A 57671-nucleotide genomic window follows, 5' to 3' on the forward strand; every position below is an offset into this window, starting at 1 on the left:
TTTACTTTTTGCTCGCAATTGGGGGATCTATCGGACACACGATAGGGTTGGGCCGGGTTGTATCCGGACCTCAGATCCGCTATTTTTACTTTTTGCTCGCAATTGGGGGATCTATCGGACACACGATCCGTTAAATTGCGGATATCACGTAAAATGAGGGGCTAATTCGATGAATAACGGATCTCTGGTCCGTTAGTGTTAAAGAAAAGGTGGTTTTGGTCAAAATAAGGTCCGCTGAGTCCGCTAAAATTGAAGTAACTAGTCAGTGCCTTATAAAGTAACGCTCGAAAGAAAGTACAAGCTCGTATGCAAAACTCGAACGTATGCTAAACCTTGAACGTATGCTAAACCTCGAATGTATGCTAGACCTTGCTCAAATGTATGCCCCAACGCATGCCAGAACAAAAACAGCCCGGCTTGATTGCTCAAGTCGGGCTGTTAATCAATAGGTTAGATCCTTTAAGTTTTAGTTGCTTACTATATTAAGCCGTTTGTTTTTTAGCGGTGTAGGGGTGTTGCCGTCGCCTTGGTTGTTTTGTGCGTTACTTTGTTCCACAGGCCGCGAAGGTAGGGGAGTACCCAACGGTCGAGACCGATTTTACCGGCATTGGCTGCTGCGACGATGATCAGTACCTCTAGCAGTAACATTTGGGCGTTGGTGCTCACCGTGCCCGAAAAGAGGAACGCGGCATTCATGACAAGTCCCATCAGTGCGGCGAAGGTAGTGAAGGTACCAAGGATCAGCCCGACCCCTACGAGGAACTCGCCCATCGGTATGATGAAGTTGAAGATTTTCACGCCTGGCAGTGCTGCATGTTCCAGGAATGCTGCCCACCAGCCTTGCACGGCTGGATGATCTCCGGTTGCCTTGGCAATCGCGCCTTGCAGGAACCCGCCTGCTTCAAAACCGCCCGTCAATTTCCCCCAGCCTGCGACCATCCACTCATAACCGATGTAGACCCGAATGAAGGTCAGAAGCCACATTGCAATTTTGTTTGTTCTCAGCCAGTTGTTAAACATATAAACCACTCCTTAAAAGTATGATTTCTTTTTTATGAAAGCTTCCTTGCTGGTTCTCGGATGTGTTGAAGTTGTGCGCTGGTGTTGATTTAGGAAGATGATCATCTCTTTCATGTCTTTATTATAAGTGAAATAAATCACAATATATGTGATAAAAATCACATTTGTGATTAATATCATAAAAAATAATCATCTTGGGGAAATGGAAGCATGTGCAGGAGTAAGAGTATGAGAACTCAAGAGCAGTAGGATAGAGGAGTAGGAGTGGAGAGCAGTCGGTATACAGGATGGAGCGCAGATGTAGAAAGTAAGTGAAGATGCAGAATGTTGGTGTGCAAAGGGCAGTAGTAGGAGGGAGCATGAGCCGGTGCAGAAGTGTGGAGGAATAGTAGGAATAGAGTAGAGGCCAGTAAGCAGAATGAAGTTCAAATGTAGAAACTAGTCGAAGGAGCAGGGAGTTAATGTGCTTAGGGCAGTGTCAGGAATTGTACATGAGCGAACAGGGCAGCGGTGTACAGGAAGATGATTAGGGGAGCTGTATGTTGGATGAAGTTAGATGTAGAAAGTACTTGAAGGTGATGTGCAAGGTAAGGGAGCAGGAAATTGGTGTGCAAAGGGCAGTGGCAAGAGTGCGGATGAGTAAGGCGGTAGTGTAGAGGAATAGGATTAGGGACAACCGTACGTAGGATGAAGTGTAGATGTAGCAAACGTATGTGAAGGTGCTTGAAGTTGGTGTGCTAGGCAGTGGCAGGAGTGCGCTCATTAGCAGGAGTAAGCAGGAAGTCGTAAGTTGTGGGTGCATATGTGCAGAAATAGTCTAACATGTGAATGCGGTATACATATAGATCAAGGGTCGTACGGAGAGGAAGGATTGCCTGATAAGATACGGATGACCGGGATGGAATGCCGCAGTCACCCGTTGGTGTGAGTGGAGCACGAAGCTGTTCCGTACTGTGCCTCAACTAATGAGCAGAACAATTGCGTATCAACACAGCAGGAGCAAGCTCCCAGGCTCCAAGTAAGAGAAAGAGCGGGTACTTAAGCTAAGGAGTAGGCGTAATGATCAGAACGACTGCATTTTCCAGTCTAGCAGGAGCAGTACATTCATGTTTTAAGCTGGCAAAGAAGTGGTTCACTGCTGTAAGCGACAGAGGGGAAAAGCCCGGATAATATACTTAAAATCAAGCGAATGAGTCGACTCAGACAGCAGAGGAGCCAAGCGCCACCTGATCGAGGAAAAAGATAACCACATTAAAGCTGGAGTTAAGCTGGTATTACGGAACCTATTGATTTTGTTCTGCTGTATGCCATTAGTGCTCCATCGGGACTCCTGCTACTCAGACTGTTTGCTTCTGAAGAGCAGAGGGATCGCTGCTGATTTTGACCCGGCGTGTGAATTTCTCCTGGAGATATGGCATAAGCCAGCGGTCAATACCGATCTTGCCGCCATTGGCAGCTGCGAGAATAATGAGGAATTCAAGCAGCAGGAGCTGACCATTGATACTGATGGAGCCCGAGAACAGGAACGCAGAGTTCATCACAAGCCCCATAAGTGCCGCGAACGCGGTAAACGTGCCGAGGATCAGACCGAGCCCAACGAGAAATTCACCAAGCGGAACGATAATGTTGAACCATTTGACGCCCGGCAGTGCGGCATGCTTCAGGAATACGGCCCACCAATCCTGAACCGCGGGTTGTTCTCCTGTAGATTTGGCAATCGCCCCTTGCATAAATCCGCTTGCATCAAAGCCTCCCGTTAACTTGCCCCAGCCTGCCGTCAACCACTTATACCCGACATACACCCGGATGACCGTCAGCAGCCACATTGCGATTTTGCTTGATTGCAACCATTGAATAAACACCAGCACCACTCCTCCATGAATAATCATTCTCTTTTTTGTTTTCAGATTTTTGCAAATTTGAAATTCGTTAAAGCGATGATAGCCGAAAAAAACAGCGACGATCTATTTAATGTCGTCTCTAATCAAATTATTCATATTTGCAAAAAACTGTATTTAAATACAGTATTCGCGTAAGGTGCGATTTGGCCTGGGTTCTTGGCATGAAAAAAAGATGACGGGAACCGACAGTTCCCATCATCTTTTCTATTGAATCAGACTATGTTAAGCTGTGCGCTTTTTAAAATTTGTTGTCGTTGTTTCAGGCTCGCTGGCGCGGTGCGTAATCCGGCCCCATACACCGCGGAGGTAAGGGAGTACCCAACGGTCAAACCCGATTTTACCGGCATTAGCAGCGGCGACGATGACCAGTACTTCAAGCAGCAGCATCTGGGCGTTGGTGCTTACTGTACCCGAGAAGAGGAACGCGGCGTTCATGACCAGTCCCATCAGTGCGGCGAAGGTGGTGAAGGTACCGAGGATCAGTCCGAGACCGACCAGGAATTCACCGAGTGGGATGATGAAGTTAAACAGGTTCACGCCCGGCAGTGCCGCATGTTCGAGGAACGCTGCCCACCAGCCTTGTACCGCCGGGTGATCGCCGCTTGCGTTGGCAATCGCGCCTTGCAGGAAACCTCCGGCATCAAAGCCGCCGGTTAGTTTACCCCAGCCTGCCGTCATCCACTCGTATCCGAGGTAGACCCGAATGATGGTCAGCAGCCACATTGCTAATTTGTTTGTTCTCAGCCAGTTGTTAAACATATAAACCACTCCTTAAGTGAGTTTTTGATTTTTGGTTGATTGCTGTGTTTCCGATGTCGATGTTGTGGGTTCTTGTTGTCTAGAAGTGATCACCTTCTCTATGTCTTTATTATAAGTGAAAATATTCACAATATATGTGATAAATATCACAAAGTTGTGAACGTTCCAGAATAAGCACTGGGTAAGAATATGACAAACATGAAGACTAAGGCAATTGGTGAAGAATCTTGGCACAGATTGGTAGGGATAACGATTGTCAATGGTGAAAGTACGATGACACAATCAAATGTGATTTATAAAAAGACTCCTGAATTTAATAATTTAGCACATTATTGTTATCTGTTTAGAGATAGTACTTCCCAATATAGAGAATGGCTCTTAACGTGGAATTATTACGGTCTAGTGTTTAAAAGTGCTAGCTAACATCAAATACAAGAGGTTGTAATAGCACGTTCTATATCTAAAGTTGTCAAGACAGTAACAATAAAATAAACTAACTACATGTTCATGTAGTTAGTTTATTTTATAAGGAGGGAGAATGAATAATGACTATTAAAAAAAAGTACATAAAGGTCTTTCTATTTTTTCTCTTTATAATATTGATTATTGGGACAATTTATTATTTTCGCCCACAAAGTGCGAACGACGTGTTTGAATTGAAAAACGTGGAGAAAATAAATTTTAATGTAAGATTTGATGAAATTAAAGATAGTAAGTTTTTAAATACTGAAATTAGTGGAGAAGATGCAGATTATTTTATCCATTTATTAGAACTCTCCAAGTACCGAAGAGTTTTAGGTGGGACGAATATTCAAAGTCAAACAAATGCATATGATATCGTAATAGTTAATAAGTCAAACAATTATTCAATTGTGATTAATGATAGAGGCTATGTAGTTGTTGAAGTTAGTAATAATGAGAAAAAATATAAGATCTTAAGTTCAAGAAGCGACACACTGATAAAATTAATAGACGATATGCTAATGACTAAATAGTTTTCTCTCTATATTAGTATTGGCTTAAAGTACACTTAAATGTCTAAAGCTTCATATTCTGTTTGTACCATCTTGCAGTCTAATACTGGCATGTTTAATATTCTCACTATCTCATTGAGGTGCAGCATGAATGAGAAGTAAGTCATTTTAGAAATTACTGAAAAAAGAAGCTAACACCTTACTAAGTATGAAAAAATGCTAATACGTGGGAGGATAAATGCACGCATCAGAAGTCGCGGATACCGCGGCTTTTTTTATAGCTCACGTCAAGAACTTATACTTGTTTGCTAGATAATCCATTCCTCGTAATCCGAAAATAATAGCCAACTCCGTGAAGGAGATTCATGAGCCGATTGTATCCCTTCTTTATACAGACAAATCACGGATCTTGTGATTAAATGTAAATTAAAGTTGAAACGTCGGTTGGAAATTTCCGGTAAAAGGGTTGGAATATTAGGGTAATAAGTAACGGGAGCGTTCATAGGGGGAAACAATATGCTTAGCAAAGGGTCTTTGTCTTTCAAGAGGTTCGCATGGAGGACGAGCTTGTTGTCGATTGCGGCTGTACTGCTGCTGTCAGCATGCAATGGGGATAAGAAGGCGGAGCCTGCTCCGACACCGGAGGTGGAGGCTCCAATGGAGCAGCCGGCAGAAGAAACGCAGGAGAATACGTCTTCTCCTTATCACGCACCTCTGACGGGATTGCCGTTAGAAGCGTCACTGACGCAGAGGCCGCTGGCCGTTATGATCAATAACGCACCAGCCGCTAGGCCGCAGTCGGGTCTGGGACAAGCGGATATGGTATATGAAGTTCTGGCGGAGGGAGGAATCACGAGACTGATCGGCATCTTTCAAAGCCAGTCTGGGATCGAGGAGATCGGACCGATTCGCAGTATCCGCCCTTATCTGATTAATCTGGGCGAGAGCTATGGCGGCGTTCTTGTGCATGCAGGAGGCAGCCCTGAAGCTTATACGATCATTCAACAGCAGCGCAAGCAGGACATGGATGAGATCGGAAATGCAGGGGCCTATTTCTGGAGAGCCAACAACCGCAAAGCTCCGCATAATTTGTATTCCAGCGACGAGAAGCTCCGCGAAGGAGCGGCCAAGCTCAATTACGGCAACGATGTGCAGGTGCCGCAGTATACGTTCTATCCGGAGACGATTGCAACAAGCGGCGACGGGGCAGAGGGCACTGAACCCGTGGAGGGGGTTTCCGGCGAACCCGCAGAGAAGGTCGAAATCAAATTTTTACTGGACAGCTATGTGGTGGATTATCAGTACGACGGCTCCTCGAATACGTACAAACGGTCGGTCAATGGATCGCCGCACGTGGATCTCAACGATAACGTACAGCTTGAGGCTGCGAATGTGATTGTCCTCGGGGCAGACCATAAGGTGCTGGATGATGTGGGCAGACTTGCCGTGAACGTGGAAGCCGGCGGGGAAGCGATGCTGTTCCAGCGTGGAGAGGTCATTACGGGCCAGTGGGCAAGAGCTGCGGGTGATGCGATCCGTTTTGTGAAGGACGGCAAGGAAGTGCCGCTGGTTCCGGGAACGACGTATTTCAACATTGTGCCGAATGCGCCTTCTTTTGAAAGCCATGTCACGATCTCGAATCCTTAGGTCGCAAGTTCGGATAATGGACACGGTTTTGGGATAATTTGCACGCTTACGGAGATGTTAATAGGCAAGGGAAATGGAATGATATCCATACATTAACTTAGCTGTTGTTTTCTCACATTTTTGAGTGTTACTTTTCTATACACACCCTGCCATGGATGTGATAAGATATTCAAGGTTGTCTTATCTTTAAGGACGTTCGCGGCAATTTATCGAAAAAAGGGGTTAAGAGTATGAAATTGAAGAAGAAGGATATATTCTTCCAAACACTGGAGAATATGGCCGATACGGTGGTACAAGCCGCAGATTATTTTTCGCAGCACGTTTCCAATCTTCAGGATGTGCTTGAATTTGCCAACGAAATGAAGAGATATGAGTCGCAGTGTGATACCTATACACATACAATTATCACCGAGCTCAACAAAACGTTTATCACGCCAATCGAACGCGACGATATTATGGACCTGACAACCAGTTTGGACGATGTGATGGACGGACTGGAGGCTACGGCATCCCGATTCTATATGTATCAGTTGGGTAAACCTGATGAATACATGGTGCAGTTTGCGGAAATTCTGCGTCAATCGGCTTATGAAATCCAGAAAGCCATTCATTTGCTCTCCCAGAAAAAACTTCTGGCTATTCGTGAGTACACGATTCGCCTGAACGATCTGGAGAACCAAGGCGACGAACTGCTGCGCATCAGCATCAAGGATCTGTTCGCTACGGTATCTGACCCGATTCTGCTGATCAAGAAAAAAGAGATTTACGAACGACTTGAGACAACCACGGACACCTGCGAAGACGTGGCTAATATGCTGGAATCCATCATTATGCGCAACTCGTAAGGGAGTCCTGAACTATGGATACAACGATGGTAGTACTAGTAATTGTTGTTTTTTTGGCGCTTGCATTTGACTTCATTAACGGGTTCCATGATACGGCTAATGCCATAGCAACATCGGTATCAACCCGGGCTTTGAAGCCGCGTGCGGCAATTTTACTTGCAGCCGGCATGAACTTTGTCGGTGCGATGATGTTTACCGGCGTTGCCAAGACGATAGGGGGCAGCGTGGCGGATCCCGCAGCACTGGACAACGGTCTGCAGGTTGTGATTGCAACCCTGCTGTCAGCGATTATCTGGAACCTGGTCACCTGGTGGTTTGGTTTGCCGTCATCTTCTTCCCATGCTCTGATCGGAGCTTTGGCAGGGGCGGTATTCGTTGGAGCGGGTAGTGATAAGCTGAATTATGGCGGATTTACCGATATTGTGCTTGCGCTCATCCTGTCACCCATTATCGCGTTTGTTATCGGTTATCTGGTGATGCAGCTGCTAAAAGTCATCTTTGCGAAACGCAGTCCGCATACGGTGAACAAAGGCTTCCGTACCATGCAGATTTTTACCGCGGCACTGCAATCCTTCACGCACGGTACCAATGATGCACAGAAGGCGATGGGGATTATCACCTTTGCCCTGGTTACGTCAGGTCAACTGTCCGAGATGGAAGTTCCATTCTGGGTTAAACTCTCTGCAGCTACGGCGATGGCCCTTGGGACCTCGGTAGGTGGCTGGAAGATCATCAAAACCATGGGCACGAAGATTTTCAAAATCGAGCCGATCAACGGATTCGCCGCTGATTTCACGGGAGCATCCGTTATCTTTACGGCAACGCTGCTTCACTTGCCAATCAGTACGACGCATGCGATCACATCGGCCATACTCGGGGTAGGTTCAGCGAAACGCTTCTCCGCTGTAAAATGGTCCCTGGCAGGACGTATTATTGTAACCTGGTTTATTACCATTCCGATTACGGCTGTGCTGGCAGGCATCATATTTAAAATTCTTTTCTAAACCAATTAATGCTACATTACACATAGATTATGGATAGTTGTGGGGCCAATCAGGAATCGATTGGCTTTTTTTGTTCAAAGAAACAGCAGGTGCAGGGAAGGGGAGAATGCTAACATGATTCGCACATTAGCCATTACGCCAAGCTATGAAACGGTCACCGGACTTTCACTCGAAGAGATCCGAATGGAGGACTACGCCTGGATCTGGGCGGATTTCAGCAATCCCACGCCGGAGGAAGCGCGGCTGCTGGAGCGTTATTTTCACTTTCATCCGCTGGCGGTGGAGGACTGTCTGCACATTCTGCAGCGGCCCAAGCTGGATTATTACGAACAGACGAAGTTTTTTGTCCTGCATGCACTTCAGCCGGATACGCTGCAGGCGGTGGAGGTGGATCTGTTTCTGGGCCCTGCGTTTGTGGTCTCCTACCACCAGCAGGAGCTATCCGAAATGGATGATGCCTGGGAACGGGTGACCTCGGTCGCCGGCAAGGGACCGCTCGGTCAGGATGGTCCAAGCTTTACGGCATATACTATTATGGATAAGCTGGTGGATCAGTATTTCCCGAGCCTGTTCGCCATAGAGGACGAGCTGGCCGAGCTCGAAAGCCAAGGGGAGAAGGATTCCGTTGAGGACCTGATGAATCAGGTGTTTGCGCTTCGCTCCAGACTGCTGCGCCTGCGGCGGACGGTCGTGCCGATGCGGGATCTGCTGTACCGGATCGTGAACTCGCAGCATATGGAGCATCACGCGCACCATGCCTATTTTTCCGATATCTATGATCACCTGCTGAAGCTGGCGGACATGATTGAGGCGGACCGCGAGATGACGGCGGATCTTCGGGACAGTTACATATCGGTGAATTCGAACCGGATGAACACGATTATGAAAACACTCACGGTCATCACGACCATATTCATGCCGCTCACCCTGATCGCCGGGATTTACGGGATGAATTTTGAGAATATGCCGGAGCTTGGGTGGCATTATGGATATTTCCTTGTGCTTCTGCTGATGTTTGTGCTCGGCGGAGGCATGGTGACGTGGTTTATTCGGCGAGGCTGGTTTAAATAAGAAGGTTCGTGGACGTGAAGTGGTTAAGCTCTTCTGAATCAGACGGACTTCCTGCCAGTGTCTCTGCCGTTCCAAGTTTTAGGTAAATGTTGATCGGATCATCGGGGAGGGTTGTCCTTCATAAAAAAGGCGAATGCTGAATCGCTGTGGTTCTTGTTCTTCCGTAAGGGGTATAAGCTTGCTGAGGGGGGACTGCATATGAAGCCTGGGCTCAAACCACATCCCAAGAAGCGTACATCGCGTCACCAAGATGAGCCTGTTCGTAACCGGCTCCTGCGCCGGATGTTCCGCTCGGCCTGGAAACGAAAGCGTAAGCTGGCCGTTACGAACCGTTACGAGGTTGGCATGGTCATCAGCGAAATTATGACAGGGCTGTTGTTCATTGCGGGCAGCATTCTGATGTTCTATCCGCAGATGAAGCGGATTGCGACGGTGCTGTATCTGCTGGGCAGCATTACGATGCTGCTGCGTTCTGGTCTGCGCGGCTCTTATTGGTTCCGCTTGAAGTCACTCGAGAGCGACGAGCAGCAAGAAGCCGGTCCCGAAGGGGACTGGACGCGCTGAATAGGATCATATTTTAGGAAAAAAGATAGGGCTCCAGTCTGGAATTGACAGACCGGAGCCTACTTCGTCATGTATGAGCTTGCTATTTATCCCGCCTGTTGTTCGCTAAGGCGCAGCTGCGCTGTTGGTCAGAGCAGATCGTCTCAGCTGTTCAGAGGCTGTGGTCTTGCTGAAATGCGCGGTGCTGGTGCTGATGCCGAGATTTCACTTCAGATTAACGACGACGTCTGCCTTTGCGTGATCCTGAGCTTTTGCGCGAGCCGGAATGTCGTCTGCCCCCCGAGGACCGGCGTTTCCGCGGTCTGTATTCGTAGTCGTCGTTCTGGTCCGTGTATGCCGTGGATGATCCGCGGCCGCCCTTCTTCTTCGTGAACGCGCCTGCAAGCAGGGAAACCATGGGCGCAAGCTGCTGGAAGCCCTGCATGACCTTCTGTACCTTGCCGATGTTGTTAACCAACCCGTCGATGCCCCCCATCCGATCGATGAGGCCCTTGACGTCACTCAGATTGTTGACCCCGAGGCCGCCAAGGAGTTTGCTTATTCCGCCTCCACTCCCGCTGCCGCCTCCGCCGAGGAGACTTGCCAGACCCCCGCCGCCAGAGTTGCTGGATGGTGTTAGAGCCGAAGCCGAAGCCTCCATGCCCGGTACAGGCAGCGTATCGTTTGAAAGAGCGTCAGCGTATGGATACAGATTGGATTCGCCGACTTCTGGAAAATCGCTGTATGGAGAAATACCGGGGTATGACGTTGGCTCCTGCGGCAGTGAATCATATTCGCTTAGCGAGCGCTTAGAGGAAGGTCGGCGATGATAATAGTGAGAATGACCAGTCATGATATCACTTTCCTTTGTGAGTTAAGATACTATACTGTATGATACGGGCGGGCGATGGGTTTAGGCGAATACCCCTATTTTCGGGATAGGAGCGGAATCGGGCGATGGCCTAGGAAGGTTTTGGCGTGTCCTTCGTTAGGTTAAAATAAGAGAGTACATCAGGGTGAATGACCTCTCGTAATGGTTGTCCTGCAGTGCGTGAAATCGTTAATGCTTGAAAAGACTATATCCGCTCGGGTACAATGGGAGTGCGAGTGTTATACACAGTAACAATAGGGGATGATCATCCAGTGCAATTAAAGAAGTTAAATGATAAAAGCATCGATCAATTATTCGAAGCTGTATTAACCCTGAGCAGTGTGGAAGAATGCTATGTATTCTTCGATGATCTCTGCACCGTGAACGAAATCCAGTCCTTGTCACAACGGCTCGAAGTAGCGCGTATGCTTGGCAAGGGTTGCACATACAACCAGATTGAAGCAGAAACGGGAGCAAGCACCGCAACCATCTCGCGTGTGAAGCGTTGCCTGAATTACGGCAATGACGGTTATAAAATGACGCTGGAGCGTTTAGGGCGTTAACACCATGACGAAGCCGGGTGTGCTGGTCATTAGTCATGGTTCGCGTGAACAGAACTGGGTGTCGCTGGTGGACGAAGCCGTCCACGAATTGGCGTCCCGCATGGATATACCTGTCGTATCTTCCTATCTGGAATTGGTAGAAGGCCGTCTGATTCAGGACGGCATTACGGCCTTGGAGGATCAGGGTGTCACTGACATCGTGGTCATTCCGTTATTTGTCTCGTCCGGCAGCACACATGTTGACGAAATAGCTTATGCTATAGGAGCGAAGGCTGTTCCGGACATGGAAACCGACCTTGCGCCGTTCAGGGTACGATCCCGGATTCACTTCGGTGCGCCGATGGATGACGACCCCGAGATTGCCGCAATGGTATGGGATAAAGTAAGAGAGCTGTCCGTGAATCCGGCGAAGGAGGTCATTCTTCTTGTCGGACACGGCAGCAGGCATGATCTGTTTCGCCGCCGCTGGGAAAAGGGTATTAACTCATTGGCACGGCGAGTTAGCGAAGTAAGCGGTACAAGCGCGGATTATGCCTTACTCAGTCCCGGCGATGTGCGGGACAAAGTGACAGCATGGATGGAGCGCGGCTGCGATGTGATCGTAGCTCCGCTTTTTTTGAGTGAGGGGTATTTTACGGAGAAGGTTATACCCAATCGGCTCGAGGGGCTTGAATGCCGGTATACCGGCAGGACTTTGCTTCCACACCCGCTGCTTCCGCAGTGGATGGAGTCGCAGGCCAAACTTCTTCTTCAATCCTTGAAATCATAAGTAGGTGGCGTATCGTTAATGAGAAGTGCAAGGTTAATCTATAATCCAACCTCCGGCCGGGAGGAGATGAAGCGTCGGCTTGCTGATATTTTGGACCGTCTGGACAGTGCTGGCATTGAAACCTCCAGTCATGCTACCAAGGGGGAGGGAGATGCTACCCGTGAAGCTGCAGATGCTGTAGAGCGGGGGTACGATCTTGTGATTGCCGCCGGAGGCGACGGAACGATCAATGAAGTCATCAACGGGATGGCTGGCAGGGATAACCTTCCGCCGCTCGGCATATTCCCTATGGGGACCACGAATGATTTTGCACGGGCACTCGGCATCTCGAAGAACTGGGAGGAGTACTGCGATCTGGTGATTCGAGGCGAGACGCGTCCGATTGACGTGGGCAAAGCCAATGATCGCTACTTCATTAATATAGCGGGCGGTGGTACGCTGACCGAGCTCACCTACGAGGTGCCGAGCAAGCTGAAGACGATGATCGGGCAGCTGGCGTATTATTTGAAGGGGATCGAGAAAATGGTCAGCCTTACGCCGCAGGAGCTCATCATCAACGCCAGCGGTCATGAGGCGATCCATGACGAGTTCATGGTGTTCCTCATTGCCAACAGCAACTCGGTCGGCGGCTTCGACAAAATCGCGCCGGGCGCGAGCATTGACGACGGCCTGTTCGACGTCATTGCGCTGCGCAAGTGCAATCTGGCGGAGTTCGTGCGCGTCGCAACCCTCGCCCTGCGCGGCGAGCATATCAACGACAAGAAGGTCGTGCATTTCCGCACCGACTATATGGAGGTTGTCTCTCCCGGTCCGGTTCAGCTGAACCTGGACGGCGAGTTCGGCGGCGTCCTGCCGGGCACGTTCCGCGTCCTGCCGCAGCATTTAAGGATTTTTGGGTGAGATGGCGGTTGTGGGAGATGGCGTTAGTGTGCGTAGGAAGCGATAACTGACTGTTGGGCGATAGCATTGGGTGCATAAGACACGGTGGCCTGGCCGATAGTTGGGAGTCAGCGCCGAAGTGCTAACTAAGCAATACCCAAGGCTAGAGATAGCGCCGAGTGCGTATATGACTAATGATTGTTTTGTCTGAGTCAGTGTACTAGCCAGGATATCAGGGATAGGCAGGCGATTGAGGCGATGGGCCATTGGAAGAGATGGAACAGGCTGCGAATCGCCGTTAAGACTCCAGGCTGTTGTAAGTAAATGATTGGATTTGCAGGTTCTTGGATTGAATAACATAGGAAGCTCCCGTATAATGATGGACGTGAGCTTGTGCGATAAGCTCCCTTGGGGGAGCTTTTTGTTGTTTAAGTGAAGGAACAGTAACGGAGAGCATCCGCTTTTATTATGGATGATGATCCGATGGGGAATATAGAGTAGCAAGAGACAAGTTGAACGGAAAGAAGTGAACAGCACAACATGAAGAAGAACCGCAAGGGAAGCGACATGCGCCGCAGCGGCAAGCCGGCGGCGTCTTCGGCCGCCCTCCTGGACCTGCCGGTGGCCAAGAACGACGAGGTCGTGATCGATATTATAGGAATGAATCATGACGGGGAAGGAGTCGGCCGTGCGGATGGCTACACCCTGTTCGTTCAGGGCGCCCTGCCGGGCGAGAAGGCCCGGGTGAAGGTGCTTAAGACCAAGAAGCAGTATGGCTACGCCAAGCTGCTGGAGCTGGTCGAGCAGAGCCCAAACCGCATCGCTGCCCCGTGCCCGATCTACGACCAATGCGGCGGCTGCCAGCTGCAGCATATGAGTTACGCCGGACAGCTGGAGTGGAAGCGCCAGTTGGTGGTGGACAACCTGGAGCGGATCGGGAAGCTGCGGGTGGTGCGTGAGGCGGCAGGTGCTGGAGAGACGCGTGTGGAAGATGGACAAGATACTGGCAATTCAGATCGAGAGGGAATCCTCGTGCGTCCGACACTCGGCATGAGCGAGCCTTGGCGCTACCGCAACAAGTCCCAGGTACCTATCGGTGTAACGGAAGGTGGCTTGGTCGGCGGCTTTTACGCCCGCGGCAGCCACCGGATCGTCGACATGGAAACGTGCCTAATCCAACATGAACAGAACGACGAGGTCGTCAGCCGCGTCAAAGCCATTGGGCGGAAGCTAGGCATCACCGCCTACAATGAAGAGACAGGTCAGGGCTTGCTTCGCCATGTCGTGGTGAAGATCGGTTTTGCTACCCGGGAGATGATGATTGTACTCGTGACCAATGGCGAGCGGATTCCATGTGTTAACGAGTGGATCTCTGCTATTCGTGAGGAGCTCCCGGCTGTTGTGAGTGTTTGCCAAAATGTTAACACACGCAAAACGAACGTTATTTTCGGGGATGTGACCCGCGTCCTGTGGGGTCGTGAGGTCATCCATGACTATATAGGCGATGTGAAGTTCGCCATTTCCGCGCGTTCCTTCTATCAGGTGAACCCTGCCCAGACAGAAGTACTGTACGGTAAAACGGTGGAGTATGCAGGATTAACCGGAGCGGAGACCGTGATTGACGCCTATTGTGGCATTGGGACGATATCCCTGTTTTTGGCCCAACATGCCAAGAAGGTGTATGGGGTCGAAATCGTGAAGGAAGCGATCGAGGATGCGCGTGCGAATGCGGAACTGAACGGTATGAAGCATGTAGAGTTTGAAGTCGGCGCGTCCGAAGACGTGATTCCGCGCTGGAAAGAGCAGGGCATCGAGGCCGATGTCATCGTGGTTGATCCTCCGCGTAAAGGGTGCGACCCTCGCTTGCTGGAGACGATTCTTGAGATGAAGCCGGAGCGCGTGGTGTACGTGAGCTGTAATCCGTCTACGTTGGCAAGGGATCTGCGGGTGCTGAAGGATGGCGGATATCGCACGGTAGAGGTTACGCCGGTGGATATGTTTCCGCATACAGTGCATGTGGAGAGTGTGGCGGTGTTGATGAGGGATTGACGCAGGATTTTATCACCTCACATGAGTGGTATGCGATGCTCGAACAAGTTAGCAATTCATCACGATGGCCTATAAAGGTTGACGTGAACTCGTCTTGGCTCCTTTACAGGCGTGGCTATTCCCAAGGGGCGTGATGAAATGAAAAATAAGGGTAGAATTAGTATTCGATAGTATTACCGTCAATATGCATAATGTTCTAATTGATAGTCAGTTAGGAAGAAACGAAACAATTGGTAATAATTCTGATTGCCAACTTTGAAATTCTAAAGTGCGACAAGAGATTTATAAGGAACAATCAAATCATTTTTCCATAATGCCAAAACAACATCCATTTGAAAATTATGAGACTTAGGATTTCCATTCATAAGAGTTCGCCACAATTGAAGCGGTTTAAATGAAGCATATGCTTCATTCTCTGAAAGTAGTTTAACAGCTTCTACTGTATGGTCTTTGTTAGTGGAAGCTTTAAGAGGCTGTTTGATATGTGTCTGATACACATCTTTTATCAAACCTGCCTCGCATAATCCTAGAAAAGCACTTCTGGGACATGCCTTGGTCTTAATTGTAAAAAATTCTCTAGTCGCTATTTCCCATGCTTCTTCTGTATAGGAAACTTCACCAGAATGAATGAGTTCTACTGAACGAATAGCAGATTTACCATAATTGTTCAATTAAATAACCTCCATTTTTTCAACCAAGTTATAAGAAAAAAGTGTTCATATAATTATTCAACTTAAAGCAGAAAATTCCTCTCTCAATATTTTTTTTAGCAGAATGAGTCGAAATTTGTAGTTTTATTTTGTTTGGTGAGGGTAGCTCGGAACAAAAAGTGGTGTTATAATTAGAGGGTGACCGGACTGAAGAGGTGATGTAATATTAAATACTTTACGATATTAGCTTATTTGCTTGCTATTGTTTTATCAAATGTCGTAACAGCAGGAGTACCCCCATTTTTTGTTGGACCTTTTATTATTCCGGCAGGGACATTTATAATAGGGGCAACATTTATATTCCGCGATTTTGTACAAAATTTTGTTGGTAGGCGGAAGACCTATTTCCTCATTTTAATAGCAATGGTTTTATCAGCATTAACATCATATTTACTTGGTGATACACTTTGGATTGTATTTGCTTCAATCATTACATTTGCGGTATCTGAGACCACAGATACCGAAATCTATTCGCGCCTTAAACTACCTTTTCATATGAGGGTAGCATACAGTGGTATTGTTGGTGGAATACTAGATAGTATTATTTTTGTTATTGTGGGACTATCCCCACTGGGAGCTAATATTCTTCCCTGGAATGCTGTATTTCTGGCGATTGTTGGTCAAATCATTTTTAAGACATTGGTTCAAATACTTGCTGCAATTATTGTTAAAAATTTTTTTTTGAAACACACAAAAGCTGTTTAGAAATAGGGCGTTCTCGCCCTATTTTATATTGTGTTGATAAGGGATGTGATGATTTTGTCAAAACGTATTCTTGTTGTCACTTCTTGTACTGGAGAGAAGTTACACAAACCGATAAATCAACTTGTATTTGATGATTTCAAAAATGAAAATGTATTGAAACAAAGAGAAGCAGAATTGTTGGAGTTCAAAGAACGTGCTGATGAAATGTATACAGGGAGTCAACACCTTGCGCTAATGAGTGGTATTAAAGAATACCGGAAACAAGGCGGGGAAATTGATCTTTGCATTATTTCAGCGGGTTATGGTCTTTTGAATGAAGATGCGCAAATTGTTCCGTATGAAGTGACTTTTAATACAATGGACTCGCAGACTATAAAAAAATGGGCGCGTCAACTTGAAATTACACAAAATTTACAAAAGAAAGTTGCCGATTATAATCTTGTTTTTTTCTTGCTTGGAGACAAATACTTGCAAGCGGTGGAGTGGCCATTAAAGTTACAAAGTAATCAAAAAGCGATCTTTTTTGCAGGAGCATCCAGTCGTTCTCGAATTCTAAACTGGGACGATTATCATGTATTAACTATTGGAGAAAAAGAAGCTAAAACGTTAAAATATGGTTTGATAGGAATCAAAGGGTATCTTTTTGCACATTTATTAAGGAATATTATTACATCTAACATAGATCAGAAGTGGAGTACAATAATGAATCATCCTGATCAGGTTAGAGAGTTTATTTTGGAATCAATTGATTCAACAAAACAACCTGAGTTATTTAGTGATTCATCTGAAAAAGAAGACTTATTACGGTTCTATAATGAAATGTTTCCTGTACCAGATGAGTTAGTGGCTATAAATTGCATTGAGGAACCCAGATTTTATCTTCCAGAGAATGATGATAGAGTCGATCCAAATTATGACTTTATGGCTGATTTCTCTGAAAAAAACAGGAATCCATTAGAAAATGATGTGTATGCTCATCAGATTTTTGAAAGACCTCAGTTTGATGGACTGCTTGTTTCTAAAGTGAATATCGATAATGCTACTAAGCAAAAAAATCTGATGATTAATGATATGGGGTTACACGATTTTTATCGACTACCTAGGGAATACCCGATTATGGGGGATTGTGGTGCCTTTAGTTATATTGATAAAGAAGTACCGCCGTATACGACTCAAGAGATTATAGATTACTATCACAACCTGGGTTTTGATTATGGGGTGTCAATTGACCATCTAATAGTGGGTCCCTTCCAGAGAGATGAAAATATTAGAAACCGGCGTTATGAACTAACCCTTACTATGGCGGAAGAGTTTATACGCATGTATAGGGAAAATAGGGAAACAAGTAACTATCAATTTCATCCGATAGGTATAGTCCAAGGATGGGACCCGCCTTCTTTCCGAAGAGCAGTAGAGCATCTTATTGGACTAGGTTATGACTATGTTGCCTTGGGTGGATTGGCTAGAGAACAATCCGAAAAAATATATGAAATTCTTAAAGAAATAGCACCTGTTATTCCTGATCCTACGTTTCGTATGCACTTGTTTGGGGTTGCACGAGATATGAAAACAATGGAATCATTCCATAAACTGGGTGTTACTTCTTTTGACTCCTCTTCCCCTTTGAGAAGAGCGTGGTTAGGAACAGGGCATAACTATCATACCTTGAGTGGTAAACATTACACAGCGATCAGAATACCCGAAGCAAAAGAAACGTCCGGAAGAGTAAAAAAAATGATGCAAAATAATGATGAGATTGAGTTTGATGATTATAAGAGGCTTGAACAGGGGGCATTAATCGCTTTAAGGGAATTCAGTGATGGAGAAAGAGAAATATCATCTACACTTGAAGCTATACTAGAATACGATAAAATTCTAGGGGAAAACCGTGAAGTGCATGAGGATCTCTACAGAGAGGTTTTGTCTGAACGTCCATGGGAACAATGTGATTGTAATATATGTAAGGAAATTGGAATTGATGTGATTGTATTCAGAGGTAATAATAGAAACAGACGGAGAGGGTTTCATAATACACATGTCTACTACAGTCAAATCCAGGAATTGAAAAAACGGTGGAATAAATAGTGCGCAGTTACGCCTTAGTGTGGTACACTAAGGCATATTTGCGTTGGGGGAAATTCCATGGTTTTTACTTTTGAAAACGTAAGCAATTTAACCAGAAAGAATAATGACGTTTATTTTGCGGTAATGCCATTAGGTGCGATTAAAGACTGGGGTTTTCCTATAATTCAGTCTGATGTAATTGGTGAAGACGTCATTTTAGTAAATTATGATGCTGTGGTAAGTTTAATAAACAATAAGTTACAAGTGACGAACCCCCGGTTTACTTATAAATTGCCCAGCGGCAGTATAAGTGATGAATACGTCGTTCTAATTGTATCTGAAGCCCAGTATTTTCCTAGTTACTGTATGCATCAATTAATGTCTTTTGAGCGTTTCGAACGGTTGATTGAGAAGGGGGAGAAAATAAGCAGCAATTCCACTAAATTAATGACCACTAGATCACTGCATGATATTTTTAAGGATTTTCAAAGGTATCGAGTTGAACGGAGTTTATGTCCTCGATTAGCTAAAGATTTAATTAAGTATGTTGACTCAATAATGAATGATTATCCTGTACTAGGGTATCTTCCTGTAGCACAGAGGAAACAGTTCCGAAAAAAATCCATTGCCGACTCAGCCATTGCTTGGTATTGCTATATTAGATATTTCATGGAGCAATGGACTGAGGATTCTCAGTTAACCAATCTGCCGCTGCCCCTACTCTCAAAAGAATTTCATTATGAAAATTGGAAAGGTCAGTTTTTTGACAGAGACAACCCAGTGTTATTTGTTAATAAAGGAAGTTATAAATTTAATGATGCACAACGCGATTTAATATATGAAATATGGAGACAATGGATAAAAGAAGCCTGATGGCTTCTTTTTTTTATTCCAAGAGTAGATGAGAGATGGTAAACTGTGCTAAAATCAAATTATCACGTATGATCACGTAATATTTTTTGTGAAAGGAGATAAGAATATGGAATTTTATATTGGTTGGTCACACAGTGATGCAGTATTTTGTGATTACTTTCCTCAATGTCCAGTTTTAATTAGTGCTATACCTGACAATAGAGGTGGGGTAAAAAGGTATAAAAATAAACCTAGCAAGCTAATACTAGACTGTGGATCAGTGTTTTATGTTAAACAAAAAATTAGGCCTCCACTAAAAGATGTTTTTGATATTCAACTCTCGATCTTAGAAGATTGCGAAAAAGAAGCAAATGTTCAAATGGTTCATTTTGATGAACCATTGTTAAATAAGTCCTCTTTATCTGAACGTTACATGGCGATAGAAAGAACGCTATTTAACGCTTATGAGTATTTCAATATTTTTCATAAGTGTAATCTTCCGAAATATGTTCAACCAATGGGAGTCATCCAAGGTTATGACCAAGCTAGTATTGAGTTCTCTGCATATGAACTGATCAAGATGGGGTATACCAAATTTGGAATTGGATCGTTACTTTTTAAACATCAGACGCACCAAATTGAAATGATCAGAAGTGCTGCAGATGTTGTTGGGTCTTCAAACTTACATGTCTTTGGAGTAACAGGGATTCCCCAACTTAGTGCAATGGTTGATATTGGTGTAAATTCATTTGATTCAACACGACCAACGATGGCAGCTGCGTTCTTTCAAGTGTTCTACAGCAGACCATTTAGAACCTTTTTCCTCTCAGAATCTCGAGCTAAACCCACAAGTCCACGATTGGAAAATCCGCTTAATTGTGAATGCCCTGTATGTGAAAATGATGCAAAACAGATCTTAGTCCCATCCCCAAGAGAATATATGAAGTTAAGATCAATCCATAACTATTACCACTTACTTAGAACGTTTAACGATATTTTAGAAAATAAGAAGAGGAGGAGCGAGCATGTTGTTTCAAATGTGCTACGGACCGGAAATTGAAGTGATTTACGAAAATTTAAGAACTAATCCAGGACTGGATTTAAAGAAGTTAAAAGCAAAATTTCAGCATGTGGACAGCGGGGACATCACATCTTTAATTGAATGCGGTTTGACCGTATTAGAGGATTTACAGTTTGTATATAAAGACAAATGTAAATATTTTGTTCTACAAGACAAACCATGGTGCAACAAAGAGGTTTTATTAAAATTAAGGAAACTTTCAATTTCTGAAGATCTACCTAGCGATTCGCTTGATAAAATATTTGCTTCCCTATTTGAACAATTATTTGTCAAGCCGGATAGATTGTTTGTTAGCAATATTCACTACCAAATCAATAGCCAATTAATGAAAACATTAGTTGGGCATGAGAAAGTTAATGCATGGAAGCGAATGATGGAATGCTGGGGATTGGGTAGACGTATATATTCAGGCTTCTATGCACTTCCACAGCTTTCGTTAATGAAAAGTATCATTAAGGGGAATGAGGCATGGGAGGGCGGATTGCATCCGTTTTGTGAAAATATTATTCATCCGGTCATACCATGTTTAACAGCGGAAGGAAATATATACAGAGGGGTTATCTTTTCTTTAATGGCATTACATCAAGAAGGGGTGTTGGAACTGAGTTACATGCAAGATTTACACTATAAGTCATATGGTCCCAAAAATGAATTAAATTGGATTAAGGTGGAGAGGAGATGTGATTTAAATGATGCCCTGTCTCAACAAAAATTCGCTTAAACTTTTAGTAGGAACTGCAGACGAGCGCTATGACCAATCGCCTGAGTATTTTAGAAAGACCCATTTCCCTCAAGTAATGCATAGATTTAATGACAATCAACTGATCGCCGAGGTTACGGAAGGCGAATTGCTGGAAGAACTCAAGGAAGTTGATTCTGATGGCAACAGGGTTTATTTAGTATTTGGTTCGACGGGATCAGGGAAATCTGAACTGCTTCGTTGGCTAAAAGATAAATGGTTAGTGGAGGTATCTGAACGACCGGTGGTACGAATTTCACGGACAGAGTTAAACCCTCAGACACTAATCAAAAAATGTTTAAACGCATTAAATTTGTCTTTAGATGTTTGTATTGACGAAGATAAGTGGGGGCTATTACTTAAAAAGCCTATTACGCTTGTTAACCAAATGGTCTGGACGGCACTTGCCGAATCGCTAGAATCAGATGAGGAAATTGTTCCAGCAGCACTATTGTTGAGATCAATAATTGAGAAGAATATTATTGAATTTACTTCTCAAGTTAAACGAGGAAGAATCAAAAAACCACTAGAAGTTCTACATCGTGAGCAATTCGAATCGTTACTTGCTAACACGACTGTTAATATCCCCCTGGAGTATGCAACATTTCGACAAACACTTTCTCGGAAACTGGACCATTTTCTGTTTGAAGGACGGGACATTGGAACCCTGTTTAAACAATTATCCCAGCAGATAAAAAGCAAGGGTATCCGTCCATTGCTACTCATTGACGATCTTGTTCAATCGGTTAATATTTACGCAACCAATATATTGGATCAACTTATTACATTAGAAGAGGGGAATTGGGATGTAGTAATTGGTCTAACGCCTGGCGCGGTTCAGGATACAGAACAAGGATTCAGTCTTACACAAAGAATCCAAAATCTTGACACCATAAATGACCGGGTAAAAAAGTTATGGCTATCTGACGAATCAGGGAAAGACTTTTTCAACCTAGATCGTGGACAAGTAATACCTTATATGGCTAAGTACCTTACACAGTTGAAAGCAACACAAGGCTTTAAATGCGCTCCTGAGTGTCCGTACTACGACCAATGTTCAAGTATTACCACAGAATCAAGTGAGATTGAATCTAAATTAAATGATATTGAAGTTCAGTTGCTTCCATTTAATAGCCATATGTTAAGGAGAACGTATGATGCAATTCCAATGGGAAAAGGGAAATTACGTTACATGATTTTGAATAGTAAAGAAGTTATTCGCTTTTTTCTAAGAGGTAAGAAAGATATTAGTAGAATACTTCCTATAATAAGGAGGGAGATGTTCGCTGAGCATTCGGATGTTTTTATCAAAACTCTCGCAGAATGGTATGCCTCTGAAGAAGCGGAGAAGATTACAATTTCAGAACCTGTATTAAGGTATTTTGGATATAAGGATAATCAAATCACTGTGAAACTAAATAGTGTTGGAAGTAGCTTAAGAGAGGAGCAGCAATTTCTTGATGAGCCGAAAAAAGATAGTAATAATGGTTTCAATGAAAAGGCAGTGGTTAGAGATTGGGTAGAAGGAAGAGATGTAAATGAAGAATTATTATTGCCGGTTAGATCCGGGGTAGCTGCATTGGTTCATGATGCTGTAAAGGGAATTCATATGTCCCGTTCATTCACATCCAAAACTTCATCATCCATTCAGCGAAATGAAGTTGTGAATCGAACAAGGTATCCGATTACACTCCAGAATAACAAGGATGAGTCTACAATAAGCGTCAGCAGAGGATTTACTGCTATTCAAATTGCCAACTTTCAAACCATGAAGTATTCAGAAAAGGTAAGGATATTTCAGAAAAATTCCAATGAATATGAAATTGCTAAATGGATACATCAAGCAGAGTCAATCCATGATGAATGGCTTAATTCTCTTGAACAGGCTCTTGGGTTGAATCTTCCTGTATTTGTGTACGGTATGAAAAACTGGGTTCAAAATGCTCAAATATACAGCAAATCATCTTGGGCCTCAAATGTAATTGAATATTCTCCATTCCGAACAGAATTATTAGCTCTTCTTGAGGATTGTTATTCAGATTGGTACTTGTTACGTGATAACTTTTTTCAGCCGCCTAGTAAAGCGGTTTTGACGAATGAAGAATTTGATTATTGGTTTATGAATCTTGTGCCATCGAAAATCTTAGAAAACTACCAAATTGGAGATACTACTCTAAGGGTATTTCTATCCCAATTGAAAGAAAGTTACCATAAATACTTTGAATTACTTCAAGAGAGCTTTAAGCAGTCACTCGAAAAAAGGATGAACATGATTCCATTTTTACTTGGTTCCAATAATTTGAAATTGATAGAACTTGCTGAACAAATTAAAGCTTTTAGCGGGAAGAAGAGTATTACACAACATGACTTTGTTGCTTACACTTTGCTGGAACAAGAATTGGATGATCAAGCACTCGCCGCTCAATATAAAAGTGCTACTAATTTATTTAATGAGTTAAGGCAGTTGAGTAAACATTTTGACGAGATAATGCTTGAAGTTGCAAATCTTCTCACTGAGAGTTGTGCGCAAACAAACTATAGACAAGAAGAAGCGAAGATCAATGAAAAGGACGAAGTAATCTGGTCTGAATTAGAGGCGAGTAAAGCTAACTTAATAATTATTATTCAGGAATTGGAAAGTTTGAAAAACTGCCTTGCTCTTACTCCACGAAATTTAGTGAAGTATCTGCTGGATCTTCAAATTAAGTTAGGGGATTTAGAGCATATAAAGAAACTCCTGATTAGATTGGGGAATGGTGTAAATCGTCTAGGGAAAAAGAAACATATTGGTGCTGAGTTGAGTTCCTTAATTGCTGAATGGCAATCTATAGATTTCTATGAATTAAGAGAGCGGGTCGAAAGAAAACTTCAACATGAGCAGACCAAATTGCACCTTCTTCAAGTAATCAGAAATGATTTTGATTGTGAAGATGTTGAAAGTATCTGTCACCTACTAGAAAAAATCAACGAAAGCCCACAAATTAGGCCCTCCATAAAACGGCATATCCGATTACTTATCGAAAATGGATATAGTACACTTCCTCCAATACAATGGAAGCGTCTGCTGGATGAGATTAAAGAAAAATTCCCCAACTTGTTTGATGTTGTAGAGATTAGATTAGTTGTTGGAGACGATAAATAGTCAACTTTCGATAAGGTAGCACATCTGTTAACATTAAAATGAGACTGGTAAGAAAGTAGGTTAAGCAAATGGATAAAAAAAACAAAAAAGCCGTTGTAGTATTTAGTGGCGGTCAAGATAGTACAACTTGTTTGTTTTGGGCAATGAAGCAATTTGATGAGGTGGAGGCTGTCACCTTCAATTATGGTCAAAGGCATGCATTAGAAATTGAATGTGCTAATCAAATTGCTGATGAATTAGGAGTAAAATGGACTTTACTTGATATGAGCCTACTCGGCCAATTAACTCAAAATGCGTTGACACGTGATGATGTAGAAATTGTTCATAATGATGGCGAACTTCCAAGTACATTTGTAGAAGGACGAAACCACTTGTTTTTAAGTTTCGCGGCGGTCTTTGCTAAAGGAGTAGGGGCTCGACATATTGTAACAGGTGTATGCGAAACAGATTTCAGTGGCTATCCCGACTGCAGGGATGATTTCGTTAAATCTCTAAATGTAACGTTAAATTTAGCGATGGATCATAACTTTATCATTCATACTCCGTTGATGTGGATTAATAAAGCAGAGACGTGGGAGATGGCTGATCAGTTAGGTGCTTTTGAATTTGTACGTAAGAAGACATTAACCTGCTATAACGGGGTTATCGGGGATGGTTGTGGTAATTGTCCGGCTTGTCAGTTGAGAAAAGCTGGTCTGGATACTTTTTTACAGACAAGAAATTTGGAGCAAATGTCATGAATAAAGTACCAGGACAATTTGTCATTGTAGATGCATTGCAAAAGTTTGGAATGGATATTACTGAAAATCAGTTAAAATATCATCAGCGCAGAGTATTGGTCAGTAAGGAATTCACTTTTGACGCCGCGCATCATTTACATGCTTATGAAGGCAAATGCAAAAATCTACATGGCCATACCTATAAGGTGGTTTTTGGAATAAGTGGCTATACAAATGAGATTGGCCTGACGATAGACTTTAGCATGTTGAAAACAATTTGGCGTGAGCAAATTGAACCATTCTTAGACCACAGATATCTAAATGAAACATTGCCATTAATGAACACGACTGCGGAAAACATAGTTGTTTGGCTGTATGAGCAGATGGAAGCGGCACTAAGTACGGAAAAATACTCATCAAAAGAAGTGGACGCAAGAACTGAGTTTGTAAGGTTATTCGAAACGCCAACCAGCTATGCTGAAGCAAGACGGGAGTGGATGGCAGATTGACTCACAGAGAAAATTCTATCCCGGTTTTAGAAATATTCGGGCCAACTGTTCAAGGGGAAGGCTTGGTAATCGGACAAAAAACGATGTTTGTTCGGACGGCTGGCTGTGACTATTCCTGTTCATGGTGTGACTCCTCCTTTACATGGGATGGTTCTGCAAAGAATGAAATTAAACAATTATCTGCTCAAACGATTTACGATGAATTGAATTCTCTTGGTGGAACTACGTTCGAGCATGTAACAATTTCTGGCGGTAATCCAGCACTTATAAAGAATATTGGATATTTGGTCGATTTGCTTCATGATAAGGGGATTCGAGTTGGGTTAGAAACACAAGGAAGCAGATGGCAAGATTGGATGGCGGATATTGACGACTTGACGGTTTCCCCAAAACCACCAAGTTCAGGAATGATAACCGATTGGGATAGATTAGATGGGGTTATCAAGAACTTGAATAATAGTCCGAATGAAATATGTATTAAAGTAGTCATTTTTGATGAAGATGATCTTCAGTATGCTATAAAAGTTCATAAGCGCTATCCTCACATGAGACTGGTTTTGCAGGTCGGAAATAGCGATGTAACGACAGTTGATAGAGAAAGTTTGGTATTTGCTTTATTAGAGAAATACGAGTGGTTGATTAATCAAGTCATGGTATCAACGGAGTTGAAACAGGTTAAAGTTCTCCCGCAGTTACACACTTTGTTGTGGGGGAATAAGCGTGGGGTTTGAAGTAATTTGTTTGGAGAAGACGTGGTCTCCTAGGGAAGTAATTCAAAAGAAGTTTCATCCGTATTTTTACAATACAGAGATTGACAATCATTTGGTATTTGGTATGATTATACTAACAATAAGGGCGTAGTGGCACTTGAAATATATTAAACTATAATTTGGACTTAGAGAGACCCTACTTTTGTAGGGTCTTATTTTTTTAATCAGATCGTCAGTACTTACTAGAGTTCAATTTCTACTTGGAGGAGTTCAATGTCTAGAATCTATGTAGGTTCATTTGTTACAGTCACTTCTAACTCAATGGGAATTGGAAGTTTATCAACCATCTCAGCAGACAAGAAAACAGTTGAGGTAACTTATTTTCATTCAATTAATAAACAAACGAGTGACTGGTTCTCTATACTTGATATTAAATCGGTAGTATTGGAACACCAGTCGAGATGTTACTACTATGATGTGGAAAAAGACGAGTGGAAGATGGGAAGGGCTCTTCGCAAACTTGATGACGAGTATGAAGTAGATTTTCCAGATACATATTCTCGTTATATTTCTCAAAAGGATCTTTTTGTCCGATGTGCTGATTCTACTACTAATCCTATGGAAGTGTTGTCAATTCTAGGGCAGGAGACATCTTTTTTTTATCAGAGACGCAATTCATTTTTACAGATGCTAATAGAACAGCGAGCAGTAGCTGGCGGAATGACGGGACTGATCTCCTCGGGCATTGAAATACTTCCTCATCAAGTTGAGGTGATTCGACGCGTCTTAGAGGATCCTGTTCCTCGATACTTACTTGCAGATGAGGTCGGAATGGGCAAAACTATCGAAGCAGGAGTAATTCTTCGTCAGAAGCTATTGGATCATCCAAATCATCAAGCAATCATTTTGGCTCCTAAATATTTGTTAACTCAGTGGGAAGAAGAATTAACACAGCGTTGTTTAATTGATCAATTCCCTGAGCGAATTCATTTTGCTGGGCTAGAATCTATTGATAATAAATACAACAACATACCAGACATTATTATTGTAGACGAGGCACATGAACTAGCAAGAATGGCCTTCTCTAAGGACCCTGTTGAACAAAAACAATATGACATTTTAAAGAGTATATGTCATAGTGCCAAAACATTGCTTTTGTTATCTGCTACTCCAGTGCTAAACAATGAATGGGAGTTCTTGTCTATGCTGCATATTTTGGCTCCTGAGCAACACCGCTTAGAGGACATTGATGCTTTTAGGTATAAGCTAGATAAGCGACAAGAGGTAGGTAAAAGTCTCTTGTCATTCCGAGAGGAGACGAAACCGTTCTTAATCCAGCGACGAATTGGAAATTTCCGAATTCTCTTTAGTGAAGATAAATTACTACTGTCATTATTAGACGAATTGGAAATTAATTTGGATTCAAAGTATGAAGAAAAAAGGAAGGAATTGATACGCCGGATACGGATACATATATCAGAAACCTATCGCTTACATCGTCGGATGCTTCGTAATCGAAGGGATAATGCTACATCCTTGTTTCAACATCACAGGGGAGAGCTATCGGTTATGGAAGAGTGGGATCTGGATGAGAGAACGGAAGAACTTCATCTTATTTTGGATGATTATCGTATAGAATCGTGGGCAGCAGAGAGGGAGGTATGGGAGGATGAAAGTGCAGTCACTTCCCCTCGGCTTAGTATTTGGAGGTCTTTTCTTGAAGCAGTATGCACCGATGAAAATTTGCTTCGTGATCTAGTTAAAATTCGTAAAGAACAAAAACTGATAGAAGATATGTCTGAAATCTTCAGTAAAATTAATTTGCAGTATATTGTTGAGACTCCGCATTTTGAGGGAGAATCAGAAATGTTGGATCGCCTATTGAGAGTATTTGCTTACCCTAGTGAAATGGGGGATAAAAATCAATTACTAGCGACAATGATTCAACATACTCAAACACGGGCACAACAAAAAAAAATGTCCCCTCAAAAAATTATAGTATTCACTCAACATACTCGTGTCTGTAAGCAGGTTACTCAGTTTCTGAAAGAAACGTTTGGTGATGAGGCAGTAGGCGGATATTATATGGGATTGAATAGAGAGCAAATTGAGTTAGTTACAACTAATTTTCGTGATAATAGCGAGTGTCAGATACTCGTATGTGATAAAACTGGTGAAATAGGTCGTAATTTTCAGTTTGCAGATGAAATGATTCATTATGACCTGCCGTTTGCTCCAAATCAACTGGAACAGCGAATTGGACGACTTGATCGTATAGGTCGTAATAAGCCATTTCGAATATCAGTTCTAACTGGCCCAGATGCAGAGGTCAATTATCAGTGGGGATGGCATCAATTTTTGAAAGAAGGCCTAAATATTTATAACGATTCAATATCATCTTTGCAATTTTTCATTGATGCTATCCTACCCGACGTTTTACGCGATCTTTATATTGATGGGTTACCAGGGTTAGAAAAAAGCATAGAGGGAATGAGGGTTAAAATTCATGATGAGAAAGTGCGGATTGCTGAACAACAGATTATTGATGAAATCGATGCTCATGAGCAACAGGCAAATGGTTTCTTTGATCAGTTAGTTCTTCACGAAAGCAACCCAGAGAGAATACAGCAATCACTTGAGCCTTGGGTATGTGAAGCTATGAGATTTAAAAAAATTGAAAAAGAAGGCCGAATTATCTACAAGCCCGCTTTTGGCACGCTTTTACCTACGCAACACTTGGTTGCTCTTAACGAGCAGATGGAAAGACCAGGTTGCTTTGATCGCGAAATTGTGATTAAAAACAACAACTACAAATTGTTTCGTCTTGGTGATCCATTCTTTGATATTCTTAGTGAATATTTACGTAAGGATGATCGAGGTCAAACTTATGCATTTTGGAGAAAAGTAAAGTCTTGGACACAAGATACAGATTGGTTAGGATTTCGCCTCCATTACATTGTAGAGGGGGATCTTAAACCGTTATTAAATCTATTGGAGGTAAGGGGTCTCCAAGTGGATTCAAAAGTATATCAACGACTATTGGATAAGTTCTTCGAGCCTACTTATGTCGAAGTTATACTTGATTATCAAGGCAATAGAGTAGATGACGAACTTGAATACTTGCTGGCTAGGCCCTATTGTGATGTGGAAGACGGTGGAACGGATACGAGTATAATAAAAGATAGATTAAAAGTAATACGTGACATTTTTACAACAAAGCAATGGCAAAAAGTATGTGATTTGATTTCATCCCAGTCACGCCAATATTTAAATGAGGATCCTAAGTTTATTGAAAAATGCAGAACAAAAGCAGAAGTTGCAATCAACCATTTCAATTATTTAAAAGTTCAAGTGGAGATGAGAAAACTTTTCGAAGGTGATTCGGTAACATATGATGTATTTGACGAGGAGCAGTATGAGGCTCTAGTCCAGGGTATAAAGCAACCCAAAGTTCAGTTGGATTCGGCAGGATTTATAATTTTATCAGGAAGGGACTTGTTGAAGTCAGTGCGAAGAGGAGGAACCACATTTTGAATGAATTTGATGAATTGCAGGAATGGATTCTAAATGAAAACTTAATCTTTAAACCAAGCAATCCTTTTATTGGTAGATTTGTTGAAGCAATTCAGAGTGGTGCCATTGGGATGGATTTAGCAGCACTGATTCGGGGCGTTTTACGTTATGAATCTGAAAGAAGTGGAGGGGAACGCATATTTCTGCGTGTCCCTCGCAGAGCCAATTGGCCAAATGAATTAATGTATAAATTAGTTGGAATAGTTATATTGGATGAAGTTCGGGATTCGTATTTATTGTGTGCTGAGACTTGGTTGCCTAATTGGCTCCCACAGGCCGATAAAGAAGGTCCTGAAAGACCACTTTTTGCATTGAAACCACGTAATCAAATGAAGGAAGTAGAAGGAGATCCATTTTTAAAGGAAGTAAATAGACTGAATTACAGATGTAATGCACAGCGTGCTGCAGTGCGCACTGTGCTTACTTCACCTCAAGATGCAACAATATTATTAAACCTTCCTACTGGAACTGGAAAAAGTTTGTGTGGACAATTGCCAGCGCTCCTGTTCTCAAGACAAGAAGGCGTTACGGTCGTCGTAGTTCCAACCGTTGCACTAGCTTTGGATCAGGAACGTGCATTAATGCCACTGATTAATCGGCCATCTGCATATTTTTCCAGTAGTTCACGTCAAAGAGAAAATAAAGAAATTCAAGAATCGATAATGAATGGAACGCAGCGTATCGTATTTGCCTCTCCAGAAAGTGTTCTTGAATCTTTAGATTATTCGTTGCAGATTGCTGCTGAGCGTGGTTATTTCAAGATGTTAGTCATTGATGAAGCGCATATTGTTTCTGGCTGGGGTGAGGGGTTTCGTCCTGCTTTTCAAGAACTTGCAGGATGGCGTAAAATGATGTTGCGTCATTCAGTTACTCCATTCCGTACGTTACTACTTTCTGCAACTGTGACCGAAGATTGTTTGGAAACATTACAAATTCTATTCGGTAGTCCGGTACAACTTAAGATGTTCTCATCGGTAACTCTTCGACCAGAACCGGCTTATTGGATGAGAAAGTGTTCAAGCAGAACGGAGAAAATTAATAAGATGTTGGAGGCAATCCGAAGTCTACCACGTCCTCTTATCGTTTATACCACCGAAGTTAAGGATGCCGAAGAAATATACTCAGCAATTCTGGCGGATGGGTACAAACGAATTCGTGTTTTTCATGGAAATACGGGACAAGATGATAGAGAAGCAATTATTCAATTATGGAGCAAAAGGCAGTTGGATATTATTGTTGCTACATCAGCGTTTGGACTTGGTGTTGACCAAGCGGAAGTTCGTGCCGTCATCCATGTCTGTATTCCTGAAAGCATAGACCGTTTTTATCAAGAGGTAGGTCGTGGTGGGCGAGATGGGAAGGCATGCCTTTCTCTTCTTATTTATGATGAAGAAGATGTTAGTCGCGGAAGAAGAATGAGTGCTGCTCAACTGATTGGAGTAGAAAAAGGGCGTCTTCGTTGGGACCGGATGTTTGCACGAAAACAGCAACTTCCAGGGCAAATAGATACTTTTCTATTCCCGATTGGTAAGCGCTCTAAAAGAATTAATGGTAGAAATGATTATAATGAACAGTGGAACCTACGTATTCTAACAATGATGTCGCGTATGGGGATAATTGAATTTGATTGGGGAGTAAGGGGACAGATTTCAGATTCAAATGATAATATTACACGAGTTGTACGGATTCTAAAACACCATCATCAAGAAGAAAGTTTCTGGAATGAGGTGGAGAAATATAGGAGGTCGAGCAGGGGGAATGATAGAGAAGAGTTCGATCTTATTAATAGGTTACTGAAAGGTGAAGAATGTGTTTCTGATGTGTTGAAAGATCTCTATTCTATTAACGATCATTCTGAAGGAATATACACAAAAAATTCTGTTGTTGCTGTACCAGCTTGTGGAGGATGTCCAGCATGTCGAAGAACGAACAAACTTCCTAGAGGAGTTCCTGGCACATCGTACCCCCTTCAATGGCCTGCTGAAAATACTACAACAGAATTACTTGAAAAGTACTTAGATCCTGTCCGACATCAGTTGTTATTGTTTAGGGAAGCAAAAGGAAGTATGCAAAATGCTTACAGTAGGCGAGAAAAACAAAATATGTTTAGGACAATTCAATGGTTTCTACATCAAGGAATCCGGCATATTGTTGCAGATTCAAAATGGATTCAATGGATAAAGGAACATGAAGCATTGTCACAACGACATATATTCTTTACATCTTCTTTAGGTGAACATTCACGTCGTGCACGTGTAAAGTGGCAAATACCTACATTGGTTATTAATGAACAACCAGAAGATTCAGTAAATGTTTTTCGTTGGATGGAGCATCCAACTACCAAAGAAAATCCTGTTATCTTTATAGTTTCTAGTACAATGGCGAATCCAATACGTCCTGAAACGTTGTTGCAGAATACCTCGAATATACGATTTTATCAGTATGAAGTTTTTAAGCAGGAGGTCGGAATATGAGTTTAATTAAAACACCAGAAGCTTCTCCAGCACGTATATATGCCATTTATGCACTGATGGCTCAAATGAATGGACAACGATTAGAGATTGATGCACTTAAGAAGATGATTATGCCATCTGTTTTTGCTTCTCAAAATCTGGAGCGTAGTGAAACGGATTTTATTGGGAAAACAATCCCTGAGATGATTTCATTTGGACTTATTCAGCAAGAGAATAACTTCTTGGAAATAACCGATACAACGATTCCAAAGGGATCAATATCTTCCCAAATAGCTATGCTTCTGCCACATACCATTAGAAAAAGAGCATTAGTTCCAGAGGAAGGGCAAAATGATGATTTAGGAAGAATCATTGCATGGTACTTGTCACAGAACCCATATCGAGCACCTGGTAATTGGAAAGAAGTTGAAGAAGCACTATTAAAGCAATTAAACGACAAAATGGAATGTTCTAGTGATGCTCGTTATGGTCAGTTTGAAGATTGGTCTCTGTATTTAGGTTTTACTACTCGTATATTGAAACAACTGATACCAGACCCTACAAAAGTAATTAGATACTTTCTACCTGAACTATTTCATGACAGTCAAACTCATCTTATAGATACGATTGTTCATAGATTGGCAAAGTTATGCCCGGTATTTGAGCATGGTAGTTATCGGAGAAAAATGAATGACATATATGGAACAGAAGAACTGCTTCAGAATCACTTATCACAGTCAACCTCTTATGCTTGGCTGAGGTTGCAGGACGAAGGCATTGTTGATTTGAAGATGAAATCGGATGCAGACGTTTACGTTTTAACGGCACAAGAGAAAAAATATCGTTATTCTGAAATAACATGGAATGGATAGGAGGAAGAGATTTGAAGCCATTGTTGTGTTGGCAGACAGAGCAAGTATATAAAGTTATGGATAAGGATGCGCTACATGTTCAGCAGCACTTATTTCTTGCTACTCACCATCCAATTAAGATGTATAAACAGACGGCAAGCCCAAAAGTTCACGACAAAGGTGCATCTTACGATGAGACAACTTTCTTAAATAACTTTACATCTGGAAAAGATCAAGTTTTTGTTCCCATTCTTGGAGAATCAGGAACAGGGAAATCACATCTTATTCGCTGGTTACATGCAAAGATAGATAAAAGAGGACGTAAGGTCCTGCTTATTCCAAGGTTAACAAACCTTAAAGAAATCATCCTTATGATATTGGAAGATCTCGAAGATCCATTGTTTGAAGAATATCGGCAACGTGTCCGACATTCAGTAGGTAATATAACGTCCGAACAAGCAAAAGAAATATTACATAACAACATTACTCTTGCCATCGGTAAGAATGGTAACCATGTGGTTGAACGCTTAAGTGATGCTGAACTGTTTCTCATGGAAAATTTACCTCATCTATTCCGCGATCCAGCATTCATTCACGAGTGGTTTAAAGAAGATGGGATTATCCATCAGTTGGCGGAACATATTGTTGGTGGTAACGGAGGCCGCTTAAATGAACGTCGAGAATTCACTATTCAGGATTTACCAATAAATCTGACATATATTAACCGTGCAAGCGAAGATGCTCAGTATGTTTATAGTGAACTTGTAGCAGATTATCAACTACAGCAAGAGGCAGTTGAATGGATCAATCGAAATTTGGATCAAGCGATTTCTACAATGCTTAGCTTGTCTAGTACCGATTTGGTAAAAATCATGAATCAGATACGTATTGAATTAGCAGCCAAAAATATTGAACTTATTTTACTCATAGAAGATTTCACTGTACTACAAGGCATTGATTATCAACTACTTGATGCGCTTATCTACACATCCGCTAAAAATAATGATACCAAAACATTAGAAGATGAAGAGGAAAAAGACAAACTATGTAATATGCGCGTTGCTCTTGGCTGTACAACTGGATATTTCCAAAGGTTTGAAGATACTGTCCTAACAAGAATCTCCTTTAGGGTGACGCTTGATGTTGGAGAAGATTTAGTGCCCCCAGAAGAGATAGAGAGATTTTCTGCTAAATATCTAAATGCTTTGCGTACTCCTGAGCAAGAAATTAGGCAGTGGGCTTTAGATAAAGAGAATACTAAACCGTTGAGGTCTGCATGTGAGGACTGTTCTTTTGTTGAATCATGTCACGAAGCATTCGGACAAACAGATGGGATTGGATTATATCCTTTTAACAAAAAGGCACTTCAAATAATGTACAAAAGAGGAACCTCAGAGGAGAATTTCAATCCTCGTCTCTTAATAGGAAAAGTATTGCGTTATATTTTAGAGAATTACGCAGAACCAATATGTGAAGGACAATTTCCATCACCGGCGTTGTTCGACCATTTTGGTGGCAAATCCATAAATCGACTTTCCGTAATAGCCCAAAAGGAAATAGAACGCCTTGATCCAGTTCATTATGACCGACGATTAGCTTTAATTGAATTGTGGACAGAAGAATACGATGTAGTTGATTTTCATCCTTTTATTCATGAAGCATTCAACCTTCCACCTTTACATGATCGAAGAGTTTTCTTGCAAGAGGCAGCAACTAGTCAACAAGCAAACGGAGAATTAGTTATTGATTATACGTCAAAAGATCAGTTTTCAATAAGAGAGCACTCTCCAGAGAATAAGCAAAATTTAAAAAATGAAATTGAGTCTACCTCAAGGTCGCTTGATGATGAATTACCGCAATCCTTGATGGAACGTATACAGATCCTAGATCAATGGGCTAACGGGGGTTCTTTAAGTCAAAGTCATTCACAATTTATGCGTGATATTTTGTTTGAGGCAGTTAATGATTATATTAACTGGGATTTTGAGCAAATAAATCAGAAATGGTTCCAAGATAACGGCCTATGGTCAAAACGAAGTATAAATTTTGAATCTCAATCTACACAGCAAAAGCAAGCGTTAGGTCAAATTCGTTTGAATTTACCATGTAGGGAAAATGAACGAAAAGATACAGCACTTACTCTTCAAGGGTTGATCTACCATCAATACTATAAGCACTGGGAATTTAACAAAGGATCTGAATTTTTACGTTACTCTGCCCGTTATCTTGAGCAATGGTGTTCCATGCTAATAAAGCAGATGCGTCAAATTCCTTTAAATAATGAAGCATTCGACCCTCTTCCACTGGCTTTAGATGTGCTTGCAATAACTGCCGCAATGGGGGGGGGAGTTAAGAATAATTCTCCTGAAGGCATAACTGAAGTTCTTTTTAACCCTATCGCTTTACCAAGTGGCGTAAGGACATCAGAGTGGATTAAATTATTTGAATTATTACTCCTTCATAGAGAAGAAATAAAAAGTATAGCGCTAGCAAGGTTGTCTATCATTAAAGGTGAAACCAGAAATCGTGTGAGAATGGTGGATGCTTCAATAGTTTATAATCATGTTATGAATTTGAATTTGAGTAATTTAACCTTACCTCCAGATGATAAGGTGGGTGCATTTGATAAATTAATTAAATGCTCGGATATGTTACGCATGCAAGTATGCCAGGTGATGGAGTCTGAGCATCAAGATAAATTGAAGTGGACGGAAAAAATGAAGGAGACCTTTGGGGATACGTTAGACGGAAAGGCAACTGCTATGCAAGTCAACGAAGCACTAAAAACTGCTGTTTCATCTGCAACATTACGAGGAGATCAACATGAAATTCAGGCGGCTACTGCTACTCTAGAAGCTAGATCAATTAGTAACATAGTCCGAATTATTAGTGATAATGAAAAAAAACATGGTTTAGAACTGGCAGTTTCTTTAGGTAAATTGGCTACAAAACATATAACAGATATTACGAATAGCTTAACAATAATAGAAAAATTTTTAGAGCAGTCTACTAAAAAAGTTGAAAATGATCTGGTTCACCTACAAGGCAATGAAGCAGTACTGGAACTCGAAACAATTAGAAATGATATACAAAATGATTTGGATTTAGTTGAATTAGCTTTTAAATCTTTTTAAAGGAGATGGGAAAATGCTTGCTGTAAAAGCGGCAACATTCATTGAGTTAGTAGAGAAAAAAAAGCTATTAGAAAAAAATAAAGAACAGATTCAATTGTATAAAACACGTCAGGGTGAACTTCGTAATGCTCTTATCGAATTAGCAAAGATTCGGTCTAAATACTTGTTAATGCGAGATGCTGGGATACCTTGTCCAGAATTAACAGAGATGCTTAGCCCTGTAGAAGTAATAGCAAACGATAAGGCGCAATTATTTATTGAGAATCCGCAGGTGGTTTTGGAGAAGACATCTTTCCATGCATTTATAAAGGTCATTAGTACTACTGTGACATCAGTTGGCCAAGAGTTATTGCAAGAATGGAAACTATATATCGAAAGTTTAATGCCCAATATACAGCAAGATACTTTAAGTATATTTAAGAGAGTGCCTGCTTTCAAACGGGAAACTGAACTTATAGAACAACATATGGATTCATTACGATTTCATAAGAGTAAATTACCGAATGATAGTGCCGAAATTGAAAAATTAAGAGAAGTGAGTAAAGTGCTACATCAACTTTGGATTAAGTTTGGTCAAGGGAATTTTCCTCCGAACATACTAGAATTTCTCAGGTTGGCAGGAAGTTCGACGGGAGCACCTTTGTCAATTTTAACGGAAGATGTATTGAAATGGCTTAATGAACATGGGATTTATAATGATTGCACTATTCGGATTTAAGCGTTAACTGCTTATAGTATGATGTATTGAATTGAGGGGACCTAAGATGGACTGGAAGCAATTATTCTTGAATGAGTTGGAAGCAGAAGAAGCTAAATATCTTTCTTGGGGATATGTGGAAGGATATTTCACTGATGAAGAATTGACAAGTTTGGCCGAATCTTTTATTGAGAGGCATGAGATTCATGATCTCTCAGCAGAGGAATTAATAAATGCATTGCTTGAAGACTTGCATATCTCGATGTTGCCATCTAGAGATGGTGAGGTATGGCGAACGCGCATGGCGGAAACGGTTAGATTAATCGCACGTTTGCGGCAGTGGTTTCCTACAAAGGCATGGCAATCCTCTCCAACTTTGGTTGCCGATTTTCGTTTTCAGGAGAGGTTGCGTATTTATCCCAAAAGACATATCAAAGCCCAATCACTAATCGACACCACTAAAGGATTATTAAATTCATTAGAGGTTGATGTGCTTCGTTATTTCTTGGAAGGCAAGGGCTCTGATTATAAGTTGTCTGACTTTCAGCAAGAAGCTGCTCTTCAAATGTTTAAAGATCTTCAAGATGAACAATCTCGAGGCTTTATCGTGACAGCTGGCACCGGGACTGGTAAGACATTGTCGTTTTATTTGCCAGCTTTAACGTGGATTGCTGCGCGCATTGATATTACAAATTGGATAAAAGCAGTTGCTTTATATCCAAGAAATGAACTTTTAAAAGATCAGTTTATGGACACTTTTAAAGAGGTTCTCGAATTAAATAAAATGAAATCTTTGGAACGTCCTATCTCAATCGGTGCAGTTTTTGGAGACACACCTACTAATCAAAATCAGGTAAAAAGTAAATGGAAAATGACAGCGCAAGGCTATGTCTGTCCATTCCTGAAATGCCCTGGTTGCAAAAGTGATCTAATTTGGAGTAAGTCAGATCATGATAGTAATCTCGAACGACTAATTTGTGTTAAGAGGGAATGTAATACTGTTATTGAGGGTGAAGTTTTACCGTTAACCCGAAACAAAATGCGAAGAAACCCACCAGATATTTTATTTACAACAACGGAAATGATGAATCGTTATATGAGTGATCATAATTATGGTTCGCTTATTGGAATTGGTACATCTCAACCTCCTCGAATTGTGTTACTTGATGAGGTTCATACCTATACTGGAACCCACGGTGCACAAGTTGCACTATTATTACGCAGATGGCAGCATGCTCTAGGTGGAGTGCCGCTTCAATTTGTTGGCTTATCCGCAACATTGCGGGATTCAGGTGACTTTTTTAGCCAGTTAACAGGGCTGGCACGCTCCAAAGTTGCTGAAATTGATTCATCATATGGTGATTCTGAAGAAAAGGGAAAGGAGTACCAGTTGTTACTACGTGGAGATCCGGCATCGGGTACTTCGTTGCTCTCAACAACAATTCAGACAGCTATGCTACTGCGTCGAATGTTAGATAGAACACCACCAGATGGGAATGGGACTACATTTGGTTCAAAATTGTTTTTATTTACGGACGACTTGGATGTTACCAATAGACTATTTCACACACTTCTTGATGTTGAAGCTAGAGATAGCAATCAGAACAATTATCCAATAAAACTTGACCGAGATCCACTTGCTGCTTTACGGAGTCATAATAATGATGAGACAAAACAACGAATGCAGAATGGCCAATCATGGTTATTTGCTGAAGATATCGGTCACGACTTGGCCCAATCTTTAATTGTTGGAAGGACCAGTTCACAGGACACAGGTGTGGATCCAAAAGCGGAAGTTATTGTAGCTTCTCCCTCACTTGAAGTGGGTTTCAACGATAAATTAGTTGGAGCAGTTATTCAGCACAAAGCCCCACGTGATTTGGCTTCATTTGTACAGAGAAAAGGACGTGCTGGTCGGGGCCCAGATATGCGTCCATGGATGGTCACTGTCTTATCTGACTTTGGCCGAGATAGATACATGTATCAAAGTTATGAAACACTGTTTCAACCTGTTCTAGAGAGACAAGAGTTACCAATTATGAATCGTTATGTGTTGCGGATTCAAGTTGTTTTTGCTTTTATGGATTGGATCGCTTATGAATTAAGGCAGGAAAAAATTAAGGTAGGAAGCCTGTGGCAAATGTTTGCACAACCTCTTGATCAAAGCCATCAAGATCAGTATCAAAAACCACGGGGAGAAACACGTAAATTAATTAAGAAAGTGATAGATGATAGCTCATTGCGGGCTAGAATGGAAACTTATATTCGGAAAGCATTGAGTATATCCCAGCAAGATGCTAGAGCTATTTTATGGGATCCTCCTCGTTCACTTATGTTAGAGGTTCTTCCAACGCTGCTTAGGCGGTTAGAAACGAATTGGGGGGTAGTAGGAGATTCTCGCGCTAAAGAGACACACATATCTAATCATCCACTACCAGAGTTTGTGCCATCGACGTTATTCAGTGAACTTAGCCTGCCAGAGGTCAGCATTGTTCTGCCTTCTGATAAAGTTGAAGATCAATCAATGGATATTCTACAGGCGTTGAATACTTTTGCGCCAGGACGTGTATCTAGAAGGTTTGGAATCGATCATAGTAGAGAAAGTCATTGGATTGCCCCACCTACGCTTAAACCGAGTGAAACTGGAGAGTCATCAGAGTTAATGATCTCAACATTTTGTAATGAAGACGAATATCGAATTCTTGGCATATTTTCATATATTAACAAAGACGGTAGTGTTGTTGAACTGCCAGTAATCCGACCGTGGAAATTGAAACCTGCACAATCTAATTTTAATGTTGATACTAAATCTAATGCTCATTTGGTTTGGAAGTCTCAGATTTTTCCGTCTGTACAAGCATTTATTGAAAATGAAGAAAAAACACCCTCTGATGATGGCGAATACGGTAGAGATGTAGAAGTTCCTACAGGACTGTATTGGTCATCTCTTTTAAAGGATATTCGTTTTTTTACACATGATACATTTAGCGCTGTTACAGTAAGAAGGTTTGCTATCGGTTCGGAAGCATCTGTAAGATTAGTTACTCAATCGGATCCGGTGCAACTTTCTATTCGATTTGGTTTAGAGCCTGGAAAAGCGGCGGCTTTAGGATTTGTCCAACAAGTTGATGGTATTCGCTTCGAATTGATGAATATTCCAGATACTATTATTTCATCTGCTGATTTAAATACTGCGAAACTTCGATCATTTCGGACAATGTATTTTCAGCATTCTGTTATGAATGATCCATGCTTAATGGAACAAGGGAACATGTTTGTGCTGGAGCGTATGGCGGAGATCTACCTGTCTGCTTTGTTACAAATTGCACTAATCAATGATCTCTCTTTAACAGAAGCTTGTGACTATATTCATTCAAATGATTTTCCAAAGATAATGAATAATGTGATGCATATTATTTTTCAAGTATTAGAAAAGGAAGAGATCTCTGATATTGAAGAGGAGGCTCACTATCAGCGGACTCATCTCAAGTTAAAAGCTTTATTCGAGATCCCATTAGTAGGCGAAAGATTAAAATCATTAGCGGTTATTCTTTGGTCAGAGGAAACAGAAGACTGGAAAAAATGGGCTAAAAAGCGTTGGATCGCTACGTTAGGTGAAGCAATATTGGCAGCATGTTTAGAAATTGCTGGTCCTCATCGTAATGGTGAATTGCTTCTCGATATTGGTGGTGGACCTCAAAGACAAGATGACGGAAGTTGGTTGGATAAAGATCAAGAGATCTGGGTTACGGAAACAATTGAGGGTGGGAGTGGCATTATCGAGGAGATTATTAAGCAGTATAAAAGAGATCCTCGGAGGTTTTTCAGATTAATAGAAAGTTCTCTTACACCGTGTGATGCCGAAATTGTTCATAGTGAGTTGTCACGTATACTCAAAGAAACACAGATAAATGAAGAACTTCAAAGTCAACTTTACGAGTTCCGTAACGCTAATGGATATAAGGAAACTACTAAAGCGGTAGAGGGAATTAAGAAAGTTATGGAGCGTTCTGGAATATTAGTGACACATCCTGTGATGAATGGACTATTTAATCGTCTGCTAAGACCTGGAAGTAATCAACAAACTGATTGTTTTATGTTCGAGTTATTACAATTATGGGAGAGAGAAGAAAGTAGACTTGGTATCGAAATGGATGCTCGTGTCTTTGCTTATGTCGCTAGTGTAGATAGTGGGAAGTCCGCAAATTTAATATCAGCACTTGATCACATTGATCCTCGTGCATCTGATGATGTTAATTGGCGATTTAATGTGATTTACGGCATGATTTGGCCAAGAGGTTCACAAATTCGTCGTAGGGCATTAGAGTCATACAATCCATTTACGTCTCCGATTCCGACGGATCGTGAATTATTGTTGAATACAGTGAAACTCCATAAACGCGTCGAATATTGTGCACCTAATTGGAGAGATCAGATGATAGAATTTCTTATCTCATATGGATCTGTTCAGTTGCTTGTTCCGCAGGATAACAAACTAGAAATCAATGATATTATTCTAAGTCTTACTGCAGAACCTCTTGACCTAGGCTTTTTACATTCCTACCCTCGAGTAGAAGGAATTACGAGAGATAATGGAATGTTTATCATTCATTTTGAAATTCGGGAGGCACTTTTATGACACGATATATATATACCAATGCTGCTTCTCGAGAGATACCGGATTTATTACAAAACATCCTCGTCGCCGAACTAATTAGGCCGAGCCGTTGGCTCTTCCTTGCTTCACCATGGATTTCAGATATTCCAGTCATCAATAATAGAGCCAATGAATTCATGTTACTTAATCCAGAATGGGCTCGGAAAAACATTACTTTTACTGATGTCATTGTGGAGTTAATGGAGAGGGGAACTGAATTTTTTCTTGAAACACGCCCCGTTAAATCAAATCAGCAATTCATAGATAATATTAAGAGCAAGACTACCAAACCATGGAATAACCTTCATCAAAATGCTGTTCTTCATCGTAAAGGGTTGTTAGGAGACAGTTACTTTTTGAGTGGATCAATGAACTTTACTAATAACGGAATTACTACACTTGAAGAGTTTGTCCAATATACGGTTGACCCGTCTGAAGTTTCGGAGAACAGAATTGTATGGGGACGATCATGGGGGAAGGGGGGAGAATAGATGTTATCTCAGATAGTTCAGGATTTTCTAAATCGATTTTATGCATTACCTAATTTGCTCATATGGGACAAAATTAATACAGGGGACTATGGAGACAAATTTAAACCATATTTAGCTAGATTAGAAGGAAAGTATCCTTCATTTACAGTATTGCCTTACATGGAGCAAGATAAATCATTCACATGGTTTGCAATCGCTTTTAACGAAAACTCATTTACACAAGTGCGAGAAGTGATTCGTTCTTTTGTTGGAACCACATACAGTAGTATGGATTTTTATCAAGTAGATAATTTTAATCATATTCAAGATGAAAATGTTAGAAATTTTACTAATGGACATTTTTTTAAATTTCGTGGAAACGATAAGGCCATTGGGCAGAAGGTTCTAGATTTATTTCGTCTTCTCCGAGAACGACCAGAACGCGGAGTAAGTATACCGACTGACCCAAGTCCGTTATTAAGAACTTTTGAGCTAGCTTTACAGGCTGGTGAACATGGTCTTGCTGAAGCACAAATAGTAATTCTAGAACGTCATAACTTAATTGATCCTCGTAATGCATTGTTTATGCGAATTGAAATGTTATCAAGATTAAATTGTTGGAAAGAAATTTTGATTCATCCACAAATGGAAGATTTATTAAAATCGCCACGACCGGCAAGAGTAACTGAAGGGATCATACGTGCGGTGTACTCGGAGTATCTGAAGACGATAGAATCAGATTCTGAGAGTATGAAAAAAGTCTTTAGTGAAGAGATTTGGCCGGTGTATCAATCATTGTTTCGAGTACGCGGTTCCCTAACACATCCTCATGTTTTAATGTGTTTCATGTTACGCTCGATCATGTCAGAGGAACCAATGTATGAATTGCGTAATGAAATATTGTCATTGGCTTCTGGACAAGCAATTGAACCGCTACTTCGATCATTAACAAACGGTCCAACTTCTATAATAGAAACATTAGAAGTGGTGGTATCTACTTTAGAGGAAGCAAAAAGTCTAGCGGATAATAGTAGATATGAAGAAGCATTTAAATTAGCTGTGCAGTTGCCTTTGTCCAAAGAACAGATTCAGTTATTGTTAATATGTGCCTATGAACTACAAGATCTGACCATAGATAAACAAGTAGTGGATTCAATATCGCAGTCAACAACAATAATAGATTGGAAATCAATACTAACTACCAGACATTTGCGCACCTGTTTCGAGTATTTATATCCTTCAAATGATAAAAAATCTAATATACAGGAATCTAATGTTAGTGCTACGCTTCCGGGATCATGGAATGAATGGTTTGATAAGATAGAGGATTTTGATCTCAATCAAGCAACAATGCTAGCGAGACGTGGGGCAGTGGAATGGCATAGAGATGGATTTCTAGATAATTCCGCTGAAATGGATAAGTTTAAGAATTTTTTGAAAGATGGCAGTAAGACCACACAAGATACATTGAACTTGTCAATGTTATACTTGTTGCGATTCTTTTCTGAAGATACACAATGGCCACGCGAAGAATTAAAAGATACGTATGGAGAACTTCATCGAATATTTCTTTCTCATATGCAGGGGACCTCAGAAGAGATGAAAATCTCGTCAGTTTGGTTGCATACACTACTTAATTTAGGCTTACCAAAAGATCAATATCGAAGTTTATTTGAAGATCTGACAGTGACGTGGAGAAAATATGCATCTAGAGAGTATTTTAGCACTTTAGTGCCAGTTCTTAGTCAATCTGCAGATATTCCTTGTCCAGATCTCTTATCCAGATGTCGTCTTGTACATCAGGTTCAAGATCTGGCATCCAAAAATAAAAATTTTGGGGTAGAAGAATGGGCAGAAGTTGAAGATAAATTAATACCAAAGGATTGGGACACATATTTTGGTTTATTGCATTCTGCCCAAAATGACTATCAGTTCTTAGCAGATTGGTATGAGCAGATTCAAAATAAGGATATAGATTGGACACCTACGTCAGCACTGCGAGTCAATGATTATTTTATTGATTGGATTGTTGAAGAGCCTGAGTCTATAAAAAGATCAATACTAGCACGTGCTCTTCTACCTTTTGTTCAATTCATTGTTCAATACCGTGATTTTCCAAGAATTGATGATGTTGATCTCTACGAAAACTTAGCTGAAGCAATGCGTATATTTTCCAGTAAGAACGAGGAGACGTTACAGGGCTTAATTAAGCTTTTGGATGGTCTTTTACTTAAGAAACCGGGAGAAGCTGACACACAGTGGCGCTACATGAAAGAATGGCTAACATTTCAGCCGATTCTACGTTTGCTATCTTCTATATTTGACTGTATGGAGTTATTTCAGGACTATGGCGTTCCGGGAATGGAAATCAAGCCCGTTTGGGATGAGTGGGTTGGTAGGCTATATGACAAGTTTGAAAAAGATATGGATTCATTGAGAGATTATCTGATTCTACTTGGTGAAGAGGTATCTGGTAATTATGACGTATTGGAACTCCTTCGTAAACAGGTTCAGGATATTGTACAAGATAACAGCGATCCACTACAAAAATTGCAAAATATGAAAATCACCATTTTTTCCTGTAGAGAAAAGGCAGCTAATCGCGCGGCTGACCAAATAATGAAACGAAATTCCCTTATTACAGTTAATGTTTGTACGAGTGATCGTGCTACAGATCAAACGACGGCATATGCTAGAAATTCCGATTTATCAATTGTGGTTACGGCATGTATCTCCCATGCCCTAACGTATGGTATTAAAGACCATTTGTCGTATGAACCAATTTATCCGAGAAGTTCTGGAGAGGCGGGGATTATTGCACGACTTGAAGAGTATGCTATGAGTTCGAATGCGAGTTGAGTACAATAAATATTACAAAACTGAACTGAGTTATATACAGTTCAGTTTTGTTGTATGTCATTAATATGGAAATAATTACAGAAAAAGTGGTGCATAGTATTGATCCAACTAAATTTCATGAAAAAAGATGTTAATATTCGACAACAGATAGTAAAAAACTACTTTGAAAAATTGAGGGGAAGGTGCCAAGGTAGTTACATTAAAAATGTGAATAATTGGTGCGATATAAATTTAGATATTGACCATCTTTTTCCTGATGAAAAAAATGAAAAGTTGATAGCTTCTTTTGAGAAGATCGTAACAGCCGATCTAACAAAATTGCTTTCCATTAGAGACTATATTGATACTAATAAAATCAAAATGACAGATGGCTTAAAGAACTATTTGTTAAAAACAGTGTACCAGTGTAATATAGATCGGCTTGCTTTTGTTCGGGACCTTGGAGTAACGGTTTGTCCCTATTGTAATCGAAACTTTATTAACAGCAGTTCAAGGAAAACAAGTTGTCAATTAGATCATTTTATTAATAAGAGCGATTATCCTATTCTATCAGTATCATTTTATAATTTAGTTCCCGTCTGTGGTAGTTGTAACCATAAAAAGGGTACTAAGGATTTTTCTTATTCTCCTTATGATAACACTATTGAAATAGATGACATGCTCACTTTTAGTTATGACATTAAAGGAGTTGAATACTTATCTGATTTGTCAAAGCTACATATATTAATTGATTTAGGTTTAAACAAAATATTGGATAAAAAGGATAGAAATATTAGAACTTGAGGAATTGTATCAGATTCATAAAGATGTGGTTCAAGAATTATTAATAAAAAAAGAGATTTATACTGAAGAGTATCAGGTACAATTATTTCGAGAATTTGGAGGGGTATTCGCTTCAAAACAAGAACTTGAACAACTTATCATAGGAGCATATGTTGACTCTGAGAACTATGGAAAAAGGCCGTTGTCCAAAATGATCTCAGATATTGGTAAAGAGTTGGGGATAGTGAAAGGAAACAAAAAAATATGAAGTTACTTTATATGTATGTAGAATCACAAGGTGATATTTTTAGAGATATATTCTTCAACTTTTCCAGTGAGTATATAGTTGAGTACGATAAAGCTTATAATAAAATTTTGATTAAAAACAATCCGAAGTATTTTAAAAACTTCTATGGAAAAAGCATTTCAGATATTACAGCTATTGTTGGGAAAAATGGTTCAGGAAAAAGTTTAATTCTTGAAATTGTAGGTAGAGAAATGAGAGAAAGGATTGAATTATTAAAAATTGAAGGAAAAGAAATAAAAGACCGGTATTTTATGATCTTTCATTAATGAGTAAGGTAGCTGCTGAAGTATGCCGAAGATCTTGTTATGTTTCTACATATGAGTTATGGAGTGTATAGAGATAACCCGCCACACTGACTAGTATCTGGACGACCATACTGATTATTAAGTAACACATCATACATTAATGGAAAAATAGTCAGCCAGTTTAAGGCGGCAACGCAGCTTGTAGACTGTAATAAGGGGAGTATTAATGTATTAATCTGGAAATAATCGTAATAAAGATAATTTAGACAGCAAAATCCAGCTGGCCATTTAAGTTGAAACAGATGCATATGGCATACTTGTTTTGTATCAAATTTCTGTTGAAATTTTGCAAAAGTCATGATCTCCTGCTTAGCCACAACTCTAAAAATAAGAACATATGTTTGTTAATATCTTAACAAACAATTCTTCGTGTATCAAGATTGATCTGAGCTAACTTGACAGCCATATTTACGATCTTACTCAATCCCAAACTCATAAATTTTCTTATTTACCTAATCATTTGATTCTCTAAATTCAACTTATCTGATATATGAAGTGATGTTGAGAACTCTACATTGTCACACCAACGCACTTTACTGTTTCACTGGAGTTGTTTTTTCTTATCTCACATTTTGAAAAAAAATCTTGAACCATGACCCTATCTGTGGGTCATGGTTCAAGATTATAGGAATTATCTTCTGTTGCCTAATTCACCTTACATGTTTGTTATTACTACGAAATAATTACCACCCACCACCCTCACCATGACTATTTGTAGTAATTATGTGAGGAGGAGAGGGGGGGATTAATTGATCCTCATTGGCAGGGATAGTGATATTGTTAGTGAATACAAATGCACATATGAAACTAAGAATGCACGCAATATCCATCAACTTTTTTCTCATTACGATTATAAACCTCCTTCATCAATTGGGAGTATCTTCGGAGATCTGATTGATCGATCTCATGCCGAATATGTTCGATTGTCGAGCAGCATTTTACTATATTAGCTGTATTATTAATTTTATACGAAACATTTAAACTATCCAATATAAATCCTGTGCCCTTATGGATATTTCCTTGATTTATATAATATTCACCAATTTCGGCGAGGAAGATGGCAAAGCGATCATTTATTATTTGTTGGTTATAACTTCCTACCACGCATCCCTGCTCATAATGCTCTCTTATAACACTCTCATATTGTTCTAGATACTTATCAATGTTCCAATGATGTACAATAGCTGCGTGTATAATTCTAAAAAGAGCCCTTAATATTTCATTTTCAAGAGAAGAAATATACTCAATATACTCGTCGATTACTTGAAAGTCTCCATTCATTACTTGATATAGATAGCGATTTCCTTTGGCCCACCTGATGAATTTTTTCTTAATATCTTCGGAAACTTTATCTGATTCTTTGATCCAAGCTTGATCTTCGTAACAGGAAACATAGAATAAAGCTTCATTATAATTAGATTTTTCTGCTGCTATTGAGCCTAGTAGCAAATCAGAGTATAGGATATAACCGAATAAAGGTTTTTTAGGAGTTGAATTGTTCTTCTTATTTTTAGATTTGTTATGATTTTGTGCGTTATAAAGAAATCTCGAAATTCTCCCCATTTCCCGGGCATAGTATTTAGCTTTATCCCATTTTTGGAGGGAAAGTAGAGTATTTGTTAGATCTTCTAGAGCGTCCAATTGTACTACTTCAGGAAGGCGCTGAACGTATGCTTCAAACTGTATTGTACAGTCTAAGTTATGTTCCTGATCCGAGTTTAAGGAGCATGTAAATATTCTATATTGACACATGCCTAATCTCTCGGAATGTTGGTATTTTTCACTCTCGGCAACCTTCTTGTATATGATCAGGGCTGCTTCTCGATCTCCCTTACGATATAGCGCTTCTGCGCTATCAAAGAGCAAAGAAGAATAAGTTAAATTATCCATCATCATACCAATAACGTGATCTAAGCATTTGAGTTTGTCTAGTTCGGAACAACGCATGATAAATGGGCCAAGTCGTCTCCAATTTGGAGATGATTGAATGATACATTCATTCGCATATAAGGAATAAAAATATCCCTCTTCCAAATTCATGGCCTCAGTAATTAAATCCAGGTTGGAGACGGAAAGGGGCTGTTGCCCTTTTATGAATCGGCTGAGAGTTCCTGAATTAATCCTCGATTTATTTGCAAAAGAGGAAATGCTGAGATTTTCCTTCTTCAGGTAACGTAATAGTTCCGTACTTATCGTTGTGTCTGTAGGTATCAAGGATATCCCCCTCCAGATTCAAATTCCATATTCAGGAAAATGACGTATATAAGTAATTTAATGCATAATACACCATTGGTCAATAACTTTATAGTAGGATTAGAAAGATAAGCTAAATTAAACAGAAATACGTAGTTAGTAATTAATTCTTACGAATCTAGCGTTGGGGGAGTAGCATCGATTCTTAAAAAATTTACAGAGTACTGAAATGCGTCCTTTTTAAGCCGTATTAATAGAGTATTTTAGTATTGATGGAAGATACTGGTTTTTGGTTGACCTATTAATATACGGCTTATAAGATGGCGGTAGGTGATCACGTTATCCATATATGAAAAATCACTAATGTTTCTAGGACTTGCTCAACTGTAGCAAGATTATCTGCTGAACAGAGTTAATCACCATTACATGAAGAACGGAGCTCTCTTATGTTTGAAAAATTAAAATCCTTGTTCAAATCCTCTGATATGCCAAAGAAAAAGCCGGCTCAACATACGAATAAAGCCAAAACATCAGGAAACAACGCCAAACCCAAGGTTCAGCCTACTCGAATTGGTGAGCTGGGTGAGCATAAGATTAATATTCAACTAGACCAAATGATTTAATGGTCACGAATTCGAAGTCCCGAACGGGCTATTCGCAGATCGACCATGTAGTGATCACGCCACAAGGATTGTTTGTCATCGAGACGAAGAACTACACGGGAGAGATTAAGGGAACAAGAGAGAATAAGTCATGGACAGTTAGTAACCGGTTTTAAATGTATAATCCCTTTATGCAAAATTACGGCCATATTCAAGCAATCAAAAGTTTGCTCCCTGACTACCAAAAGAGCCGTTACATTTCTTTGGTTTCTTTTACAATGCGCTGTAGATTCAGCGTAGATCCGGAACTAAGAAAAATCCAATCGGACGAACTGATTGTGTACGATGTCGAACTGTCCGAATATATTCAGCGCAAAATGAATCGGATTCAAGCGGAGAAGGTGGATACCGTTCTAAAGGAAGCTGATATTCAGAAGATCTATCAATCCTTGCTTGAGTCGAACATCACTGATTCGAAGATTCGGGCTGAGCATGTGGAAAAGGTGAAATTACGTTAATATCAACAGAGATATGTTAACACTAGAAATGAGGGCATATTTATGAAAGGCAAATTCTCTACAACGGCATTATTGCTGAGCTTGGCAGTTTTCTTTTCGTTTACGGGTAGTGTATCTGCTGCAGCAAGGAAACCTAAGGATATCCTTGCTGAAAAGTATCCTAATGAAGTGGTTAAGATCGTCAAAACCGATGACCTGTATATCGACTTCAGCATGGGAGCTTGAGTAAAACTCTTCAATTGATGGGAGATCTGGGAGTTTACATTGATTCAAAGGGTAAAGTACATCAGTACTGGAAGAATCATAGAATCGAAGGCGGCTGGGATCTGGCAGAGGGAATATTCACCTGGAGTACAAAGACCAATAAGTACAAAGGTTCAGGAAAATACGTGCGACAGAGTTAATCCTAAGGAGATATAGTGCATGTGGGATGTTGCACACTGTTGTTCAGGAAAGGCTATGTCGAAGCCCATGGGAGTAAACTGGAGCGCAGCGGAAGGCCACCCAACGAATACAAATGAAATTACTAATTGTGGAATCCTTCACTTCGCTCGATCTTCCTATACTTTAGAAATTTAGTTAATTTAAATCAAAATAACCTGGCACTTTAGAAGCGTTGGGCTCAGCTTGATAAGACGATGAATCTGCTGGTTAGAACATTTCATCAAAGTACATTAAAAACAGCTATTCGTCAGAATAAAAAAGAATACGGTTGTATGTAATTGGCCTATCCTGATCTCCCTGAGCGATCGGCTATTATGTACGCTACACAGAAAAAAAGGACGGGGAAACCCCGTCCTTAACAAGAAGAAGGTGTAGCTGCAACCATGTTGTAAACACCCCCGGTTGCTCCCACGTTAATAGGTCTGTTACTTGCTGATGATGCATATCGTTTCGCAATGTAAAGGCAACTTTTTTCTCCCTTTCCCTCTTACATATATACCGAAAATTACAAGGAGGATTCAACCTAATGAAGAATCTCTCTCGCGGTATTTTATCTTTATGTTTAATCGGGGCATTACTTCTTTCTGCATGCGGGAAATCAGATGGCACTGGCACTCTTTCCAATAGCGAAGCACCTTCCAACACAACAAGCCCAGCACCTTCAACCAACAATACACCAACAAACACAGAAAGTCTGATCGAACCAGACGAGAAAGAAGCAATTAAGGACATAACAGCGGCCGATTTTAAGAAAGGCGTCTCTATTGACTTTGACAAATATAAAGGCAGCTTCTTTGACGACAACATTATCTCCAAATTAAGGAACAATCTTGAATCGGTTGTGGAGAACAACAAAGAAACGTTTGAAGAGAATCTGAACAAGGAGTCTTTGGAATCTATAAGGGAAGGCTTCTATTACACAAACGAAATCGATCAATTTATGTTCTATGATTTGGATCTCATAGAAAAAGTCGATCAGCCAGAACAAATTAGAGTAGGCGTGCGCTTTGCAAAAAAATCCTCAGACGGGAGTGTTGAAAATCAAGGAATTTAAAACCCATACAAAAAATAGAGGCGGCTCCTCGTAAGGAGCCGCCTTGTCGTTGTTTAAGTAAATTCGTTATCTCAGGATCGGCAGTAATGCGGACTTCCGGATATTACTCCTTATAAGTTTGGACGTATTGGTAAACGTCCGCTGCCGTTTCTAATGATCAGGTGCAGTCTGCCGGTCGCTTTTCATGCCGTTGTATTGTTTGAATTGTAATAATCTGATTAAAAAAATTATGGAATTAACTTAAAAAAACGGAAATAAAGTAAGATCATAGCACATTTAAAACCTGTGGCATGTCTCATGGGAGCGCTACAGATAAATAAAAAAACAAGGAGGTTTGAAAATGACTAATAAAAGGTTTCCTTTTAAGCGCTTATCACTTTTGGTAATTTTAGCAGTATTTCTATTCACATTCTGTGCAGCCTTACCGTCAGTAAACGCAGCCGCTAGAGGAGCATGGGCTCCAAATACCGCATATGCAGTAAATGACACAGTAACCTATAGTGGAAGCACTTATACTTGTCTTCAGGCACATACTTCTCTCGTAGGTTGGGAACCGTCCAATGTTCCCGCTTTATGGCAGAAAGGCGGTAGCGACGGAACTACGCCACCAACCCCACCACCGACAACGAATGGAGTAACATTCTATGCAGATATAAACTATGGAGGAAAAGCAGTGACACTCGGGATAGGCAATTATACACTGTCTCAGTTGAACGCAAACGGAATTCCGAATGACTGGATGTCGTCTCTTAAGGTTCCAAGCGGTTGGACGGTTGAAGTATATGAGAATGATAATTTTGGAGGAACAAAGTGGACCTTTACTTCAGATTCTTCCTGGGTTGGCAACACGATCAATGACAAAATGTCATCGGTCAAGATTTATACGGGTTCACCATCTCCTATAGTAACAAAGCCTGCCGAGGTTCCGAGCCATATATGGACATATGTCATGAATGCGGACAATGCCTATGGGAAAGGCGGAGATTTTGCTTTATTGCTAAGTGCTGTTATCAAAAAGGAAAGCAGCTTTGGAGCAGGTTTACCAGGTAGTCCATCGGCCGGCGACGGATTGATGCAGGTAGAACCAAACACACGCAATGCGTATTTATCTCAATTCAGCTCAAAATTTGGCCGTGCGTATAATCATAGCAGTGAACAAGATCAGGTATATCTGGGTGCGTTGATTTTAAATGAGAAGATTACGAAGTTTGGAAATATCTACAACGGATTATTACACTACAACGGTGGAGATAACTGGTATCCGGGAGCTACGGATTCTTACGGCCGTCCTATTCTGGCAGATCAATATGCAGATGCAGTTTACGCTACTTATAAGGGCTATGGCGGAAAGAATTAAGGTGTTATGCCATGAAGAATAGCCTCAGTATGGATACAATCTTATAAACAAATTAAGAAGACGAACTATGACAAGACACTGAGAAATTCTAAGGAATATAGGATCGAACTAAGAGAACTGCCATTCAAGGCGGTTCTCTTGTTTCCGTATATGGCTATAATCATGGTATGATAGACCTTCATCCAAGGGAATTATTTTACCTTTAGAATATATGTTATTTTAATCAAACTAGCCTGGCACTATAGGTGTCATTGCCATAAATCTGCCGCGAAGTACGGGTGAATCAGGCTTTAAGAATATAGGGGGATTACATGTCCTGGAGCAAATTGAAGCAACAACTGGAGAGCTTTCTCTCTCCTGCGTTACATGGAAGGGTCGAATACCGGGCAACCAGTTATCGTTATCTACCTGATAAATCCGGAATTTGTTATCTTGCCGTAGATAAAAAGAACGTCCTTAATATGAGTGATACAACGGGCTTCATCCGATGGTATCAGACAGAGCAGGAAATTAAGAATGATCCGAATATCCAAATTCCGATCAGCCACGAGGAAATTGAAGCGATCAGACAGGATACCAAGGGGACCGTTCCCGAGGATCGTCTTCAAGTCATTGCAAGAAGCCGGAAAATTTCAGAGCTTGCAAAAGAGCTTTTGTCCGCGCAGGCCGCATTAAGTAAATCCAATTTCACTGTGGTAGCTACTACGTTTTTATCGACTTCTATAGATGAAAGCTTGGAGAGCAATGATATCTTATTGAATATTTTAGCTTTGGTGGACAGACGAGTTGGCAAAAAGCGAATTTTAAACATGGCAGAGAAGATGAAGTTAAAGCATCCCGCTGTGCAGTATTTTTATGAACTGCGGCGCAGTACGTTATGAAAATGTTCTTGCATTGAAAAGGAGCACATCGTTTTAGGAGTGTATTCACTGCTGCTACGATTAACATATACTGTCGATTGATTTACGCTGCTTAAACATGTTATAAGTGAAGAAAAAGCAAGGGCACGAACAGGTTGTATTTACTATTTTCGGGACTGGATTTGTCCTGGTATATATAGAGGGGTTATTAATATGAAAGACAATTTTTGGCGTGATTTGCCACGACCTTTTTTTGTGCTGGCGCCCATGGAAGATGTGACGGATGTTGTGTTTCGCCATGTTGTAAGTGAAGCAGCCAGACCGGATGTGTTTTTTACGGAGTTTGCGAATACTGAGAGTTATTGTCACCCGGAGGGGAACCATAGTGTGCGCGGACGTTTGACTTTTACAGAGGATGAACAGCCCATGGTAGCCCATATCTGGGGAGATAAGCCGGAATATTTTCGTCAGATGAGTATCGGCATGGCGAAGGAAGGCTTTAAAGGCATCGATATTAATATGGGTTGTCCTGTAGCGAATGTAGCCGAGAACGGCAAGGGAAGCGGTCTGATCTGCCGTCCCGACATTGCAGCGGAACTTATCCAGGCCGCTAAAGCCGGGGGACTGCCCGTCAGTGTAAAAACAAGGCTTGGTTTTAGCAGCGTAGACGAATGGCGCGGCTGGTTAACCCATATCTTGAAACAAGACATTGTGAATCTGTCTATTCATCTGCGAACAAGAGAGGAAATGAGCAAGGTAGATGCTCACTGGGAACTGATTCCGGAGATTAAGAAGCTTCGTGATGAGGTGGCACCTGATACACTGCTAACCATTAACGGAGATATTCCGGACCGTCAGACCGGCCTTAAGCTCGCTGAACAATACGGCGTGGATGGCATTATGATTGGCCGCGGCATTTTTCAGAATCCGTTTGCTTTTGAGAAGGAGCCGAAGGAACGCAGCAGTGAGGAATTGCTTGATCTGCTGCGGCTACATCTGGATCTCCATGATCACTATTCTGCACAGCTGCCACGTTCGTTCAGCCCTCTTGCCCGCTTCTTCAAAATCTATGTCCGTGGATTCCGAGGAGCAAGTGAACTCAGAAATAGCTTAATGAACGCTAAGTCCACACGTGAAGTACGTGCGTTGCTCGATGAGTTTGTGGTGGAGGAACAGCAAAGATTCAGTTAATGGATAGGTTTTTGCATATAGTCTCATATTGATCGAAGGATTAATAGATCGTAGTAAAGCGCGCCTCCTTGCTGATGTGAAGTGTACCCCTTAGAATAGACATTGGAAAAACCCCCGGGTTCAACCGATGAAATTCTAGGGGGTGTATTTTTATGGGACAAAAGTTTAGACATATTCAATTGCACTGAAAAGGAAGCTATTCGTCTTCACATCGAAGAGAAGTGGACGTATCGCCGAATTACGAAGCACTTGGAGGTTCAGGGCGCAGATCGTGTGAAAAAATGGATGAGAAAATATAGGGAGCTAGGCGAGTTTGGGCTACTGGATGGACGGGGGCGTCGGAAGCAATATATGAGTCAGGATCGGTAGTGCAAAAGCTGAAACGGGAGAATAAGTTGCTAAAAAAGTGCTTGGTCGCCTGGAAGGAGAAGTAAACAAGAGAGATATCAGATCATGGAAAAGATAGTAGTATACGGAGATATCCAGAAACTCTCCCACGTTTTGGTGTTTCCCGAAGTGGTTATTACGCTTATTTAAAGCGCAAACGAATCGATCGTGATACAAAGGCAAAGAAGCACGTGTTCCAAGGTTATCAGCGTTATGAAGGAAAGTATGGCTATCGGCAGCTTCAGTTGTTCCTTTGGCAAGATCATGGGATTTGGATGAACCACAAGAAAGTCCGTCTGAAAAGGAATTTTACTGTGGAAAAACCAAATCAAAGATGGGTAACCGACATTACTCAGTACCCTGTTGGAGAGCGTTGGGTATACCTGTGGGCCATTAAGGATCTTTTTAATAACGAAATTGTGGCTTACGAAATCGGCGAACGCAACGACAATGAACTCGTGCTCCGCACATTCAGAAAAGCATTGGTTAAGCAAATAGACGTGACCGGATTGATCGTTCACAGCGAATGCCTGTATAAGCCTTGGGTATTGAGCAGTGTTGCTGTTGTATGCCAAAGATAAAAGGGGCCAACTTCTGTATCAAAACTGTTTGTAAATTACTGATATGATTTAGGGAACACACAACTTATTAGTATCAAGGTGATTACAAATTATCTAAATTTATAATGAATATCAGGAAAAGGTTAGTACAAGGATGCTTGAAAGAGAAGATGTTGATAAGGTAAACAGCCCCTATATCCCCTAAATTCTGTAATATAAGCTTGGTTTAAACAACAAGGGAGCATACTCGACAAATATTGTGGAAATTCGACCTTTTTATTCCTATTTTTTCAATTAATATAATTCTTTTATCCTATATTCCAATATTTAGGATATATGTTAAAGTTATGTTAACCCGGCCGGTTAAAAAAAAGAAATAACTATGAAATCAAGCCGCATTTTCATTATAGAATCTTTCGTATGAACGAGTAACAGTCACCAGGCTACATAGGTATTTCTAAAGGAGATTTTGAGAAAATGAGAAAAAGAAGAATAACTGCCTGCTTGCTTTCCTTAAGTGTTATAATTGGGAGCTTTAGTTCTGGTGTTTCTGCAGAGACCTATGAGAGTAATCGCGATTCCTTTTCCTTACAGTATATGGGTAATGGTGTCTTTGGAGAAAAGGTATCAATCAACAGTAGCAATAAAAGTTACAAAGTCAAGAAAAAGGACGATGTTATTTATGAATTGCTTAATGACAAGGATGCCGTTCAAAATTATTTAATCGAAACAGTGGACGGTCAATATCAGCTTGTAGGAAAAAAAGAGATTAATCTTGAGGATTTTAATAGTATCAATAATGATGAGAGTCTTTCGGACTATATCAAAGAAGATATTAAAAGCATAATAAAAAAAGCAAATGAAACTGAACAAAGTGGTTTTTCTATAACTGTCTATACGCCTAATTTGCTTAATAATTTACACGCATATGAGCCAAGTGGTAATGTATCTCCATCTGGTAGTACTTGGTTACCACCCGTATATTATACAGGGAAGGGGTCTTTACGTTACAAAGATGAAGTTTTGCATATAACAAATTATTCAACTGAAACAGGTGAAAGAAAGTATAGTGATAAGGCCGAAGCGCAAGCAGAGTATAAAAAATTATTTAATCAAGCTCTCAAAGCAGCTGCAGGAGAAGGTCTTGATGCTATTTTAGGTTCCATACCTGCATATGGTGTCGTGAAATCATTCATAGAGATTTTCGGCACTGATTCATCATTCGGAGGAGATACTGATGACAAAATTAAAGTATATGTGGTAGAAAAAACAAAATATCGTAAGTATACTAGTGTCATGTTCCCCGCAGCTGACTATGATATGGCTGCTGTTACTGATAATATTGCAGAATATGAAGTGTATATAGATAAAATCAAGAATGGAGTTGTTACTCAAAGAAATCAAAAAGGACTCAGTATGAAATCACCTAGTTGGTTTTCTGCTGACCAAAAGGCTTATGAATTCAAAGCTAGCTTGACACATTGGAATGAACGAATTTATTACCACGATTATTTTGGAATGAGATTTCGGAGCGCAAGCTAATTGAATTATTTACTATTGAGAGAACTGATTAGAGGTTATCAGTTCTCTCTTTTACCTGATGAGGTGTGTCAATTATGAAGAAAAAAATTATATCAAGTTCTGTTCTGTTAATTTTAGTTCTAGTTGGTATTTTTATCTATTATAAGCTTCCATTATCTGCAGACGAACTACTTCCAGAAAAGAATAAGATAAACAAAATCTATTTTTCTGATTTTATCGATGACAATGGAGTTGAGAATCTATCCATTGAAATCACTAAACCGGAAGAAATCAGGGAAATAATAGAAGTGTTTGAAAGCACTAAATATACTCGTTCATTGGGGAATAAAAATATTAAAAATGATACTCGTTTTTTAAATATATATTTTTTTTCTATAAATGAAGATAGAGCTTATAATTATACTATAGAGATAAATGAGAAAGGACAACTTTTAATAAATAACAGGAAATATACAATAGAAGATGATAAGAGTAAGATTTTCGAACGAATATTGTCTATTTTAAACATTCTGTAAAAAAAGAGTGGGGAATTACAATGAAAATTAATATGATAAAATACAGCAGCACTCCGAAATGGAGTGCTCTTCATATGTATAATCGAGTTTATTATGCCAGTTAATTATTGATGAATATATAGGAGTAACTATAATTCACTTTCATGTATCACATAGAAACATAAAACTGTGTAGCCCGGAAGGGCAAAATTTTAACTTTAAATCAAACTAGCCTGGCACTATAGGTGTCATTGCAAAAACTGCCACGAAATACG

General features: G+C 40.8%; 48 protein-coding genes. 42 read left to right on the forward strand and 6 right to left on the reverse strand.

Features of this window, described 5'->3' with window-relative positions:
• Positions 1-498: 498 nt before the first annotated feature.
• From PGL02S_RS11400 to PGL02S_RS11410, 3 genes are all read right to left on the reverse strand, one after another.
• Positions 499-1020, reverse strand: coding sequence for a DoxX family protein (locus PGL02S_RS11400; protein WP_051449224.1), 522 nt, complete (start codon positions 1018-1020; stop codon positions 499-501).
• Positions 1021-2357: 1337 nt separating this feature from the next.
• Positions 2358-2882, reverse strand: a complete 525-nt coding sequence (locus tag PGL02S_RS11405; protein WP_036640924.1) for a DoxX family protein — start codon at positions 2880-2882, stop codon at positions 2358-2360.
• A gap of 261 nt (positions 2883-3143) precedes the next feature.
• Positions 3144-3680 carry a DoxX family protein gene (locus PGL02S_RS11410; protein WP_036640836.1) on the reverse strand — a complete coding sequence of 179 codons (537 nt, stop codon included), beginning with the start codon at positions 3678-3680 and terminating at the stop codon, positions 3144-3146.
• A gap of 545 nt (positions 3681-4225) precedes the next feature.
• Between PGL02S_RS11410 and PGL02S_RS11415 the strand changes: the two genes are divergently transcribed.
• The 6 genes from PGL02S_RS11415 to PGL02S_RS11440 all read left to right on the forward strand — a co-directional run bounded on the left by PGL02S_RS11415 (position 4226) and on the right by PGL02S_RS11440 (position 9785).
• Positions 4226-4675 (forward strand): hypothetical protein, encoded by a 450-nt coding sequence (locus PGL02S_RS11415; protein ID WP_036640835.1) that lies wholly within the window; start codon positions 4226-4228, stop codon positions 4673-4675.
• Between the two features lie 495 nt (positions 4676-5170).
• Positions 5171-6301 carry a DUF3048 domain-containing protein gene (locus PGL02S_RS11420; protein ID WP_036640833.1) on the forward strand — a complete coding sequence of 377 codons (1131 nt, stop codon included), beginning with the start codon at positions 5171-5173 and terminating at the stop codon, positions 6299-6301.
• 230 nt (positions 6302-6531) lie between these two features.
• Positions 6532-7146: a DUF47 domain-containing protein gene (locus PGL02S_RS11425; protein ID WP_006208326.1), complete on the forward strand. Its 615-nt coding sequence runs from the start codon at positions 6532-6534 to the stop codon at positions 7144-7146.
• A gap of 14 nt (positions 7147-7160) precedes the next feature.
• Positions 7161-8150 carry an inorganic phosphate transporter gene (locus PGL02S_RS11430; protein ID WP_036640832.1) on the forward strand — a complete coding sequence of 330 codons (990 nt, stop codon included), beginning with the start codon at positions 7161-7163 and terminating at the stop codon, positions 8148-8150.
• Positions 8151-8264: 114 nt separating this feature from the next.
• A complete protein-coding gene (gene corA, locus PGL02S_RS11435) occupies positions 8265-9221 on the forward strand; it encodes a magnesium/cobalt transporter CorA (protein ID WP_036640831.1) in 957 nt (318 codons plus the stop codon).
• A gap of 198 nt (positions 9222-9419) precedes the next feature.
• Complete coding sequence (locus PGL02S_RS11440) at positions 9420-9785, forward strand: YrhK family protein (protein WP_036640922.1); 366 nt, start codon at positions 9420-9422, stop codon at positions 9783-9785.
• 214 nt (positions 9786-9999) lie between these two features.
• Here PGL02S_RS11440 and PGL02S_RS11445 read toward each other — a convergent pair whose 3' ends face one another.
• Positions 10000-10617: a hypothetical protein gene (locus PGL02S_RS11445; protein WP_036640830.1), complete on the reverse strand. Its 618-nt coding sequence runs from the start codon at positions 10615-10617 to the stop codon at positions 10000-10002.
• Positions 10618-10907: 290 nt separating this feature from the next.
• Between PGL02S_RS11445 and PGL02S_RS11450 the strand changes: the two genes are divergently transcribed.
• The 4 genes from PGL02S_RS11450 to rlmD all read left to right on the forward strand — a co-directional run bounded on the left by PGL02S_RS11450 (position 10908) and on the right by rlmD (position 14895).
• On the forward strand, positions 10908-11198 hold the full coding sequence (locus PGL02S_RS11450; protein WP_006208331.1) for a YerC/YecD family TrpR-related protein: 291 nt from the start codon (positions 10908-10910) through the stop codon (positions 11196-11198).
• A 4-nt stretch (positions 11199-11202) separates the two neighbouring features.
• Positions 11203-11967 carry a sirohydrochlorin chelatase gene (locus PGL02S_RS11455; protein ID WP_036640829.1) on the forward strand — a complete coding sequence of 255 codons (765 nt, stop codon included), beginning with the start codon at positions 11203-11205 and terminating at the stop codon, positions 11965-11967.
• A gap of 18 nt (positions 11968-11985) precedes the next feature.
• Positions 11986-12867 carry a diacylglycerol kinase gene (locus tag PGL02S_RS11460; protein WP_006208333.1) on the forward strand — a complete coding sequence of 294 codons (882 nt, stop codon included), beginning with the start codon at positions 11986-11988 and terminating at the stop codon, positions 12865-12867.
• A gap of 519 nt (positions 12868-13386) precedes the next feature.
• Positions 13387-14895 (forward strand): 23S rRNA (uracil(1939)-C(5))-methyltransferase RlmD, encoded by a 1509-nt coding sequence (gene rlmD / locus PGL02S_RS11465; protein WP_036640828.1) that lies wholly within the window; start codon positions 13387-13389, stop codon positions 14893-14895.
• 263 nt (positions 14896-15158) lie between these two features.
• Here rlmD and PGL02S_RS11470 read toward each other — a convergent pair whose 3' ends face one another.
• Positions 15159-15566, reverse strand: coding sequence for a DUF6979 family protein (locus PGL02S_RS11470; RefSeq protein ID WP_006208335.1), 408 nt, complete (start codon positions 15564-15566; stop codon positions 15159-15161).
• Positions 15567-15797: 231 nt separating this feature from the next.
• On the opposite strand from PGL02S_RS11470, the gene PGL02S_RS11475 reads away from it, so the two are divergent.
• The 20 genes from PGL02S_RS11475 (at position 15798) to PGL02S_RS11570 (ending at position 46155) form a co-directional block, all read left to right on the forward strand.
• Entirely contained in the window at positions 15798-16310 is a 513-nt protein-coding gene (locus PGL02S_RS11475; RefSeq protein ID WP_081742786.1) for a VUT family protein, read from the forward strand.
• Positions 16311-16358: 48 nt separating this feature from the next.
• Positions 16359-18395: a tRNA-guanine transglycosylase DpdA gene (gene dpdA / locus PGL02S_RS11480; protein WP_244892335.1), complete on the forward strand. Its 2037-nt coding sequence runs from the start codon at positions 16359-16361 to the stop codon at positions 18393-18395.
• Positions 18396-18452: 57 nt separating this feature from the next.
• Positions 18453-19247, forward strand: a complete 795-nt coding sequence (locus tag PGL02S_RS11485; RefSeq protein ID WP_006208338.1) for a hypothetical protein — start codon at positions 18453-18455, stop codon at positions 19245-19247.
• A gap of 106 nt (positions 19248-19353) precedes the next feature.
• Complete coding sequence (locus tag PGL02S_RS11490; RefSeq protein WP_006208339.1) at positions 19354-20286, forward strand: tRNA guanosine transglycosylase family protein; 933 nt, start codon at positions 19354-19356, stop codon at positions 20284-20286.
• Positions 20252-21028, forward strand: a complete 777-nt coding sequence (locus tag PGL02S_RS11495; RefSeq protein WP_006208340.1) for a hypothetical protein — start codon at positions 20252-20254, stop codon at positions 21026-21028. Before PGL02S_RS11490 ends, PGL02S_RS11495 begins: the two co-directional genes overlap by 35 nt.
• Positions 20997-24188, forward strand: a complete 3192-nt coding sequence (locus PGL02S_RS11500) for a hypothetical protein (RefSeq protein WP_036640824.1) — start codon at positions 20997-20999, stop codon at positions 24186-24188. Before PGL02S_RS11495 ends, PGL02S_RS11500 begins: the two co-directional genes overlap by 32 nt.
• 68 nt (positions 24189-24256) lie before the next feature.
• Positions 24257-24928: a 7-cyano-7-deazaguanine synthase QueC gene (queC, locus tag PGL02S_RS11505; RefSeq protein WP_036640823.1), complete on the forward strand. Its 672-nt coding sequence runs from the start codon at positions 24257-24259 to the stop codon at positions 24926-24928.
• The gene (gene queD, locus PGL02S_RS11510) at positions 24925-25416 is read left to right on the forward strand and encodes a 6-carboxytetrahydropterin synthase QueD (protein ID WP_006208343.1); all 492 of its coding nucleotides are present in this window, start codon (positions 24925-24927) and stop codon (positions 25414-25416) included. The genes queC and queD overlap by 4 nt, the downstream gene beginning before the upstream one ends.
• Complete coding sequence (queE, locus tag PGL02S_RS11515; RefSeq protein WP_006208344.1) at positions 25413-26147, forward strand: 7-carboxy-7-deazaguanine synthase QueE; 735 nt, start codon at positions 25413-25415, stop codon at positions 26145-26147. Before queD ends, queE begins: the two co-directional genes overlap by 4 nt.
• A gap of 252 nt (positions 26148-26399) precedes the next feature.
• Complete coding sequence (gene dpdE, locus PGL02S_RS11520) at positions 26400-29660, forward strand: protein DpdE (RefSeq protein ID WP_036640822.1); 3261 nt, start codon at positions 26400-26402, stop codon at positions 29658-29660.
• Positions 29657-32173: a protein DpdF gene (gene dpdF, locus PGL02S_RS11525; protein ID WP_051449223.1), complete on the forward strand. Its 2517-nt coding sequence runs from the start codon at positions 29657-29659 to the stop codon at positions 32171-32173. The genes dpdE and dpdF overlap by 4 nt, the downstream gene beginning before the upstream one ends.
• Positions 32170-33024: a protein DpdG gene (dpdG, locus tag PGL02S_RS11530; protein ID WP_006208347.1), complete on the forward strand. Its 855-nt coding sequence runs from the start codon at positions 32170-32172 to the stop codon at positions 33022-33024. The genes dpdF and dpdG overlap by 4 nt, the downstream gene beginning before the upstream one ends.
• An 11-nt stretch (positions 33025-33035) precedes the next feature.
• Positions 33036-36137, forward strand: a complete 3102-nt coding sequence (dpdH, locus tag PGL02S_RS11535; protein WP_036640821.1) for a protein DpdH — start codon at positions 33036-33038, stop codon at positions 36135-36137.
• Between the two features lie 13 nt (positions 36138-36150).
• Positions 36151-36855: a hypothetical protein gene (locus tag PGL02S_RS11540; protein WP_006208349.1), complete on the forward strand. Its 705-nt coding sequence runs from the start codon at positions 36151-36153 to the stop codon at positions 36853-36855.
• A 46-nt stretch (positions 36856-36901) separates the two neighbouring features.
• Positions 36902-41473 (forward strand): protein DpdJ, encoded by a 4572-nt coding sequence (gene dpdJ, locus PGL02S_RS11545; protein WP_036640820.1) that lies wholly within the window; start codon positions 36902-36904, stop codon positions 41471-41473.
• Positions 41470-41982 carry a phospholipase D-like domain-containing protein DpdK gene (gene dpdK / locus PGL02S_RS11550; RefSeq protein ID WP_036640819.1) on the forward strand — a complete coding sequence of 171 codons (513 nt, stop codon included), beginning with the start codon at positions 41470-41472 and terminating at the stop codon, positions 41980-41982. Before dpdJ ends, dpdK begins: the two co-directional genes overlap by 4 nt.
• Positions 41983-44820: a hypothetical protein gene (locus tag PGL02S_RS11555; protein WP_036640818.1), complete on the forward strand. Its 2838-nt coding sequence runs from the start codon at positions 41983-41985 to the stop codon at positions 44818-44820.
• 117 nt (positions 44821-44937) lie between these two features.
• Positions 44938-45603, forward strand: coding sequence for an HNH endonuclease (locus PGL02S_RS11560; RefSeq protein ID WP_155984612.1), 666 nt, complete (start codon positions 44938-44940; stop codon positions 45601-45603).
• A gap of 25 nt (positions 45604-45628) precedes the next feature.
• Positions 45629-45850: a hypothetical protein gene (locus PGL02S_RS11565; protein ID WP_155984611.1), complete on the forward strand. Its 222-nt coding sequence runs from the start codon at positions 45629-45631 to the stop codon at positions 45848-45850.
• The gene (locus PGL02S_RS11570) at positions 45847-46155 is read left to right on the forward strand and encodes an ATP-binding cassette domain-containing protein (protein ID WP_006208353.1); all 309 of its coding nucleotides are present in this window, start codon (positions 45847-45849) and stop codon (positions 46153-46155) included. Before PGL02S_RS11565 ends, PGL02S_RS11570 begins: the two co-directional genes overlap by 4 nt.
• 846 nt (positions 46156-47001) lie before the next feature.
• Here the strand turns inward: PGL02S_RS11570 and PGL02S_RS11575 are convergent.
• The gene (locus PGL02S_RS11575; RefSeq protein ID WP_006208354.1) at positions 47002-48408 is read right to left on the reverse strand and encodes a helix-turn-helix domain-containing protein; all 1407 of its coding nucleotides are present in this window, start codon (positions 48406-48408) and stop codon (positions 47002-47004) included.
• 425 nt (positions 48409-48833) lie between these two features.
• Here PGL02S_RS11575 and PGL02S_RS28755 point away from each other — a divergent pair, with 425 nt between their 5' ends.
• The 12 genes from PGL02S_RS28755 (at position 48834) to PGL02S_RS11625 (ending at position 57417) form a co-directional block, all read left to right on the forward strand.
• Positions 48834-49010, forward strand: coding sequence for a hypothetical protein (locus tag PGL02S_RS28755; protein WP_235187397.1), 177 nt, complete (start codon positions 48834-48836; stop codon positions 49008-49010).
• The gene (locus PGL02S_RS28760) at positions 49010-49165 is read left to right on the forward strand and encodes a nuclease-related domain-containing protein (RefSeq protein ID WP_234972788.1); all 156 of its coding nucleotides are present in this window, start codon (positions 49010-49012) and stop codon (positions 49163-49165) included. Before PGL02S_RS28755 ends, PGL02S_RS28760 begins: the two co-directional genes overlap by 1 nt.
• A gap of 102 nt (positions 49166-49267) precedes the next feature.
• Positions 49268-49507: a hypothetical protein gene (locus PGL02S_RS28765; protein WP_234972789.1), complete on the forward strand. Its 240-nt coding sequence runs from the start codon at positions 49268-49270 to the stop codon at positions 49505-49507.
• Between the two features lie 42 nt (positions 49508-49549).
• A complete protein-coding gene (locus PGL02S_RS11585; protein ID WP_006208358.1) occupies positions 49550-49732 on the forward strand; it encodes a hypothetical protein in 183 nt (60 codons plus the stop codon).
• A gap of 745 nt (positions 49733-50477) precedes the next feature.
• A complete protein-coding gene (locus PGL02S_RS11590; RefSeq protein WP_036640814.1) occupies positions 50478-51005 on the forward strand; it encodes a hypothetical protein in 528 nt (175 codons plus the stop codon).
• A 340-nt stretch (positions 51006-51345) separates the two neighbouring features.
• A complete protein-coding gene (locus tag PGL02S_RS11595; RefSeq protein ID WP_036640813.1) occupies positions 51346-52362 on the forward strand; it encodes a carbohydrate-binding protein in 1017 nt (338 codons plus the stop codon).
• A 311-nt stretch (positions 52363-52673) separates the two neighbouring features.
• A complete protein-coding gene (locus PGL02S_RS11600) occupies positions 52674-53243 on the forward strand; it encodes an SF0329 family protein (protein WP_036640812.1) in 570 nt (189 codons plus the stop codon).
• Positions 53244-53435: 192 nt separating this feature from the next.
• Complete coding sequence (locus tag PGL02S_RS11605; RefSeq protein ID WP_036640811.1) at positions 53436-54413, forward strand: tRNA dihydrouridine synthase; 978 nt, start codon at positions 53436-53438, stop codon at positions 54411-54413.
• A 102-nt stretch (positions 54414-54515) separates the two neighbouring features.
• Positions 54516-54782 carry a helix-turn-helix domain-containing protein gene (locus tag PGL02S_RS29110; RefSeq protein ID WP_107338562.1) on the forward strand — a complete coding sequence of 89 codons (267 nt, stop codon included), beginning with the start codon at positions 54516-54518 and terminating at the stop codon, positions 54780-54782.
• A gap of 332 nt (positions 54783-55114) precedes the next feature.
• Positions 55115-55381 (forward strand): DDE-type integrase/transposase/recombinase, encoded by a 267-nt coding sequence (locus tag PGL02S_RS11615; protein WP_157659628.1) that lies wholly within the window; start codon positions 55115-55117, stop codon positions 55379-55381.
• A gap of 456 nt (positions 55382-55837) precedes the next feature.
• The gene (locus PGL02S_RS11620; RefSeq protein ID WP_036640808.1) at positions 55838-56902 is read left to right on the forward strand and encodes a hypothetical protein; all 1065 of its coding nucleotides are present in this window, start codon (positions 55838-55840) and stop codon (positions 56900-56902) included.
• Between the two features lie 74 nt (positions 56903-56976).
• Complete coding sequence (locus tag PGL02S_RS11625) at positions 56977-57417, forward strand: hypothetical protein (RefSeq protein ID WP_036640807.1); 441 nt, start codon at positions 56977-56979, stop codon at positions 57415-57417.
• Positions 57418-57671: the final 254 nt, after the last annotated feature.

Source organism: Paenibacillus glucanolyticus NBRC 15330 (genome assembly GCF_004000885.1).
GTDB lineage: Bacteria > Bacillota > Bacilli > Paenibacillales > Paenibacillaceae > Paenibacillus_AQ > Paenibacillus_AQ glucanolyticus.

Excerpts from the sequence above, each read along its gene's own strand:
- PGL02S_RS11400 (WP_051449224.1), bottom strand. The coding sequence starts at position 1,020 with ATGTTTAACAACTGGCTGAGAACAAACAAAATTGCAATGTGGCTTCTG.
- PGL02S_RS11410 (WP_036640836.1), bottom strand. The coding sequence starts at position 3,680 with ATGTTTAACAACTGGCTGAGAACAAACAAATTAGCAATGTGGCTGCTG.
- PGL02S_RS11415 (WP_036640835.1), top strand. The coding sequence starts at position 4,226 with ATGACTATTAAAAAAAAGTACATAAAGGTCTTTCTATTTTTTCTCTTT.
- PGL02S_RS11420 (WP_036640833.1), top strand. The coding sequence starts at position 5,171 with ATGCTTAGCAAAGGGTCTTTGTCTTTCAAGAGGTTCGCATGGAGGACG.
- PGL02S_RS11425 (WP_006208326.1), top strand. The coding sequence starts at position 6,532 with ATGAAATTGAAGAAGAAGGATATATTCTTCCAAACACTGGAGAATATG.
- PGL02S_RS11430 (WP_036640832.1), top strand. The coding sequence starts at position 7,161 with ATGGATACAACGATGGTAGTACTAGTAATTGTTGTTTTTTTGGCGCTT.
- corA (WP_036640831.1), top strand. The coding sequence starts at position 8,265 with ATGATTCGCACATTAGCCATTACGCCAAGCTATGAAACGGTCACCGGA.
- PGL02S_RS11440 (WP_036640922.1), top strand. The coding sequence starts at position 9,420 with ATGAAGCCTGGGCTCAAACCACATCCCAAGAAGCGTACATCGCGTCAC.
- PGL02S_RS11445 (WP_036640830.1), bottom strand. The coding sequence starts at position 10,617 with ATGACTGGTCATTCTCACTATTATCATCGCCGACCTTCCTCTAAGCGC.
- PGL02S_RS11455 (WP_036640829.1), top strand. The coding sequence starts at position 11,203 with ATGACGAAGCCGGGTGTGCTGGTCATTAGTCATGGTTCGCGTGAACAG.
- PGL02S_RS11460 (WP_006208333.1), top strand. The coding sequence starts at position 11,986 with ATGAGAAGTGCAAGGTTAATCTATAATCCAACCTCCGGCCGGGAGGAG.
- rlmD (WP_036640828.1), top strand. The coding sequence starts at position 13,387 with ATGAAGAAGAACCGCAAGGGAAGCGACATGCGCCGCAGCGGCAAGCCG.
- dpdA (WP_244892335.1), top strand. The coding sequence starts at position 16,359 with ATGATTTTGTCAAAACGTATTCTTGTTGTCACTTCTTGTACTGGAGAG.
- PGL02S_RS11485 (WP_006208338.1), top strand. The coding sequence starts at position 18,453 with ATGGTTTTTACTTTTGAAAACGTAAGCAATTTAACCAGAAAGAATAAT.
- PGL02S_RS11490 (WP_006208339.1), top strand. The coding sequence starts at position 19,354 with ATGGAATTTTATATTGGTTGGTCACACAGTGATGCAGTATTTTGTGAT.
- PGL02S_RS11495 (WP_006208340.1), top strand. The coding sequence starts at position 20,252 with ATGTTGTTTCAAATGTGCTACGGACCGGAAATTGAAGTGATTTACGAA.
- PGL02S_RS11500 (WP_036640824.1), top strand. The coding sequence starts at position 20,997 with ATGATGCCCTGTCTCAACAAAAATTCGCTTAAACTTTTAGTAGGAACT.
- queC (WP_036640823.1), top strand. The coding sequence starts at position 24,257 with ATGGATAAAAAAAACAAAAAAGCCGTTGTAGTATTTAGTGGCGGTCAA.
- queD (WP_006208343.1), top strand. The coding sequence starts at position 24,925 with ATGAATAAAGTACCAGGACAATTTGTCATTGTAGATGCATTGCAAAAG.
- dpdE (WP_036640822.1), top strand. The coding sequence starts at position 26,400 with ATGTCTAGAATCTATGTAGGTTCATTTGTTACAGTCACTTCTAACTCA.
- dpdG (WP_006208347.1), top strand. The coding sequence starts at position 32,170 with ATGAGTTTAATTAAAACACCAGAAGCTTCTCCAGCACGTATATATGCC.
- PGL02S_RS11540 (WP_006208349.1), top strand. The coding sequence starts at position 36,151 with ATGCTTGCTGTAAAAGCGGCAACATTCATTGAGTTAGTAGAGAAAAAA.
- dpdJ (WP_036640820.1), top strand. The coding sequence starts at position 36,902 with ATGGACTGGAAGCAATTATTCTTGAATGAGTTGGAAGCAGAAGAAGCT.
- dpdK (WP_036640819.1), top strand. The coding sequence starts at position 41,470 with ATGACACGATATATATATACCAATGCTGCTTCTCGAGAGATACCGGAT.
- PGL02S_RS11555 (WP_036640818.1), top strand. The coding sequence starts at position 41,983 with ATGTTATCTCAGATAGTTCAGGATTTTCTAAATCGATTTTATGCATTA.
- PGL02S_RS11560 (WP_155984612.1), top strand. The coding sequence starts at position 44,938 with ATGAAAAAAGATGTTAATATTCGACAACAGATAGTAAAAAACTACTTT.
- PGL02S_RS11570 (WP_006208353.1), top strand. The coding sequence starts at position 45,847 with ATGAAGTTACTTTATATGTATGTAGAATCACAAGGTGATATTTTTAGA.
- PGL02S_RS28755 (WP_235187397.1), top strand. The coding sequence starts at position 48,834 with ATGTTTGAAAAATTAAAATCCTTGTTCAAATCCTCTGATATGCCAAAG.
- PGL02S_RS28760 (WP_234972788.1), top strand. The coding sequence starts at position 49,010 with ATGGTCACGAATTCGAAGTCCCGAACGGGCTATTCGCAGATCGACCAT.
- PGL02S_RS28765 (WP_234972789.1), top strand. The coding sequence starts at position 49,268 with ATGCGCTGTAGATTCAGCGTAGATCCGGAACTAAGAAAAATCCAATCG.
- PGL02S_RS11585 (WP_006208358.1), top strand. The coding sequence starts at position 49,550 with ATGAAAGGCAAATTCTCTACAACGGCATTATTGCTGAGCTTGGCAGTT.
- PGL02S_RS11590 (WP_036640814.1), top strand. The coding sequence starts at position 50,478 with ATGAAGAATCTCTCTCGCGGTATTTTATCTTTATGTTTAATCGGGGCA.
- PGL02S_RS11595 (WP_036640813.1), top strand. The coding sequence starts at position 51,346 with ATGACTAATAAAAGGTTTCCTTTTAAGCGCTTATCACTTTTGGTAATT.
- PGL02S_RS11600 (WP_036640812.1), top strand. The coding sequence starts at position 52,674 with ATGTCCTGGAGCAAATTGAAGCAACAACTGGAGAGCTTTCTCTCTCCT.
- PGL02S_RS11605 (WP_036640811.1), top strand. The coding sequence starts at position 53,436 with ATGAAAGACAATTTTTGGCGTGATTTGCCACGACCTTTTTTTGTGCTG.
- PGL02S_RS11620 (WP_036640808.1), top strand. The coding sequence starts at position 55,838 with ATGAGAAAAAGAAGAATAACTGCCTGCTTGCTTTCCTTAAGTGTTATA.
- PGL02S_RS11625 (WP_036640807.1), top strand. The coding sequence starts at position 56,977 with ATGAAGAAAAAAATTATATCAAGTTCTGTTCTGTTAATTTTAGTTCTA.